Source organism: Rothia sp. HMSC069C03 (genome assembly GCF_001811075.1).
Lineage (GTDB): Bacteria > Actinomycetota > Actinomycetes > Actinomycetales > Micrococcaceae > Rothia > Rothia mucilaginosa.
The window spans coordinates 17,775-75,283 of sequence record NZ_KZ627138.1 but is presented as its reverse complement, the minus strand read 5'-3'; the positions used below and the strand labels follow the sequence as shown (position 1 = coordinate 75,283).

At 59.2% G+C, this 57,509-nt stretch carries 48 protein-coding genes and 1 pseudogene (1 of these 49 only partly in view); 20 read left to right on the top strand and 29 right to left on the bottom strand.

The annotated features are described in order from the left end of the window. From HMPREF2779_RS06095 to HMPREF2779_RS06080, 3 genes are all read left to right on the top strand, one after another. Positions 1-83 carry the end of a transcriptional initiation protein Tat gene (locus HMPREF2779_RS06095; RefSeq protein ID WP_105361084.1) on the top strand. It extends 769 nt beyond the left edge of the window, so only the last 83 of its 852 coding nucleotides appear in the window; its start codon lies beyond the left edge, outside the window; its stop codon occupies positions 81-83. A 397-nt stretch (positions 84-480) separates the two neighbouring features. Beyond that, positions 481-1,173: an SDR family oxidoreductase gene (locus HMPREF2779_RS06090; RefSeq protein ID WP_044151027.1), complete on the top strand. Its 693-nt coding sequence runs from the start codon at positions 481-483 to the stop codon at positions 1,171-1,173. A 450-nt stretch (positions 1,174-1,623) separates the two neighbouring features. Further along, entirely contained in the window at positions 1,624-2,232 is a 609-nt protein-coding gene (locus HMPREF2779_RS06080) for a DUF1269 domain-containing protein (RefSeq protein ID WP_044150839.1), read from the top strand. Between the two features lie 133 nt (positions 2,233-2,365). Here the strand turns inward: HMPREF2779_RS06080 and HMPREF2779_RS06075 are convergent. Continuing rightward, positions 2,366-2,503: pseudogene (locus tag HMPREF2779_RS06075) on the bottom strand (C4-dicarboxylate ABC transporter substrate-binding protein); the annotation flags it as partial. A 155-nt stretch (positions 2,504-2,658) separates the two neighbouring features. Continuing rightward, positions 2,659-4,242, bottom strand: coding sequence for a DHA2 family efflux MFS transporter permease subunit (locus tag HMPREF2779_RS06070; protein ID WP_105361083.1), 1,584 nt, complete (start codon positions 4,240-4,242; stop codon positions 2,659-2,661). Positions 4,243-4,510: 268 nt separating this feature from the next. Here HMPREF2779_RS06070 and HMPREF2779_RS06065 point away from each other — a divergent pair, with 268 nt between their 5' ends. Continuing rightward, positions 4,511-4,828 carry an acylphosphatase gene (locus HMPREF2779_RS06065; protein WP_049334014.1) on the top strand — a complete coding sequence of 106 codons (318 nt, stop codon included), beginning with the start codon at positions 4,511-4,513 and terminating at the stop codon, positions 4,826-4,828. Between the two features lie 36 nt (positions 4,829-4,864). On the opposite strand, the gene HMPREF2779_RS06060 is transcribed toward HMPREF2779_RS06065, so the two are convergent. After that, entirely contained in the window at positions 4,865-5,497 is a 633-nt protein-coding gene (locus HMPREF2779_RS06060) for a GNAT family N-acetyltransferase (RefSeq protein ID WP_105361082.1), read from the bottom strand. 223 nt (positions 5,498-5,720) lie between these two features. Here HMPREF2779_RS06060 and HMPREF2779_RS06055 point away from each other — a divergent pair, with 223 nt between their 5' ends. The 4 genes from HMPREF2779_RS06055 (at position 5,721) to HMPREF2779_RS06040 (ending at position 8,477) form a co-directional block, all read left to right on the top strand. Continuing rightward, positions 5,721-6,302 carry a peroxiredoxin gene (locus tag HMPREF2779_RS06055; protein ID WP_105361081.1) on the top strand — a complete coding sequence of 194 codons (582 nt, stop codon included), beginning with the start codon at positions 5,721-5,723 and terminating at the stop codon, positions 6,300-6,302. A gap of 3 nt (positions 6,303-6,305) precedes the next feature. Beyond that, entirely contained in the window at positions 6,306-6,836 is a 531-nt protein-coding gene (locus HMPREF2779_RS06050) for an alkylhydroperoxidase, AhpD family (RefSeq protein ID WP_070685194.1), read from the top strand. A 146-nt stretch (positions 6,837-6,982) separates the two neighbouring features. Next, complete coding sequence (locus HMPREF2779_RS06045; protein ID WP_105361133.1) at positions 6,983-7,423, top strand: GNAT family N-acetyltransferase; 441 nt, start codon at positions 6,983-6,985, stop codon at positions 7,421-7,423. Between the two features lie 262 nt (positions 7,424-7,685). Beyond that, positions 7,686-8,477 (top strand): trimeric intracellular cation channel family protein, encoded by a 792-nt coding sequence (locus HMPREF2779_RS06040; protein WP_105361080.1) that lies wholly within the window; start codon positions 7,686-7,688, stop codon positions 8,475-8,477. A 100-nt stretch (positions 8,478-8,577) separates the two neighbouring features. On the opposite strand, the gene HMPREF2779_RS06035 is transcribed toward HMPREF2779_RS06040, so the two are convergent. From HMPREF2779_RS06035 to HMPREF2779_RS05995, 9 genes are all read right to left on the bottom strand, one after another. Then, positions 8,578-9,327: an amino acid ABC transporter ATP-binding protein gene (locus HMPREF2779_RS06035; RefSeq protein WP_105361079.1), complete on the bottom strand. Its 750-nt coding sequence runs from the start codon at positions 9,325-9,327 to the stop codon at positions 8,578-8,580. Beyond that, positions 9,320-9,994, bottom strand: coding sequence for an amino acid ABC transporter permease (locus HMPREF2779_RS06030; RefSeq protein WP_012904266.1), 675 nt, complete (start codon positions 9,992-9,994; stop codon positions 9,320-9,322). Before HMPREF2779_RS06030 ends, HMPREF2779_RS06035 begins: the two co-directional genes overlap by 8 nt. 22 nt (positions 9,995-10,016) lie before the next feature. Further along, complete coding sequence (locus tag HMPREF2779_RS06025) at positions 10,017-10,832, bottom strand: transporter substrate-binding domain-containing protein (protein WP_105361078.1); 816 nt, start codon at positions 10,830-10,832, stop codon at positions 10,017-10,019. 270 nt (positions 10,833-11,102) lie between these two features. Then, on the bottom strand, positions 11,103-11,948 hold the full coding sequence (locus HMPREF2779_RS06020; protein WP_070685186.1) for a transporter substrate-binding domain-containing protein: 846 nt from the start codon (positions 11,946-11,948) through the stop codon (positions 11,103-11,105). 98 nt (positions 11,949-12,046) lie between these two features. Then, the gene (locus tag HMPREF2779_RS06015) at positions 12,047-13,207 is read right to left on the bottom strand and encodes a trans-sulfuration enzyme family protein (protein WP_070685185.1); all 1,161 of its coding nucleotides are present in this window, start codon (positions 13,205-13,207) and stop codon (positions 12,047-12,049) included. 310 nt (positions 13,208-13,517) lie between these two features. Continuing rightward, on the bottom strand, positions 13,518-14,669 hold the full coding sequence (locus HMPREF2779_RS06010; protein ID WP_105361077.1) for a trans-sulfuration enzyme family protein: 1,152 nt from the start codon (positions 14,667-14,669) through the stop codon (positions 13,518-13,520). Between the two features lie 438 nt (positions 14,670-15,107). After that, positions 15,108-16,148, bottom strand: coding sequence for an Abi family protein (locus HMPREF2779_RS06005; RefSeq protein WP_070818987.1), 1,041 nt, complete (start codon positions 16,146-16,148; stop codon positions 15,108-15,110). A gap of 298 nt (positions 16,149-16,446) precedes the next feature. Beyond that, a complete protein-coding gene (locus HMPREF2779_RS06000) occupies positions 16,447-16,953 on the bottom strand; it encodes a CoA-binding protein (RefSeq protein ID WP_005507272.1) in 507 nt (168 codons plus the stop codon). Next, a complete protein-coding gene (locus HMPREF2779_RS05995; RefSeq protein ID WP_105361076.1) occupies positions 16,953-18,413 on the bottom strand; it encodes an O-acetylhomoserine aminocarboxypropyltransferase/cysteine synthase family protein in 1,461 nt (486 codons plus the stop codon). The genes HMPREF2779_RS06000 and HMPREF2779_RS05995 overlap by 1 nt, the downstream gene beginning before the upstream one ends. A 418-nt stretch (positions 18,414-18,831) precedes the next feature. On the opposite strand from HMPREF2779_RS05995, the gene HMPREF2779_RS05990 reads away from it, so the two are divergent. Next, positions 18,832-20,433 (top strand): ATP-binding protein, encoded by a 1,602-nt coding sequence (locus tag HMPREF2779_RS05990; protein ID WP_105361075.1) that lies wholly within the window; start codon positions 18,832-18,834, stop codon positions 20,431-20,433. A gap of 93 nt (positions 20,434-20,526) precedes the next feature. Here HMPREF2779_RS05990 and HMPREF2779_RS05985 read toward each other — a convergent pair whose 3' ends face one another. Further along, positions 20,527-21,447 (bottom strand): YwqG family protein, encoded by a 921-nt coding sequence (locus HMPREF2779_RS05985; protein WP_105361074.1) that lies wholly within the window; start codon positions 21,445-21,447, stop codon positions 20,527-20,529. A 281-nt stretch (positions 21,448-21,728) separates the two neighbouring features. Beyond that, on the bottom strand, positions 21,729-22,748 hold the full coding sequence (locus HMPREF2779_RS05980; protein WP_233992297.1) for an ABC transporter substrate-binding protein: 1,020 nt from the start codon (positions 22,746-22,748) through the stop codon (positions 21,729-21,731). A 123-nt stretch (positions 22,749-22,871) separates the two neighbouring features. On the opposite strand from HMPREF2779_RS05980, the gene HMPREF2779_RS05975 reads away from it, so the two are divergent. The 3 genes from HMPREF2779_RS05975 to HMPREF2779_RS05965 all read left to right on the top strand — a co-directional run bounded on the left by HMPREF2779_RS05975 (position 22,872) and on the right by HMPREF2779_RS05965 (position 26,149). After that, a complete protein-coding gene (locus tag HMPREF2779_RS05975) occupies positions 22,872-24,134 on the top strand; it encodes a FecCD family ABC transporter permease (protein ID WP_105361072.1) in 1,263 nt (420 codons plus the stop codon). A gap of 25 nt (positions 24,135-24,159) precedes the next feature. Continuing rightward, positions 24,160-25,212 carry a FecCD family ABC transporter permease gene (locus HMPREF2779_RS05970; protein ID WP_105361071.1) on the top strand — a complete coding sequence of 351 codons (1,053 nt, stop codon included), beginning with the start codon at positions 24,160-24,162 and terminating at the stop codon, positions 25,210-25,212. Between the two features lie 253 nt (positions 25,213-25,465). Then, on the top strand, positions 25,466-26,149 hold the full coding sequence (locus HMPREF2779_RS05965) for an integrase (RefSeq protein ID WP_105361070.1): 684 nt from the start codon (positions 25,466-25,468) through the stop codon (positions 26,147-26,149). A 36-nt stretch (positions 26,150-26,185) separates the two neighbouring features. Here the strand turns inward: HMPREF2779_RS05965 and HMPREF2779_RS05960 are convergent, their stop codons facing one another. The 10 genes from HMPREF2779_RS05960 to HMPREF2779_RS05925 form a co-directional block, all read right to left on the bottom strand. Next, on the bottom strand, positions 26,186-27,223 hold the full coding sequence (locus HMPREF2779_RS05960) for a magnesium and cobalt transport protein CorA (RefSeq protein ID WP_105361069.1): 1,038 nt from the start codon (positions 27,221-27,223) through the stop codon (positions 26,186-26,188). A 172-nt stretch (positions 27,224-27,395) separates the two neighbouring features. Next, positions 27,396-28,688 carry an adenylosuccinate synthase gene (locus HMPREF2779_RS05955; RefSeq protein ID WP_105361068.1) on the bottom strand — a complete coding sequence of 431 codons (1,293 nt, stop codon included), beginning with the start codon at positions 28,686-28,688 and terminating at the stop codon, positions 27,396-27,398. A 235-nt stretch (positions 28,689-28,923) separates the two neighbouring features. Then, complete coding sequence (locus HMPREF2779_RS05950) at positions 28,924-29,394, bottom strand: DUF4870 domain-containing protein (protein ID WP_070685167.1); 471 nt, start codon at positions 29,392-29,394, stop codon at positions 28,924-28,926. A 277-nt stretch (positions 29,395-29,671) separates the two neighbouring features. Next, on the bottom strand, positions 29,672-30,136 hold the full coding sequence (locus HMPREF2779_RS09215) for a hypothetical protein (protein WP_233992296.1): 465 nt from the start codon (positions 30,134-30,136) through the stop codon (positions 29,672-29,674). A 32-nt stretch (positions 30,137-30,168) separates the two neighbouring features. Further along, positions 30,169-30,744, bottom strand: coding sequence for a hypothetical protein (locus HMPREF2779_RS09210; RefSeq protein ID WP_233992295.1), 576 nt, complete (start codon positions 30,742-30,744; stop codon positions 30,169-30,171). Positions 30,745-30,930: 186 nt separating this feature from the next. Further along, positions 30,931-31,053, bottom strand: coding sequence for a hypothetical protein (locus tag HMPREF2779_RS09290; protein ID WP_255402015.1), 123 nt, complete (start codon positions 31,051-31,053; stop codon positions 30,931-30,933). Positions 31,054-31,573: 520 nt separating this feature from the next. Further along, on the bottom strand, positions 31,574-31,840 hold the full coding sequence (locus tag HMPREF2779_RS09205; RefSeq protein ID WP_233992294.1) for a hypothetical protein: 267 nt from the start codon (positions 31,838-31,840) through the stop codon (positions 31,574-31,576). A 148-nt stretch (positions 31,841-31,988) separates the two neighbouring features. Continuing rightward, positions 31,989-32,366: a hypothetical protein gene (locus HMPREF2779_RS09200; RefSeq protein ID WP_233992293.1), complete on the bottom strand. Its 378-nt coding sequence runs from the start codon at positions 32,364-32,366 to the stop codon at positions 31,989-31,991. Positions 32,367-32,645: 279 nt separating this feature from the next. Continuing rightward, positions 32,646-33,368: a type VI secretion protein gene (locus HMPREF2779_RS05930; protein WP_233992292.1), complete on the bottom strand. Its 723-nt coding sequence runs from the start codon at positions 33,366-33,368 to the stop codon at positions 32,646-32,648. Positions 33,369-33,714: 346 nt separating this feature from the next. After that, on the bottom strand, positions 33,715-34,179 hold the full coding sequence (locus HMPREF2779_RS05925) for a hypothetical protein (RefSeq protein WP_158676584.1): 465 nt from the start codon (positions 34,177-34,179) through the stop codon (positions 33,715-33,717). A 364-nt stretch (positions 34,180-34,543) separates the two neighbouring features. Between HMPREF2779_RS05925 and HMPREF2779_RS05920 the strand changes: the two genes are divergently transcribed. From HMPREF2779_RS05920 to HMPREF2779_RS05900, 5 genes are all read left to right on the top strand, one after another. After that, positions 34,544-38,491 carry a S8 family serine peptidase gene (locus HMPREF2779_RS05920; protein ID WP_233992291.1) on the top strand — a complete coding sequence of 1,316 codons (3,948 nt, stop codon included), beginning with the start codon at positions 34,544-34,546 and terminating at the stop codon, positions 38,489-38,491. Between the two features lie 245 nt (positions 38,492-38,736). Then, the gene (locus HMPREF2779_RS05915; RefSeq protein ID WP_105361064.1) at positions 38,737-42,723 is read left to right on the top strand and encodes a S8 family serine peptidase; all 3,987 of its coding nucleotides are present in this window, start codon (positions 38,737-38,739) and stop codon (positions 42,721-42,723) included. 419 nt (positions 42,724-43,142) lie between these two features. Beyond that, the gene (locus HMPREF2779_RS05910; protein WP_105361063.1) at positions 43,143-47,183 is read left to right on the top strand and encodes a S8 family serine peptidase; all 4,041 of its coding nucleotides are present in this window, start codon (positions 43,143-43,145) and stop codon (positions 47,181-47,183) included. Between the two features lie 129 nt (positions 47,184-47,312). Then, entirely contained in the window at positions 47,313-47,576 is a 264-nt protein-coding gene (locus HMPREF2779_RS05905; RefSeq protein ID WP_070685154.1) for a type II toxin-antitoxin system Phd/YefM family antitoxin, read from the top strand. After that, on the top strand, positions 47,576-47,971 hold the full coding sequence (locus tag HMPREF2779_RS05900) for a type II toxin-antitoxin system death-on-curing family toxin (RefSeq protein ID WP_083311145.1): 396 nt from the start codon (positions 47,576-47,578) through the stop codon (positions 47,969-47,971). Before HMPREF2779_RS05905 ends, HMPREF2779_RS05900 begins: the two co-directional genes overlap by 1 nt. Positions 47,972-48,090: 119 nt before the next feature. Here the strand turns inward: HMPREF2779_RS05900 and HMPREF2779_RS05895 are convergent, their stop codons facing one another. Further along, the gene (locus tag HMPREF2779_RS05895) at positions 48,091-48,393 is read right to left on the bottom strand and encodes a recombinase (RefSeq protein WP_105361132.1); all 303 of its coding nucleotides are present in this window, start codon (positions 48,391-48,393) and stop codon (positions 48,091-48,093) included. Between the two features lie 288 nt (positions 48,394-48,681). Between HMPREF2779_RS05895 and nadE the strand changes: the two genes are divergently transcribed. After that, on the top strand, positions 48,682-49,515 hold the full coding sequence (gene nadE, locus HMPREF2779_RS05890) for an ammonia-dependent NAD(+) synthetase (RefSeq protein ID WP_105361062.1): 834 nt from the start codon (positions 48,682-48,684) through the stop codon (positions 49,513-49,515). Positions 49,516-49,633: 118 nt separating this feature from the next. On the opposite strand, the gene HMPREF2779_RS05885 is transcribed toward nadE, so the two are convergent. Together HMPREF2779_RS05885 and HMPREF2779_RS05880 are read right to left on the bottom strand one after the other, a co-directional pair. After that, positions 49,634-51,160, bottom strand: coding sequence for an MATE family efflux transporter (locus HMPREF2779_RS05885; protein WP_105361061.1), 1,527 nt, complete (start codon positions 51,158-51,160; stop codon positions 49,634-49,636). A 210-nt stretch (positions 51,161-51,370) separates the two neighbouring features. Then, positions 51,371-53,011: a Na+/H+ antiporter gene (locus HMPREF2779_RS05880; RefSeq protein WP_105361060.1), complete on the bottom strand. Its 1,641-nt coding sequence runs from the start codon at positions 53,009-53,011 to the stop codon at positions 51,371-51,373. Positions 53,012-53,446: 435 nt separating this feature from the next. On the opposite strand from HMPREF2779_RS05880, the gene pdxS reads away from it, so the two are divergent. Continuing rightward, on the top strand, positions 53,447-54,352 hold the full coding sequence (gene pdxS / locus HMPREF2779_RS05875; protein ID WP_070685144.1) for a pyridoxal 5'-phosphate synthase lyase subunit PdxS: 906 nt from the start codon (positions 53,447-53,449) through the stop codon (positions 54,350-54,352). Positions 54,353-54,468: 116 nt separating this feature from the next. After that, complete coding sequence (gene pdxT, locus HMPREF2779_RS05870) at positions 54,469-55,107, top strand: pyridoxal 5'-phosphate synthase glutaminase subunit PdxT (RefSeq protein ID WP_105361059.1); 639 nt, start codon at positions 54,469-54,471, stop codon at positions 55,105-55,107. 110 nt (positions 55,108-55,217) lie between these two features. Here pdxT and HMPREF2779_RS05865 read toward each other — a convergent pair whose 3' ends face one another. Further along, the gene (locus HMPREF2779_RS05865; RefSeq protein WP_105361058.1) at positions 55,218-55,883 is read right to left on the bottom strand and encodes a hypothetical protein; all 666 of its coding nucleotides are present in this window, start codon (positions 55,881-55,883) and stop codon (positions 55,218-55,220) included. Between the two features lie 1,102 nt (positions 55,884-56,985). After that, positions 56,986-57,333 carry a hypothetical protein gene (locus HMPREF2779_RS05855; protein ID WP_105361056.1) on the bottom strand — a complete coding sequence of 116 codons (348 nt, stop codon included), beginning with the start codon at positions 57,331-57,333 and terminating at the stop codon, positions 56,986-56,988. Positions 57,334-57,509: the final 176 nt, after the last annotated feature.

Here is a 57,509-nt window from a genome sequence, read left to right as displayed (position 1 = left end):
TCGCAATGCAGCTGACCGAGGGCGGCGAGTACACCTTCCAGGATCTGGCTGGTTTGCGCGCTTCGGCAACCATCAGCCGCTAAAGTACCGAACATCAGCGAGGGGCCCGGCATCCGTTATGGATGCTGGGCCCCTCGCTGTGTTTATGGCTTAGCCTACTGGGCACCGCCGGTAGCTGCTAGAGGCTAGTCCTTCGCGGGAACCAGACCCTCAGCTGGTAGCAATAGTTCATGACGCTCAGGTAGTTCGGCTTGTCGTTCACGTCATCGGTGCCGCCGGGCAATAAAAACCTAGCACTTCATCATAACGCCGTCTTGAGCCCCGCACGAGAATTCTCATCATGCGGTGCTGTTTGAGCGCATCAGCACAGGGAATGCGGGTATCTGTCGTTCTCGGGAAGCATAAGAAAAACCATAGACGTTGCGGCACAGCAAGCCTATTCTGGATATACAAGTATTTTTCAACATACAGGAGGATACGATGGCTAACGTTACGATCATTGGCGGGCACGGCAAGGTTGCTCTTCTGGCCGAGCCGCTGCTGGTGGAGCGCGGGCATGCGGTCAATGCGCTTATTCGCAGGCCGGAGCAGTCAGAGGATATTGTCACGCGCGGGGCGAACCCTGTGGTCGCTGACATTACCGCGTTGAGCACCGAGGAGATGGCGAAGCTCTTCAAGGATTTACATACAGAAGTGCTGGTGTGGTCCGCGGGTGCGGGCGGTGTAGGTGGCCCCGAACGCACCTATGCGATTGACCGTGACGCTGCGATCCGGTCGATGGATGCGGCGCGGCTGGCCGGTATTAAACGGTACGTGATGGTATCGTACCTGGGCGCGGGTTCCGGGCACGGCATCGACCCTGATGACAGTTTTTACGCCTACGCCGAGTCGAAGACGATCGCCGATGAGCACCTGCGCGGCTCGGGGCTGGATTACACGATTCTGGGGCCGGGGACGCTCACCCTTGAGGAGGCAGGCGGCATTACTCTGGGGATTGAGCCCGCCCACACGCCCGGCGCCGAATCTAATACTCCGCGGGCCACCGTTGCCCAGGTGCTGGCGGCGGTTCTTGAGGACCCGTCCACGGTTGGGAAGGCGCTCCCGTTTATTGGCGGGCCCACCCCGATAGCTCAGGCTCTCGCATCGGCGCCTAACAGCAATAAGCTGCGCTAGGGTTTGCCGGATGCACCCGCCCCGGCTGAGTGCGGACGCGTCCCGAGCCTCTTCACGGGTTTGGGGCGTGTTTTTCTCTCACGCAAGGTTGGTGCCGCATCGCTCAGTATCCTAAAGTACCATGTATTTTTAGAGCAACTGCAAGAGGTTCCCGTGGGATTCTTCGATCTCTTCGCCGACAAAACCCCGGACGAGCCCGCCGAGGCGTAGCTTACCAGGACATTTCTGGTCTGACTGCTTCGGCGACCATTACCCGCTAAGGGGCATGAGCCGCTAAGACAGCGAATTTAAAACACCAGGGGCCCGGCATCCATACTGGATGCCGGGCCCCTCTGCTTTAGGACTCAGCCTACCGGCTGCCGCCGAGGTAAATTGTCGCAAAAAGTAGTTCCCAAAAAAAGAGAACTGTATTACAATGTATATATAGTCTTTAGGAACGAGGTACCAACTATGGAAAACCTAGTAATTTCAGTCTTTAACACCGAAAGCGAAGCTTATCAGTCCTTTGCAGATTTGAAGGCTTTCCGCCAAACTCAGACGACCAAGGTTGCTCAAATCGCCCTGGTCAAAAATGAAAACGGTCATATCGTTGAAAAAGAACGCTATGATTTTGAAGATTCAACGACGGATGCAACCCTAAAAGGTGGCTTGCTCGGTGCAGTTATCGGGCTTTTGGGTGGTCCTATCGGCGTCTTGTTTGGTTATGGTATTGGTAGCCTCAATGGTTTGGTTGCTGGTGCTACCGTTGATACGGCAGAAGCTGGCCTGATTGACGTTGTTTCTCAAAAATTGACTAACGGTGAAACAGCCGTTGTTGCCTTGGTGCAAGAAGACAACGAAGCAGTCATCGATGCTTACTTCACCAAGTACGACACCCAAATCGTGCGTTGGGATGTAGCAACCGTCGTAGCCGAAATCGAAGCAGCTCTGCAAGTCCAAGAAGACCTCTACAACCAGGCGCGTGCACAGATGAAGGCTGAACGTAAAGCCGAACGCAAGGCTAAGCTTGAAGAATTCAAGGCGAATGTCAAAGCAAAGTTTGACAAATTGAAAGCGTAAGCACCCAAGCATCTCATAAAAAATAGATTTTAGAAAGAGGAAGTGAGGATTTTGGCTCAAGATCTTGAACAAATCAAGGAAGACAATGGCAAAAATACCAAACTCAAGGTGGGGATTTTAGCCATCTCTCTTTCTCCAGGTGGATGTTGATGCCGGTGGTGCCGTTCGGGTTGCGGAGGGGAAGCTGGGCGAAGGATTCGGTGATGCGGTCGAGCTCTTCCTCGCTGGCGAGCAGGCCGGGCATGTAATCCATCTCCACGAAGATGTCCTTCTACAGCGGGTTATTGCGCTCTCACGAGGTTTCAACACCTCAGGGCAACAATAACCCGCTTCATCATACACAGAGTGCATATAGATTTTCTCCGGTATAGCACCATATCTCAGGTTATGCACCGCTTATGCCGTAAAAGCGCTCTGATAAGCCTTCTATTTAGTGTTTTCTGACTCAGGCTCTGCCTCAGCGTTCTGTGCGGCGGCTTTTGCCTCGGAGGTCTTCTTGGAGGCGTAGAACAGGCACACGACCGCGCCCACCGCCGCGGCAACCAGGGGCAGCATCATGGAATCAGCCATTGCCGCCGCGTAGGGTTCACGCAGGACCTGCGGAAGCACGCCTCCAGCAGCGCTGCCGTGAGAGCTACCGCCCGCTGCGGCAGCCGGACCCAACGCGGACAGGTGCGAGGTAATCGCAGAAGCCATAATCGTCGTAATCGCAGCCGAACCCAGCACCGACGCCATCTGGCGGGTCTCGTTGTACACGCCCGAACCGGCACCGGCACGCTGCGGCGGCAGGTTACGGGTCGCAGACACCGACAGCGGACCCCAAATGCAGGAGTTCGCCGCACCCAGAATAATCATCGGACCAACCATCAGCCACAGGTTGCCTTCCGCAACCATCGTCGGGCGGAGCAGAGCAAAACCAACAACCATCAGCGTAAAGCCAATCACGGCAATCCACTTCGGGTCGTTACGGTTCAGACGCGCACCCACCACCGGCGCCAACGCGCCCGAGAACAACGCCATCGGGGCGGTCATCAGCGCAGCCTGGGTCGGGTCCAGGCCCTCCACCTGCTGCAGGTACAGGGTCAGCGGGAATGCCATGCTGATAGCGACCACACCCATTGCCGCGATGGCCACATTCGACACCGAGAAGTTACGGTCACTGAACAGGCTCAGCGGAACCAGCGGCTCACGCGGGTTAATAGCCTGCCAACCAATGAACAGACCCAGCACCAGAATGCCGGCAATAATCAGACCCCACACGCTCACCGCAATACCGGTGCCCAGGAACGAATCGGTCATGGTGCCCCAGTCGTAGGTGGCACCTTCCTGAATACCGAAAACTAGCAGGAACAGACCGACCGCCGAAAGCACCACGCCCAACCAGTCGAAGCTGTGCTTCTTCTGCTCAAACACCGGCACGTTACGCCACGCCAAGAACAGACCGACCAAACCCACCGGAATGTTCACGAAGAAAATCCAGCTCCAATTCAGGGCATCCACGAGCACGCCGCCCAGAATCGGGCCAACCAGCGAGGCGACACCCGCCGTCGCACCCCAAATACTCATCGCAACACCGCGCGCATTCGGCGGGAACATCAGCGTAATCAGAGACATGGTCTGCGGGGTCATCAGCGACGCACCCAGGCCCTGCACCACGCGGGCAGTAATCAGCGATTCAACGTTCGGTGCCAGACCACACCACAAGGAAGCAAGCGTAAAAATAGCCATACCGATCATGTACAGGTTCTTCTGACCGAAGCGGTCACCCATACGGCCGGTAATGAGCAGCGGCACCGCATACGCCAGCAGGTAGGCGCTCGTCACCCACATGCCCGCCGACAGCGACGCATCCAAATCCTGCAGCATGTGCGGCAGGGCGATGGTGACAATATTGCCATCCACCAGGATCATGAAGAAGCCAACAACCAGGGACCAGAGAGCAGGCCAGGGCTTGTAGGGTGTCTTCGCCGGGTTACCGACGAGAGGCGCTTTCTTGGGGCGTGAACTCAATGATCCTCCAGCGGATGAGCGTTGCGGGTACAGTCTGTGTGTTCAGCGTTGCCGCTGATAAATATCACCCCATCTTACTCCCCTTGTGGGCGCGGCTCCGGTTGCTCTACCCTAATCAGCGCTTAGCAGCCGCTGACCGGCGAGCGCGCGGCACCTCGCCGGGCGCGGGCCGAACCCTCTAGACTGAAGCTATAGAAGCTATCAGAGCGCCACCACCGGCGCTCACCCCCATCAAACCACCCTCAACGAGACGACCACGGGAGGACCCATGGGTTTCTTTGATTTCTTCACCGACCGCACCCCGGCAGAACCCGCCGAAATCCGCCTCGTCGCTTTCGTCAGCGGCAAAGTGCAGGGCGTGGGCTTCCGCTGGTGGTGCGCCGGAACCGCCAAGCCCATGGGGCTGACCGGCTACGCCGAAAACCTCGACGACGGGCGCGTGAAAGTCGTTGCGGAAGGTACCGCCGTCTCCTGCGCTCGCCTGGTAGATATTCTGCGCGGCGGCGACACCGCGGGCCGCGTGGATGAGGTGCTCGTCGAGTGGGAGGAGCCGTCCGGCTCGTTCCGCGGCTTCGGCATCAGGTAGCGCGGACTAAAGTAGCGCGGTTTAGCTAGCCCAGAGCTAGTCAGACCAGAGCGCCGCGAACTGGGCGCGGGTCATATCGGCGCGGCGCACCCGATGCTGCACCGGGTGGCCGTTCTCGTCGGGGCGGCCGGAGCTCGGGTCAATATCGTCGTAGATGCCGGTGAAACCCGCTTTAACCGCCACTCGTTCGGAGGGCTCGTTACCCGCCAGGGCGGTCCAGCGCACACTCTCAAGCCCCAAGCCAAGCGGGTCGAAAGCGTAGCCGAGGACGGCACGCAGCGCCTCGGTCATGTAGCCCTTGCCGCGCACTTTCGGGGCGGCATAATAGCCCAGTTCGGCGCGGGTTCCGGGGCTTTCGGGGGTGCCCTCGGGCAGGCGCAGTTCAATGGTCCCGGCAAACACGCCGGAGGCGTCAATCGCCCAACGCTGAATCTGCCCGGCGGCAATCTGTCGGATGGTGGTGAGCAGGTAGTCCTCGGCGTCAGCGCGCGTGTAGTTCAAGGGAATGCGGGTGTAGCGGAGGGTTTCTTCGTCGCGGCAGGATTCCACGATGTCGGGGATATCCGCCTCGCACAGGTGGCGGAGGGTGAGGCGCTCGGTAATGAGTTCGGGCTGGTTGGGCTCTACGTGTTCGCTGTGCTCAGAAAAGTCGCTGTGTTCGGGGGTCATGGTTCGAGCTTAAACCCTCGGGTTTGTGCGTCGGAAAAGCTTTTGTGAACATCCCAGAATATTCAGTGACGCAAATCACGACTTAATACTCGCATTTTCACCCGTCATCACTTGATTATTATGAATTATTCATAATAAAATAGTTATCGAGCCCGCCCACTGGGCAGTAAAAATAAGCGCCGCGCAACGAATCCGCGCGGCACAAAGCAGAAAGAAGAACACTATGGCAGTTCTGACCATCGGCGACCAGTTCCCCGCATACGAGCTCACCGGCGTTGTCCCCGGTAAGCTGGCTGACATCGAAGCAACCAAGCCCGAAGACTACTTCACCACCGTCTCCTCCGAGGGTCTGGACGAAGACACCTGGCGCGTCGTCTTCTTCTGGCCGAAGGACTTCACCTTCGTTTGCCCCACCGAGATTGCAGCATTCGGCAAGCTCGCTGACGAGTTCGAGGCACGCGACACCCAGGTGATCGGTGTTTCCGTTGACAACGAGTACACCCACTACGCATGGCGCCGCTCCCACGAAGAGCTCGTGGACCTGCCCATCGTCATGGCATCCGACCTCAAGCGTGAGCTGGTTAGCGCACTGGGCATCCTGAACAAGGATGGCGTTGCAGACCGCGCAACCTTCATCATCGATCCCCACAACACCATCCAGTCGGTCTCCATTACCGCTGACTCCGTCGGCCGTAACACCGACGAGGTACTCCGCCAGCTGGACGCACTGCAGTCCGACGAGCTGTGCGCATGCAACTGGAAGAAGGGTGCAGAGACCATCGACGCATTCAAGGAGATGAAGTAATCCATGAGCATCGATAACCTGCGTTCGGCTCTGCCTTCCTACGCGAAGGACATGAACCTCAACCTGTCCTCCCTACCCCGCATCACCTCCCTGTCCGAGCAGCAGCTCTGGGGCGCAATCCTCGCAACCGCAGCAGCAACCAAGATTGACTCTGTCGTTGTTGAGATTGCTGCAGAGGCTAAGGAGCACCTGAGCGACACCGCTTACGAGGCTGCTCTGGGTGCTGCATCCATCATGGGCATGAACAACATCTTCTACCGCACCCGTGGCTTCCTGAACGGTGCATACGATGACCAGCGCGCAAACCTGCGTATGCAGATCATCGGCAAGAACGGTGGCATTGAGAAGCTGGACTTCGAGATGTTCGCTCTGGCAGTGTCCGCAGTCAACGGCTGCTCCCACTGCGTTGAGGCTCACGAGCACACCCTGCGTGAAGAGGGCGCAACCAAGGAGCAGGTCAACGACCTGATCCGTATTGCTGCAACCCTCGGTGGCGTGGCACAGGGCATTCAGCTGGCTGAAGCACTGGGCTAAACCCACTAAGCGTTAGAGCTTACACAGAAGCGGCGCGTCCACCCCTTTACGGGTCAGATGCGCCGCTTCCTCTATGCCCTCAAGCCCAGCAACGTGTTGGGCAGAAGTTTCTAAACTCCCCCGATTTGGCGCTATACAATGCCTGTATGCAGTACTGTATTTTGGACTCCACTAGCCCCTATCCCAGCGTGAAAGAACTCACAGAGCTTTACGATTCTGTCGGCTGGAGTGCCTATACCAAAATACCCGAACGTCTCATCCCGATGGTGGAAGGATCGCGGTATCTTTACACCGCACGAGAGGCAATCACCGACGGAACGGGACGGCTCGTCGGGCTAGTCCGCGCCGTCGGGGACGGACACTCTATCGCCTACATTCAGGACCTCCTAGTGCATCCGCACGCCCAACGACAGGGCATTGGTTCTGCGCTTCTAAAGCGTGTCATTGAGGACTTTGACCGAGAAGACATTCGACAGCGACTCATTACTACCGACGTCGGTACTGAACACGCCGTTGCGCTCTACAAACGCTACGGCTACGCCCCCGTAGAGGCGGCAGGATGCATCACCCTTGCATGCTATCGATAAGGCAATTCTCATACGGCTCGACTCGTTCAAGCTGGCTAAGGCACTGGGCTAAACCACTAAGCCGTAGAGCTTGAAACAAGCGTCTCTCAACTAGGAGCAGAGGCGGCGGCGGGTCTACAATAAATCGGTGCCATTTCAGGTACGCGCACAGGCAGACAGAGCCGGATGCGGTGATAACGTCGTCACCCGACCCCCCCCCGTTGCGCGCGCCTCCCCCTACCGGCACCCGTAGCACACGCATCACGTACGCAGGAGAACGCCCATGCACGAGCTCTTTGACCCAGATCAGGTATTCCGCATCGTCGACATTGCCGCCGTTGTCGCTAACGGTCTGCTCGGCGGTGCCGTGGCGCGCGCCTTCCGATTCGATATCGTGGGCTTCCTGCTACTCGCGGTCGCCTGCGGTATGGGCGGCGGCATGATTCGTGACGTGCTACTAAACTCGGGCCTGCCCGTGGCGCTCACCGACGGCGGCTACTGGGTGGGTGCTATCGGCTCCTCGATTCTGGCGTACAGCATCGATTTGAGTGCCCGGTGGGCGACCCGAACCATGCTCATCATTGACTTCATCGGTATGGGCGCGTGGGCGGCAACCGGCACCATCAAGTCCCTGAACCTGGGTCTGCACTGGCTGCCCGCTATCGCACTGGGTGTGACCACCGCGGTCGGTGGCGGCGTTATCCGTGACATCATGGTCAACCGTATTCCGGCAATCTTTGGTGGTAACTCCCTGTACGCGACGGTCGCGTTTGTGGGTGCCGCTGAGACCGCCCTCGTGACCGGCCTATTCCACCGCCCGAACCTGGCGATGGGTCTGTCCATTCTGCTGTGTTTGGTGCTGGGTGTGCTCTCCCATATGAAGAATTGGCAGCTGCCGACCACCCCGGCGGAGCTGCGTGTGCCTCGCCCCCGCCTCTTCACTCTTGGCAAGCAGGAGGATCGCACCGTCGCTAATGAGGGCTGGTCGCCCGGTGAGCCGCTCACTGAGCAGCTTGAGGTTATTAACGCTGAGCAGCTGGAGGAGTACCGCCGCTCTAAGGGGCTTTCAGAGTAAGAGCCAATATATGCTAAATATAGAATATGGGCTGGTTTCCGCTAGTCAGATGCTTATCTGACGGGCAGAAACCAGCCCATATTTACTATGTACAGTACGGCTAAATCGTGTACTCGGTGCTGTCGTACACGGTCAGGAACTTGCGGATACGCTCATCGTCCGAGGCGAAGAAGCCATTCGGCTCGCCGTTATAGCGCAGGGTACCGTTCTCCAGGAACACGATACGGTCCGCAACCTTCTTCGCGAACGCCATATTGTGCGTCACGATGACCAGGGAGCGCCCCTCCTTCGCCAGCTGCATGAGCACGCGAATAACCTCCGCCTCCAGCTCGGGATCCAGCGCACTCGTCGGCTCATCAAAGAGCAGGTAGGAGGGTTCCAGCGCCAGGGCGCGGGCAATCGCCACGCGCTGCTGCTGACCGCCCGAGAGCGACTCCGGGTAGGAGCCGGTCTTATCGGCTAGACCCACCTTGGCGAGCAGCTCGCGGGCGCGCTCCTCAGCCTGCTTGGCGTCCAGGGTGCCGTTGAGGGTCGGGGCGAGCGCCACGTTCTTCAGCGCCGTGTAGTTCGGGAACAGGTTGAACTGCTGGAACACCATCGCCGAGCGGGAGCGAATATCACGCACCTGCGCGTCGGTGAGCTTCTGACTGTAATCCACCTGCGCGTCATCAATGGTGAGCGTGCCGGACTGCGGGGTTTCCAGCAGGTTCAGGCAGCGCAGCAGGGTCGACTTGCCGCTACCGGAGGGGCCCAGAATCACCGTGGTCTCACCGTCGGGGATGTCCAGGCTGATGTTCTTGAGCACCTGCGTCTCGCCGAAGCTCTTCGACAGGGAATCAACGCTAAGCATTGTTGCTCCTCACGTAACGGTTGCTGTACTTCTCCAGCGCCGACTGCGCGGCGGTCAGCAGAGTGAAAATCACCAGGTAAATAATGGCGACTTCGGAGTACATTGCCAGCGGCTCGAAGGTACGCGACGCGATCTGCTTACCGGTCTGGAACAGGTCAACCATCGAAATAACCGACACCAGCGAAGTGCCCTTAATCAGGTCAATAAAGTTGTTGCCCAGGTTCGGCAGAGCAATACGCACCGCCTGCGGAATAACCACGTGGCGTAGGGTCTGCATACGGGTGAAGTTCAGGGTTGCCGCCGCCTCAAACTGGCCGCGCGGAATAGCCGCCACCGCCGAGCGGAAGGTTTCCGCCACGTACGCGCCGGTGTGCAGGCTCATCGTGATGATTGCGGCACTCCACACGTCCAGGGCGATACCGACCTTCGGCAGGCCGTAAAAGACGATGAACAGCTGAACCAGCAGCGGGGTGCCACGGAAAACCCAAATGTACACCCACGCCAACCAGTTCACCGGTGCAAAACGGCTCGTGCGCGCACCAGCAGACACAATGCCCACCAGCAGCGCCACCGCAAAAGAAATCAGCGACAGTGGAATAGTCACTGCCAGGGTCGAGCCCAGCAGCTGAGGCAGGGACTCAGCCCAAAGATTCAGGTAGCGTTCCATGAACGGAACTCAGCTCCTTTAATTAGTTCTTCGGGGAGAGGTCTTCGCCCACGTACTTCTCGTAAATCGCCTTGATGTCACCGTTTTGCAGGTGCTTCTTCAGCGACTCGTCGATAGCGTTACGCAGGGCGTCCTGGCCCTTAGGCAGCAGGATGGAGGAGTTGCTGCCGGTGCCCAGGTCACCGGAGAGCAGGCGCAGGTTAGCGTCCGGGTGCTCCTTGAAGTACTCAGCGAAGGACACGGAGTCGTTCGCGGTCATCTCTGCACGGCCCGAGAGGACCTGCTCGATAGCCTCATCGAAACCGGAAACAACCACGATCGAGGCGCTCTTCGCCTCCACCATCTTGCGGAAGTTCGAGGTCTCAGACTGCGCCGAGGAGTGACCGGAAATCTCGCTCACGTTCTGCAGGGAAGAATCCTTCTTCACGGCAACCTTCGGCTCCGAGTAGAGGTAGGGTACGGAGAAGTCGTACTTCTGCTTACGCTCATCGGTTGCAGAAACGTTGTTGATGACGATGTCGTAGCGGTCAGCATCCACGCCGGCGATCAGCGAATCCCAGGGGGTTTCGGTGAACTCTGCGGTCACGCCCAGGTCCTTAGCGACCAGGTCGATGATTTCCTTCTCGAAACCGACCAGGGTTCCGTTCGAGTCGTGGAAGGAGAAGGGGCGGTAGGTGCCCTCCAGGCCCACACGGATCTTGCCAGCAGACTTAATAGCCTCCAGCTTGTTGGTGCTGGATGCGGTGCTGCTGGACGAACCGCACGCTGCGAGTAGCGCAGCCAGGCCGGTGAATGCGGAGCCTGCGAGGACGGTGCGGCGGTTAATCATTGCGGACATAGTGTTCTTCTTTCGTGTGGTGGTTGATGCTCTTGTAGTTGCGGGTTGTCACCCTGCGGTAACCCGGGGGCATCGTGCGGTGTGCCCCTCTCTGCGGGTGCAACGCTGGCTATCCTACAGCTATTCCCGGCGGGAAAGAATTCAACGTAACATTCCGTCATATTCTCTCATCGGTTCAGGATAAGCCGCAGAGACATTAACCACGACACAATTTCAGAAGTCCTGGCGGGTGAACCCTTTCCGGGCCCCTTCCGAGCCTTTCACGAAAGCTTAGGAGGCGGGGCTCAAGTCCTCGCTCACATGCTTCTCGAAAATTGCTTTGAAATCGCCGTTGCCCAGGTGCTTCTTGATGGAGGCGTCAATCGCATCCTTCAGCGCGGTCTGGTTCTTGGGCAACAGAACGGCGACGTTGGTGCCGGGGCCGACCTCACCATCCAGCAGGCGCAGGTTGGCGTCCGGGTGCTCCTTGAAGTACTCGGCGAAGGACACGGAGTCGTTGGCGGTCAGCTCGGCGCGGCCGGTGAGCACCTGCTCGATAGCCTCGTCAAAGCCGGTGACTTCGATGATGGTGGCGCCGCGTTCCTCCACGAGCTTGCGGTAGTTGCTGGTGGCGCTCTGGGCGGCGCTATGGCCGGAGATTTCGGAGGCGTTCTTCAGGCTCGAGTCCTTCTTCACGCCCACGCGGGCACGGGAGTGCGCGTAGGGCACGGAGAAATCGTACTTCTTCTTACGTTCCTCGGTGGGTGCCACGTTATTGAGCACGATGTCGTAGCGGCCCGCGTCCACGCCGGCGATAAGCGAGTCCCAGGGGGTTTCGATGTACTCGGCGGTCACGCCCAGGTCCTTGGCGAGGGTCTCGGCGATGTCGTACTCGAAGCCGGCGAGCTTACCGGAGGCGTCGTGGTAGGTGTAGGGGCGGTAGGTACCCTCCACGCCGATGCGGATTTTGCCCGCGGACTTGATGGACTCCAGCAGGTTGGAGGAGCTCTGTGCGGAGCCTGCGCTGGAGCCATTACCGCCGGAGCAGGCGGCGAGCAGGCCGGCGGTTCCGGCGAGGGCCGCGCCCAGTAGCAGGGAGCGTCGGTTCAGCACGGCGGAGGTGTTGAGAACGGTCATTCTTGGTTCCTTAATCTACGTTGATGTGTGGTGTAAAAGTTGAAATCTGCGGTATGGACCGGTGACGTTCGCCAGCGGTATGAACCGGCGGCACGAACCTAGCCGGAGAAGGCGGCCTTCAAGCCAATCTCCAGGGCCGCGATGAGGTCCTGAATATCCTCAATGCCGATTGCCAGGCGCACGAGGCGGTCATCCACGCCGAACTCGTCGCGGTGCTCCTGGGCGTAGGCGCCGTGCGTAGTGTGCGCGGGCAGGCTCACGAGCGATTCGATGCCACCCAGACTCACGGCGTTCACGAAGATGGGCAGAGAGCGGGCGAAGGCCTGCGCGTCGCCGCCGTCCTTGAGCAGCAGCGAAAAGACGGAGCCGATGCCGCGGGCCTGACGGGACTGCACCTCCGTCTGTTCCTCGGAGGAGCTACCGGCGTAGAAAATCTTCTCGACCTCGGGGCGCTCGGAGAGGAACTCGATGAGCTCGCGGGCGTTCTGCTGCTGGCGTTCCAGGCGCAGGGCCAGGGTCTTCACGTCCTGTAGCAGGCGGTAGGAGTCAATCGGGGGCAGCAGCGCGCCGCTGACGAGCTGACCGCGGTGCAGCAGAATGGCCAGGTCGGGGTCGTTCGTGGCTGCGACACCGGCGAGCAGGTCGGCGTGGCCGGCCAGGAACTTGGTGGCAGATTGCACGGTGATGTCAGCGCCGAGTTCCAGGGGACGCTGCAGGTAGGGCGTCATGAAGGTATTGTCCACGATCAGCAGGGCGCCGTGGCGGTGCACCAGCTCCGCAACCGCGGCAATGTCGGTGACCTGCAAGGTAGGGTTCGTGGGGGTCTCAAGGAAGACGACCTTCACGTCCGGGGTGAAGTCCTCATCGCTCAGGGTCGTGAAGTCGCTGATGAAGCGGGTCTTCACAGCGCGTTTAGTCAGCTCGGTGGTCGCGAAGCGGTAGGTGCCGCCGTAGGTCGGCATGCCCAGTAGCAGGGTGTCGCCCGCCTCCAGAACGCCGAGGGCCGCCGCGGTTGCCGCCATGCCGGAGGGGTACGCGTAGGCGTGCTCGGCCCCCTCAAGCGTGGCGAGGGTCGCCTGCAGGTTATCGCGGGTGGGGTTCGCGCCGCGCTGGTACATGTAGGTGGTGTCCTCACCTGCGGTACCGAAGGCGCTAGCCAGGTAGACCGGCGGCACGGACGCATCGTAGCGGGCATCGTGCACGGCGTGGATGGTGCAGGTCGTGAACCCGGTCGGTTCGAGCTGGTTCTGCTGGCTCATGGTGGTTCTCTTTCGTCCGGCTACCCCGAACGCGGGTGTAGCTGTGTGTGTCGTCGTGTATCTGAGATTTACCCTACCCGCATTTTTTATGCCGTTCTAGCTAAACTTCACGGGGGTTAATATGTTCACGCAACGTCACATAAAAATGCGGTGAGGGTACACAAAATACCCGCATTAAAAACATTCTTTTACATTGAAAGAAATACATTAATCCGGGTATTTTGAGTAATTATTATGGGTGACATTACACCGCGTATTTAGGGCACCTCGAATCACGCGATACGGTCGTGCGGCGCCTCATGTTCAGGGACTATGCCTGATGCGCCAGGGCTGCGGTCAGGCCGCGCTCCAAATCCTCGATAATGTCCTCAATCTCCTCGATGCCGATGGCCAGGCGGATGAGGTTGTCGCTCACGCCATATTCGTCGCGGTGCGCCTGCGTGTAGGCGGCCTGCACCATGAGCGCGGGACGAACCACCAGCGACTCGATACCGCCCAGGCTCGCCGCATGGCTGAAAATCTTCAGGGCTTCGAGGAACGCGGGCAGGTCTGCGCCGTCCACCAGCTCCATGGAGATGAGCGCGCCCAGGCCGTTCGCCTGGCGGGCGTGCACCTGCGCCTCATACTCGCTGTGCGAACCCGCGTAGAGCACGCGCTTCACGGCGGGGTGCGCCTCCAGGTAGTTGATGACCTCGATGGTGTTTTTCTGCTGCTGGGTCAGGCGTAGCTTGAGGGTCTTGACCTCCTGCAGCAGGCGGTAGGAGTCGGTGGGCGAAAGCATTGCGCCGGTAATCATCTGCAGGTGCCAGAGGCGCTCAGCGAGCGCGTCATCATTGGTTGCGGCGACGCCTCCGAGTAGGTCGGCGTGGCCGCCCAGGTACTTGGTGGCGGACTGCACGCTGATGTCTGCACCCAGGTCGAGGGGCTTCTGCAGCAGCGGGGTCATGAAGGTGTTGTCGACGACCACGATTGCGCCGTTGCGGTGCGCGATTTCGGCGATGGCGGCGATGTCACTCACGCGCAGTAGCGGGTTGGAGGGGCTCTCCAGGAACACCATGGTCACGTTGTCGGTGAAGTCCTCGTCGGTGAGGGCCGTGAAGTCGCCGATGAAGCGGGTCTTGACGCCGCGGGCGGGCAGCTCGATGGTCGCGAAGCGGTAGGTGCCGCCGTAGGAGGGCATGCCCAGCAGCAGGGTCTCGCCTTCCTTGAGGATGCCGAGGGCGGCAGCGGTGGCGCCCATTCCGGAGGGGTAGGCGAAGGCGTGCTTGGCGCCTTCGAGGGTTGCGAGCGTGGTTTCGAGGGCCGCGCGGGTGGGGTTGCCGCCGCGCTGGTAGTCGTAAGGGCCTTCGGTGCCGTCACAGGGCTGGGCGTAGGTGGTGGTCGTGTAGATCGGAGGCAGGATGGAGCCGTACGGGTTGTCGCGGTCCGTAGTGTGAATTGCCTTCGTGGTGAATCCGGTCATGCTGTCCTCGGCTAAGGGTTATGCATAAAATGCGGGGATAAATATATTGTTAGCTTATGGCTCTTTTTGGGAGCTGACTAGTTTTTTCTTTTCTGTGACCGAGTAACTTTTTATGACTGAAAAACGGCGTTATATTTCGACATTTTAGACATATATTTCGTCATATTTCGCGCGTGAAAAGACCCGGCGGTCGGTACGCGTGTGTGCTGAGTACCGGCCGCCGGGCTCCACACTAGGATACCGGCTCAGCACCCCAGAATATAAGGGTAGGTTTACCTTAAAGCTGAACTGCCCTCCACTAGGGGCGATGCTGCGCCCTCAATCTCGCCCCAACACGCCGGATGCCCTGCCGGGTATTACACCGAGCATAGAAGGAGGGGCGCACCCGGGACTCACCCCGGGTACGCCCCCTCCCTCAGTCCCGTGAGAACGCCAGCGTCATAATGCGAGGCCAGCGGCAGGAATGGCCATCACGTTAAAAATCTTCCGTGATCCCACCCCGATACTGTAACTTTCATCCTGCTCCACTAAAGCTTTTATCGCTTTCCACGCTTCCCGCTGACGACGGGTGTTTCCCTGCAAAAGAGCAACGTTAGCGAAGCTGACCAACATACCTTTCGGGTCCGCCTCGCGGAGGTCCTTAGCAAAAATTTTGGGCTTTGCAGAGGTATCAGTCGTCGGCATCATCCAGAGGCGAGAACCATGAGCTACACGGTTTCTCAGAGTGGTCAGAGACTTTAGACGGCCCTCAAAGTGCTTATGGTTCACTCCCATACGCTCTGCTGTCTTTTTGTAGAGCAGCAGCTTTTCAGCGTCTCCGGACTCGGGGATAGTTCCTGAAGCATAACTTTGGACCACGGCATGGGAGAGAAGCCCTAATGAAAACGAATCGACAACAGACCACAGGGGAAGCTCTTTTTGCATCATCTCTCGAAGCTCCTCAACGTCTTCCCAGTCATCCAAGTTTTCAGAGGGGTTTTTAGAGGAACTTTTTCCGCAGGATTTCCACCACTCCTCAATACGCTCGCGAACATACGGTTCACGGTATCGCAGGATATGCCGCATCATATCTTTGATGAGCGCATCTACTGGTCTGTCCTGATTCATGCAGATATATGCATTCGGGTTGAGGTACTCATGGGGGCTACGATAAGTGCAGAATACGTCCACCCATGCAGCTCGAATCGCTTGTTCGCTCTGCCTCATGTACCCGTACAGGAGGGAAGAGACCTTCACATCCATGCGCACAAGATTTAAAACATCCGAGATGCCTGAGTTTTCGGGTAGAAGCCCCTCGCTCTTGTATTTGTTGTAATTACGAAAGTATCCCAGAAGGTAGTGGAAATTAGAGCATGCAAGCATGTCTCGGTCATCATCGCTCAGGGTCGTTCCCTGAGGAAAATACCTCTTAGCAACAAGGTATTCCTTCTGGTCCTCTATTGAAGGCAGAAATACGCACGATTCCTTGGGCAAAACCACTGCTCTCCTTACTCGGTTCGCCGTAGAACCGAACATAAAAAAGGACCCCCTCGAGATGCGCTTGAATCAGAGGCGGAGGGGGGACTGTTACTACAACAATAACATTGGAGCTACACGCTCTCAAGGAATCTGGGCGTTTTCCCTGGTCATCTTATGGTTGCTTATATCACTGCGTCAGCATCAAAGAAGGAGGGGCGTACCCGGGAATCACCCCGGGTACGCCCCTTCCATTCAAACGCTAACGAGCGCCTGATTTTTTGTAATTACAAGCCGCAGCGGCTTACACAGCACAGGCTGCTTACTTCGACAGCACCTGACGCTTCGAAGAAATCACGCCCGTGTTGAAACCAGCCAGGTGCAGGCCACCGTGGAAACGCGCATGCTCAATCTTCACGCACTTATCCATCACCACGTTCAGGCCAGCAGCCTCACCAATCGCGGCAGCCTCCTCACTCCAGGAGCCCAGCTGCATCCACACGGTCTTCGCGCCCAGATCCACAGCCTCCTGAACCACGCCCGGCAGGTCCTCGTTACGGCGGAAAATCTCCACCAGATCCGGGACCTCCGGCAGGTCCTGCAGCGCCGGGTACACCGGCTGACCCAGCACAAGCTTGCCCTTCGCCGCCAGAATCGGGTTCACAAAATACAGCTTGTACGGCGACGCCGACTGCAGATACGTTGCCACAAAGTACGAGGCACGCGAAATCTTATCGCTCATACCCACAATCGCGATCGTGCGGGTATTACGCAGAATGTTCAGACGCTCAGGGGCGGAAGGACCCACCCAGGTACGCTTCTCAGTCATTACTTCTCCTCCTGAGTGGTAGTAGGCAGGGAGCAGGATGCGCCAGCAGCAGCCTCAGCGGCGGCAGCGTCCTCGGCGGCCTTAGCGGCGGCGACCGCCTCCTCAGCCTCCACAACCTTGTCTGCGCTGGACTCGCCCACACGCTCACCGGTGTGGTTCAGGCCGGTCGCGTAGGTCAGCGCCTGATCCAGGTCCCAAATGATATCTTCAACGTCTTCCAGACCCACGGAAATGCGGATCAGGTCCTCACCGACACCGCCAGCAGCCAGCTGCTCAGCGGTCAACTGCTGGTGCGTGGTCGAACCCGGGTGCAGCACGAGGGTGCGTGCGTCACCAATGTTCGCCAGGTGGCTTGCCAGCTGCAGGGCGCCGATGAACTCGCCACCGACCAGGCGGCCGGAAGCCTTCTCGGTCGCCTTCACGCCGAAGGAGAACACGGAACCGACACCCAGCGGCAGCAGCTTCTTCGCACGCTCGTGGTGCGGGTGGTCTTCCAGACCGGCGTAGTTCACGTAGGCGATACGCTGATCCTCAACCAGCCAGGCGACAACCTGCTTAGCGTTCGCCAGGTGCGCGTCCATGCGCTGCGGCAGGGTCTCAACACCCTGCAGCAGGTTGAACGCGGACTGCGGGCTCAGCGACGGACCGAAGTCACGCAGCTGCTCAGAACGCAGCTTAGTCAGGAAACCGAACTCACCGAAGTTACCCCACCAGGACACGCCGTTGTAGGAGGGAACCGGCTCGGTCATGGACGGGAAGTTGCCGTTACCCCAGTTGAAACGACCGGACTCGACGACGATACCGCCGAGGGTGGTGCCGTGACCGCCCAGGAACTTGGTGACCGAGTGAATGACGATGTCCGCGCCGTGCTCGATGGGGCGGATCAGGTAGGGGGTGGACAGGGTTGCGTCCACGACCAGGGGGATGCCCGCCTCGTGTGCGACCTCTGCGAGGCCTTCCAGGTCGGCAACCTCACCGGAAGGGTTCGCCACGATCTCGGTGTAGATCGCCTTGGTGTTCTCGGTCAGTGCCGCCTTGTAGTCGGCGGGGTCGGTGCCGGGCACGAAGGTGGTCTCAATGCCGAAGCGGCGCAGGGACACGTCCAGCTGGGTGACGGTGCCGCCGTACAGCTGGGAAGATGCCACAATGTGGTCGCCCTGCTGGCACAGAGCCGCGAAGGTAATGAACTCGGCAGCCATGCCGGAGGCGGTCGCTACCGCACCGATGCCGCCTTCGAGGGAGGCGATGCGCTCCTCCAGCGCGGCGACGGTCGGGTTGGACAGGCGCGAGTAGATATTGCCGTACTTCTGCAGGGAGAAGAGGTTCGCGGCGTCGTCAGCGTCTTTGAAGACGAAGGAGGAAGTCTGGTAGATAGGGACCGCGCGGGCACCGTGTTCAGCGTCGGGGGTGCCGCCCGCGTGTAGTGCGCGGGTGCGGAAGCCGAAAGTGTGTTCAGCCATTGGTTTGCTCCTGGTGTATCTGCCCGCCTGTGTGCGGGGAGTCGATAGTGGCTCGACTTTATACTGTGCCACCGGCGGCGGGGTGCACCAAGTGCGGGTACCTATATGTCGTTTATTGCGGATTATGACGGGCTATTTTTGGCGAGCGGGGACTGCCGTACGGGTCTTAGCGGGGCATCATATCAGCCGTCATAACAGAAGTTGTTATGACGGCTGATATGATGCGCGGTCAATGAGACCGACAGGAATGCCCAGTTTTAGCCTGCAATTTCGGGGTTTTTAAGATTCTAAGAATGATGAAGACAGCGAATCATATCAACATCATCGCAGGATCATAACAACATCATCGCAGAAATTGTTATGATACTGTTATGACGTTGCTATGACGTTCACCAAGAAGTAGCCATCGGGAGCATGCATGGAAACAAACACCGCCGAACTCATCGAAAACCTACGCCGTAGCCAGGCTGAAAACGGGCGAGTAGAAGTCAAAGCTGCAGCTGGCGGGTTCCCCAAATCCGTTCTTGAAACCGTTAGTGCCTTCGCCAACGGCGACGGTGGCACCATTCTTCTTGGCCTCACCGACCCGGCAGAAGGTCTACAGCCAGTTGAAGGTTTCAACGCACAGGCAGTCCACGACGCATCCGTTGAGGCAATCCGTTCCAAGATCACGCCTCGACCCCCGGTAGATATTCAAATTGAGGCGGCAGACGAGCAGCACCGTATCGTGCGCATCGATGTGCTCCCCGGCGACCCGACGCAGAAGCCCTACTACATCGAAGCACACGGTATGTATAACGGCTCCTACCAGCGCGTCGGCGAGGCCGATATTCGCCTCACCAAATACGAGATTGACCGCCTCCTAGAGAACCGCAGTCAGCCCCGCTACGACGAGGAGCTGGTCAGCGAGGCAAGCTTCAAGGACCTCTCCCCCACCCTTGTGAGTGCCTATGTCGCTCGCCTCCGCGAGGAGCAGCCTCGCGTTTTTGCGGCGCTTTCTGACCGTGAGGTTCTTCTGCAGGCACGCATTCTACGCATCGATTCTGAGGGCCGAGAAGTGCCCACTCTTGGGGCGCTTCTCGCCATGGGATCCTACCCGCAGGCGTTCTTCCCGCAGCTGATGATGAGCGTTGTTGTTCTTCCCGGTGAAGAGCTTGGTGAGATCACTGAGGACGGTCGACGTTTTCTGGACAATCACAGCTGTACCGGGCCTATCCCCTCCATGTTGGATGAAGCTATGGGCGTTTTGGTTCGCAATATGCGCAAAACGTCCACGATGGAGGGCCTCAACAGTAGCGGTATCGGGCGGGTTGAGCGCTACGAGTATCCGCTGGAGGCTATCCGCGAGCTCTTGGTCAACGCCCTCATGCACCGCGACTACTCGCCGGGTGCGCGCGGCTCACAGGTACAGGTTGAGCTCTACACCAACCGCCTGGTGGTGCGTAGCCCGGGTGGTATCTACGGTGCTGTGACTATCCGAGATTTCGGTCAGCCCGGTGTTTCTTCAACCCGCAACAGCTACTTGGCAAGCATTCTGACTGATCTGCCCGACCCGGGTACGGGGCGTTTGATTGCAGAGAATAGGGCTTCCGGTATTCCCACGGTTATGCGCGCGCTGAAGGAGGCGGGTCTGCCCGCTCCCCAGTTCGCTGACCGTCTACTCTATGTGCAGGTCACTCTGATACAGCCCCCGCAGGATGTATCTTCTACAGAACAGAAGACCGAGCCTGAGGATAAGACTCAGCACGCAACCCATCCCACGGGCAAACATTCAGCCGACACCGTCGAACCGGCAGGCGCCGATGCGTCGCTTGACGGCCTTAACGAACGCCAGGCTGGTATTGTGCGCGGCCTGCGTGCACAGGGCGAGGCTGTTTCCACGGCGTATATCCAAGAGCATTGGGGTCGGGGCGCTTCACGTACCTCCATTACGAATGATCTGCGCCGTCTTGTGGAGGCGAAGCTGATTGTTCCTACAGCTCCGCCGCGTAGTAAGAACCGTAAGTATCGCGCTGCTTAGACGTGCCCGATAAAAGGTAGACAAAAAGGGGAGGGAAATAGAGCGGTTATTCTCTATTTCCCTCCCCCTTCAACTATTCAGCCAAAACCACGTTTAGCCGCAAGCCCACTCAAAGACGACCTGCGAGAAGTCGCGGGCGGCAAGCGCCTCCGGGGTAATCAGCCAGTTCGCCGCACCGGCATCACCCCACATGATCTCAATCTCCTCGTCTTCGTTCTCCTCGTTCTCCGATTCGGAGACGATAGTCAGCAGGTTCACCGTGTGGCCGCGCAGCTCCTTGAACTCGTCACGCGGGTCATTCTGCACGAAGAACGGGTATCCGCCCACGTGGGAGTACTCTTCCTCCGATTCGAAAGGCTCCGTCAGCTCGTAGAGAGCTTCGCGGCGAGGCTGGTTCTTATACGGGTTCTCGTGCGCTTCGGGCAGCAACTCATCCGGGTAGGTTTCATCCCACTTCGCGCCAAAAACATCGTAGTAGTCGTAGCCGGAGGCGGTCACACCCTGCTCACGCACCTCAAAGGTCATGCCGTACTCAATTTCGAGCGGGCCGCTCTCACAGTCGAAACCGCCGATGGGCCAACCGCCTTCGTCCCAGTCAACGTTGGGGAACGGGGCATCCGGGTTCGGTTCATCCAGCGTCTCGTAGTAGACGACGCGGTGATTCTTCTGCGAGAGCGGGTTCTCGTAGTCGTAACCACACAAACATTCTTCGTCGTTCGGGTTAATCCAGAATTGCAGCATACCGGTCGCCGGGTAGATGTCGTTTTCGGGCAGCTCAGCACAGTTAATCTGCGCAATCATGCCCAGCGGCTCACCCTTCTCATTGGTCGGCGGCAACTCGCCTGCGGGCAGGTACGGTCGGCCACCAAACTTGGATGCGGTCTGCGGCAAGGGTTCGGCGGGAACGAAGGGCTTCAGGGCGATAGCCTTCTTACGGGCGCCCTCCTGGTTGAGCAGGTCAATAACGTGCTTCGCCTGCTTTTCGATGTCCTCGAACGGCTTGTTCTTCGGCATTGCGTGCTCGTTTCGTCGGTGAATTAATCGGTGTGTAAGGTTTCAGTGTGTCAGGCGCGGGCAACGGTACCGCTGCGCCTTCTACCCCCATTAGACCCTATTTCGGGCGGGCGCGCACCAATTCCGGTCACGAGTGCATCCGGCTGGCAAGAAGCAGGTGCGAAAGCAGGTGCCAAGCGTGCAGAAAGCCCCGCCTCCTCACCCTCATGCGCGGGCATGAGAGGTAAGAATGCGGGGCTTCCCGGCGAATCTCTACGAATCTCTACGAGAGGCTAGAACCTTTAGAGCGCCTTCTCGATGGTCTCCAGAACACCAAGCGCGGCAGCCGGGCCAGCGTTCAGGAAGAACATGTCAGAATCCACGCTGTGCGCGTGCTTCTCGGTAACAGCCTTGAGGGTGCTCCACAGTGCCTCACCGGTCAGCTTGGACTCGTCGCCACCCTGCACACCGTAGAACAGGTAGTCGCCGTCAGCCTGGTCAAGCTGCTCGGAGCTCAGGTCGATGGAGGTCTTCTCAACCTGCGCAGCTGCGGGACGTGCCAGGGATGCATCCGCGCAGATGGAGCCCACGAATGAGGACTTCGCGAAGATGCGGGTGCGGTCAGCGGAAGCGTACAGGAAGGAGAAGGTCTTCTCGCTGCCAGCCTTCTGACCGACCGACTTCGCCTTGGTGTTGTACTCCTCCATGAGCTTCTCAGCCTTCTCGGTGGTGCCCAGCGCGGCGGCAATCAGCAGGAAGTCCTGCTTCCAGTTGACGCCGGTACCCTCGGTGACCACGGTCGGCGCGATCTTGGCGAGAGACTCGTACAGCTCGTCCTTCTTGTTGGTGTTGTTAATGAGGATAAGGTCGGGCTTGAGGTTTGCGATGGCCTCAACGTCCGGGTCGGTGCGCTTGCCGACCTTGGCAATCTTGTCGAGCTCTGCGGACTTATCGGAGAACTTGGTCTTCAGGTAGGTGGGGACCAGGTCGGCATCACCGGCGGTTGCCGCGCCGACGGGCACGATGCCCAGGGAGAGCACGCCGTCGAGCTGACCGGTAGAGAGAATCACGACCTTGGAGGGTGCGGATTTGATGGTGGTTTCACCGCGGAAGTGCTTGACGGTGCGGGGGAATTCGCCGTCAACGGTGGTGGTGCCCATGCCGGAGGGCAGGGTGGAGGGTGCCACCTTCTTACCGGTCGCAGAAGCAGACGCGGAGGAAGAGCCGGAAGTGTTGGAGGAGCCGCATGCCGCCAGGGCGAGGGCACCGAAGGAACCGAGTGCGAGTGCGCCGAAGGAGCGGCGGGTGATCTTATTCATCATATTTGCCATTTTATTAGGATAACCTCATATATGCATATGCAATACTTAATACTCATCTATTGATACGTTAAGCATCCTCCGTCCGCACGGGAGCGCACCGCTCCCCCACCACCTCCAAGGCATATGACCCCACAGACCACCACCTCTTCCGGACCCGCCGTCAGCGCTGCTTCCCTGGCGAAAATTCGTGCCCTCTCCGCTTCTTCGGACGCCGTATCTGGCGCCTCCTCGGGCGGTCAGGGCGGCAAGTCTATCTCGCGTCTGGCGGTTGCGCTCATTATTGGCGGCGTTCTGCTGGTGCTGCTTTGCGCCCTGTCGTTTGCGGTGGGTTCGCGCATGTTCGCCCTGGACCACTCCATTGACGGTTTCCTCCACCCGGAGGCGAACACTACCGAGTCGAAGCTGATTTGGGCGAAGCGTGCCCCGCGTACCGCCGCGGCGTTGCTGGTGGGTGCCGCGTTGGCGGTGTCGGGTGTGCTCATGCAGGCGTTGAGCCGTAACCCGCTGGCTGAGCCGGGTCTGCTGGGTGTGAACTCGGGTGCTGCCGCCTCCGTGGTGGTGGGTGTGGGCGTTTTTGGGGTGTCCTCCCCGTTCGTTCAGCTGTGGCTGGCTCTACTGGGTTCGGGTCTAGCGGCGGCGCTGGTGTTCGTCATGGGCCTGGTGGATTCTAAACCGAACCTGGATTCGACGGCGCGTCTGGTGCTGACGGGTGTGGCGGTGAACGCTTGCCTGGGCACGATTACCGGCATTATCACGATGTTTAATTCGAGGGCTTTTGATTCGCACCGTTTCTGGGTGGTGGGTTCGCTGGAGAACCGCACCTTTGAGCAGGTGCTGTCTGCGCTGCCCTTTGTTGCGTTCGGTTTGGTGCTGTCGTTCATGCTGATCGGTCCTCTGCGTGCCCTGGCACTCGGTGAGGATGCGGCAGCTGGCTTGGGTGTGCCGGTGACAATGGTCCGTGGCGCGACGATTATTGCGATTATGGCGCTGTGTGGTGCGGCGACTGCGATTGCGGGCCCGATTGGTTTTGTGGGTCTGGTCGTGCCGCATGTGGTGCGTCTGCTGGTGGGTTCCGATATTGCGCGTGTGCTGCCGCTGTCGCTGGTGTACGGCCCGGTGTTGGTACTTGCCTCCGATATTTTGGGTCGCGTTCTGGTGATGCCGAGTGAGCTTGAAGTGGGTATTGTGACCGCCTTTATTGGTGCCCCGGTGCTGATGGTTCTGGTGCTGCGGTTGAGTACGGGTGCGCGCGGTGCGAAGAAGGGCCGCATGGGTGAGAAGGCGCAGGCGCACGATGAGTCGGGTCCGGCTCACGTGTCGGAGCACGGTCCGCATCGTGCTCACCCCCCTGTTGCGCGTGGTTCGTCTGGCGTATCTGGTTTGTAGGCCCTGGTTTCTGAGAGGTTTTATTGTGAGCGTTGTGTCTCGTTCTGTAGCCGGGTCTGCTGTTGCCGGGTCTGTGCGTATCCCTGGGCGTTACCGCACCCCTATTCCGCGTACCCTGCTGGTGGTGGCGGTGCTTGTGGTGGCGGCGGTCGCCTCCCTGGTGTTTGGTAGTTATCAGATGAGCCCTGATCAGGTGTTTCGCCTGATTTTTCAGGGTGAGGGCACGGAGATTGAGCGTCAGCTGGTGTTGAATCAGCGTCTGCCGCGTATGCTTGCCGCCGTGGTGGTGGGTGCGGCTTTGGGCTTGTCGGGCGCTATTTTTCAATCGGTTTCCCGTAATGCTCTGGGTTCGCCGGATATTATCGGCTTCACGGTGGGTTCGGCAACCGGTGCACTGTCTGTGGTGCTGATTGGGTCGTTGAGTTCTACCGGCGTGGGTATGGGTATGGGCGCTATTATTGGCGGTTTTGCGACGGCGGCTGTGGTGATGCTTCTGGCGGGTGCGCGCGGTGGTGCGACGATGGGTCAGAAGATGGTGCTGATCGGTATTGCGGTGAGTGCGATACTCAGTTCCGTGAACGATTATCTGATTACGCGCGGTGATTTGGAGAAGGCGGAGGCGGCGAAGACCTGGCAACACGGTTCACTAAATGCCCTGTCGTGGAACCAGATGTCGGTGCAGGCGGTGCTGCTGCTGGTGGCGATTCCGCTGGTGCTGATGCTGACGCATCGCCTGCGCGTCTTGGAGCTCGGCTACGATTTAGCGGCGGGTTTGGGTTTGCCTGTGAAGAGGACCGTGAACCTGCTGGTGGCGGCTGCCGTGCTCCTGGTGGCTGTGGCGATTTCTGTTGCGGGCCCGATTGGTTTTTTGGCGCTGGTTGCCCCGCAGATTGCGCGCCGCCTGTGGAACACTCCGGGTATGGCGATGTGGCATTCGGCGTTGCTGGGTTCGGTGATTTTGGTACTGGCTGATTTTGTGTCGGCTCGTGCGTTGGCGCCGTTCCAGATTCCGGTGGGCCTAGTGACGGGCGCGTTGGGTGGCGTGTACATGCTGTGGTTGCTGTACCGTCAGCGCTAGTTGTGCCGTCTTATTCCGTATGAGTGACCGGGTGTTTCCGACTGTGGGGCACCCGGTTTTCTCTGTTTCACGGGGTTTCACGGGTGTTTTCAGAATTTTCCCAGTTTTACCCCGGGGTAGATTAAAAACTGCTTATCGTGTCAGGGGTCGCTCATAGAGTGTAGGTATTGGAAGGGACAGTCCTTCCGACCGGGCACGCCGTCTCCTGCGGTGTTGCCGCTAGGTTGATTCAGCATCTACGGAAGGAACGGTCATGGACAACACCACTCACGAGAGCCAGTACGCAAACGCAGAGATTTCCTGCACCGCCGATGAGCAGCTGTGCCGTGATGCAGAGTTCAACCTGCTGATGCAGGAGGGCACCATCGTCCGTATGGAGCGTTTCAACGTGGAGGAGATCCGCGGCGTTCTGGAGCAGCTGGTGGCTGACGGTTCGTGCTTCCGCACCGCGCCGGCGTCTTCGACCATGGGCCGCGTGATGCGTCACCTGACTCAGGGTGCTTCCGGTTACGAGGCGAACCTGGCTGAGCTGCGTGCAGCGGCGCAGAACGCTCTGCTGTTCGTGTTCCCCCTGGAGAAGGATCTGGAGATGTGCCTGCGCTTTGAGCGTGTGCAGGGTACCGGCCTGGCGTTGACTCGCCTGGGTGTGAGCCCGGTCAATGGTGACCTGTGGGCTCAGCACTGGGCGATGCGCGCGCTGGAGTGCACCGGCGGCGTGTTTGCGGTGGAGTCCGCTCCGGGTGCCTGCAATTTTGAGCTGCGCCGCAAGGTGTTCTACGCGATGCTGTCGCTGGTTGAGCTGTCGACTTTGGGTTTGTCGGCTGAGCCGGAGGACTTCTACATGTTTGCTGATTCGGAGGCTGTGTGTAAGAAGTTCAAGCGTGAGCGTCGTGATTGCCGCCGCGCGATGCGTGCCCAGTACGACCGTGCCGCATAAGGTATTCGTGTATGCCTTATGCGGCATACGCGCATATCAGAGCCATTTGTTCTTCTTGAAGAACCAGTAGAGAAGCAGGCAGGAACCCACCATGAGTAGCAGTGCGGCGGGGTAGCCGAACTCCCATTTGAGTTCAGGCATGACCTCAAAGTTCATGCCGTACACGGAGCCAACGATGGTGGGCACCATGAGCAGCGCCGCGTAGGCGGAGATTCTCTTGGTGTCGTCGTTCTGCTGCTGACCAAGCAGGGTGTCGTGCACACGCAGGGCGTTTTCGAGGGAGCTACGAAGGTCTTCGAGGCGTTCTTTTGTTTGGGTTACGTGGTCGAGCACGTTGCGGAATTGCCGGGCGAGCTCGACCGCTTCTTCGTTCTTTTCTTCGTCGGATACGCCCGGGTAGGGTGAGGGGTCGAGCGCGCCGGTGCGCATCCCTTCGATGATGCGGCCGATCATGGATTCGAGGGGTCGGCAGGCACGCTGGAAGTCGATAACCTGGTTGAGCAGTTCGTAGATGCGCTGTGCGAGGGAGTTGGCCTCGCGCCGCTCGCTGTGGGAAAAGAGAATGTCTTCGATTTCGTCACTGTCGTTTTCAAGGCCATCGAGCACGGGTGCGTACCCGTCGACGGTGCTGTCGAGGATGCGGTGCAGCAGTCGGGCGGGGGATGCATCGGGGGTGGCGTAGAGCAGGTTGAACTGGTCGTTGATGCGCTGGTTGCTGCGTTGTTCGTCGCGAACGAGTGCGAGGGTGTAGCGGGGGCCGGTGAAGAGGTGCAGTTCGCTGAGGCGCACTTCTTCTTCTTTGTCGAGGTAGATGGCGGGGCGGATGACGGTGAAGAGGGAGTCGCCGTATCGTTCTAGTTTGGCGCGCTGGTGGCCTCGTCCGGCGTCTTCGATGGCGAGTTCGTGCAGGTTGAAGGTTTCTTGCAGGGCGTGTAGTTCGTGGATGTTGGCGTTGGCGTATCCGAGGGCTACGGCGGTGTTGGGCTGCTGGTAGGCGTTGAGGGTTTCTTCTTCGGGTGTGCCTACGCGGATGCGGTCTCCGCTGGGGTAGATGGCTCCGGTAATGTAGGTCATCGTTGTACTCCTCTGAACGCTTTGGCGCCACGTGTGCGAGGCGCTCTTTCCAGCATACGGCACACGCCCCGCCTGGTCATGTGCACCGCGCGTGCACCCGGCATAGGAAAAGCCCCCGGAAGGCACCTGTAAGGTAGCCTCCGGGGGGCTTTCACGTATTGAATTATTGCGCTTAGTCTTCGTTGATGAGGTCGCGGACCACAATGGTCTGGTCGCGGTCCGGGCCCACACCAATCGCGGAGATACGGCAGCCAGAAATCTCTTCCAGCTTCAGCACGTACTTGCGGGCGTTCTCGGGCAGCTCATCCAGGCTCTTCGCATCCGAAATGTTCTCGGTCCAGCCGTCGTAGTACTCGAAAATCGGCTTAGCGTGGTGGAACTCGGTCTGAGTCATCGGCATCTCGTCGTGGCGCACACCGTCAACGTCGTAAGCCACGCAGACCGGGATCTTATCCATGCCGGTCAGAACGTCCAGCTTGGTGATGAACAGGTCGGTGAAACCGTTGATGCGCACAGCCTGACGCGCCAGCACGGCGTCGTACCAGCCGCAACGACGCGGGCGGCCAGTGTTCACGCCAAACTCGCCGCCGGTGGTGCGCAGGAACTCGCCCATCTCATCGAACAGCTCGGTCGGGAAGGGGCCAGCACCCACGCGGGTGGTGTACGCCTTCTGAATACCGATTACGCGGGAGATGCGGGTCGGGCCCACACCCGAACCGACGCACGCACCGCCAGAGGTCGGGTTGGAGGAGGTCACGAACGGGTAGGTGCCGTGGTCAACGTCCAGGAAGGTTGCCTGGCCGCCTTCCATCAGCAGGGTCTTACCCTCGTCCAGTGCCTTATTCAGCAGCTGGGTGGTGTCTACAATCATCGGCTTCAGACGCTCAGCGTAGGACATGAAGTACTCGACGATCTCGTCAACCTCAACGTGGCGGCGGTTGTAGACCTTCACCAGCAGTTCGTTCTTCTGGCGCAGTGCGCCTTCAACCTTCTGACGCAGGATCGACTCGTCCAGGATGTCCTGAACACGGATGCCGAGGCGGCCAACCTTATCCATGTAGGCGGGGCCAATACCGCGGCCGGTGGTGCCGATAGCGCGCTTGCCGAGGAAACGCTCGGTCACCTTGTCCATGGTCTGGTGGTAGGGGGCGACCAGGTGTGCGTTAGCGGAAATCTTCAGGCGGGAGGTGTCAGCGCCGCGGGCCTCAAGGCCGTCAATCTCAGCGAAAAGAGCCTCGGGGTTAACAACCACGCCGTTACCAATCACGGGGACGGCGTTATCGCTCAGAATACCCGCGGGCAGCAGCTTTAGCTCAAACTTCTGGCCGTTCACCACCACGGTGTGACCGGCGTTGTTACCGCCGTTGGGCTTGACCACGTAGTCTACGCGGGGGCCGAGCAGGTCGGTTGCCTTACCCTTACCCTCATCGCCCCACTGGGCGCCCACAATCACGACAGCTGACATTTTGTGCTCCTTGAAAGCCTTGAAGATACGCACCGGATTTCACGGCGCGGCGGCGACCTACCGCCTCATGATCCGGGTAGGCACACCTCTTCTAATGATACCGTGCCCGCCCCTTTAAGTCCCGTGTGACGGGGCGGTAGGCGTGCCGGATACGGTGCCGGTGAGCCTCACCGGGCACGGCAACGCCCCCATCCGATATTCGGACGGGGGCGCTACCGGTATGAGCTTATGAAGACTACTTGATGATCTCGATGAAGGTCATCGGGTAGGTGTACTGCTCACCGCGGTTTGCGGCCATAGCAGCCAGGCTGTGGAAGATAACCATCAGGATAGCCACAACCAGCGGGACAACCCACAGGATGATGCCCAGGATGCCGAGGGACACCACCATCAGCAGCCAGGAAGCCATGCTGACGAGCCACAGGGAGAAGTTGAAGTTGAACGCGCGGCGTGCCGATTCCTTAGTGAAACCGTAACCGGGCTTGTCCTTGTAGATGAACCACATGACCAGCGGCGCGAGAATACTTGCGGTTGCGAAGGACAGCAGAGACAGAATCGCAGAAGCCAGGTGCGCGAGCATCGCCATGTTCTGGTCGTCCTTGGAGGAGACTACGTAACCGTTGGGCTGCTGACCCGGCGCCTGCGAGTAGGCGGGTGCCTGCTGGGAGTACTGGTTGTACTGTTCAGGGTTCGGGTTCTGGGACATCGTTCTTTTCCTTAATCTATCGATGAGTGGATACAGCTAATCGTTGAGGCGCGGCGGCAGGCTAACTCGCCGTTCTTGGAGGGTGCCCGCCTTGCTCTGCTTAGTCTCAACGCTCGTGATGGTTTCACCCTATCAAGGCAAGGTAAATGGAATATTAACCCTCGCCGGACAACAGACGAAGAAACCCGAATATGACACAAAAAGACGCCCCTGCCCCTCCACGTGGTGTTACGTGCGTAGAGGGGCAGGTTGTTATACGGTATGGGTTGGCTTGGGGTTAGTCCTGTTTCTCTTCATCGGCGAGCGCAGGATGCGCGGCGGGCTTCTGTAGTGCGGAGGCCTCGCGCGGTACTACAGCCTCGTGTAGCTTTGCGCGTTCCTGCTTTTTCAAAAACTCGTACACCGAGAAAGAGTCCTCTTCTTCCTTCGTGAAGCCGTTGACGCCCGTGTAGCCTTCCGGCAGGCGGTTGTACACGAGGTAGTACCAGAACTCGGTGGGCGGGGCCTGTCCCTCCTCGATGAGGTCATTTATCTGATTCCGGCGTTTGAAGAGGCGAACAATGCCCATGATCCACAGAATCGGAACCACAAAGATTGACCCCACACCGATGACTATGAAAATGAACGCGACCATCAACCCGTATTCGGGGTCTACGATGCTGGCAAGAGGCGCCAACACGAAGGGATTCAGCATCAGCAGTACACCAAGCGAAATGTTCGTGAGGGCGAGCTCCTTCTTCAAGTCTTCAACGCTGTACTGTGTCGGTGGCCTATTCACTGGAACATAGCCCACCGGTTGCAGCATTGCCGCCCGCGATATGGGGTTCTCCTCAACCTTGACGGGTTCAGGTGGGCGGCGCACGCCTGCATGGGTGCGGACTCATCCTGGGAGCGGTCGAGCAGGCGCATTTCGATGAGTTTCGAGTCGGGGGTGCCGAAGAGCGGGTCGGGGATGACCGGCAGAATAGCTCCCGGGCTCAAGCCGAGGGATTCTAGCCGAACATATTCACCGTAGGCGTGCATCGTTTGAGTCTGCATTGCCTGCGCCCGCTCACGGGCAGAGAGTACAGGCTGGCCAGCGGACTGGGTGGGCTGGGTAGAGGCGAGCGCTACCGGGTGGTTTTCTACTTCGTTTTCGTGAGTATCTTCTGAGGTGTCTTCCGGTTCGTTGCTACCGTCGGAGTCTTCGCTGTCGGAGACTTTGTGCAGCTCAGCGCCTTCTTGTTCTGAGGCCTGCTGGTCCATGAGTAGCGCCATGTATTCCGGGATGGACTGGTCGGTGTCCCAGAGGGGCTGGTACGTCTCTTCCTTCTTTGCAGTTTCCTTCTTTTCAGTGGGTCGGTTTGCCATGGTCGTCTCCTTTGCTTACCAGACATACTCCTAGTGGCACCACCGTACCAGCGTGCGCTGGGCAGCCCCTTGAAACCTGCCTGATAAAAGCTGAGAAAAAGCCCCCGACAAGCTCCAACACGCACGTGTTAACACTGCCGGGGGTTCAACGTTACCAGGGGTCTACTGGGGGGCATTTGCGGGAAGCTACTCCGCTGGCACTGACAATCCCTCGGGCTCCCCCGCTTCGTCCGGGTGGGCACCCTCCTGCAGGGCGCGGTCGTACACCGGGTGGTACCAGAACGCACCGTACGTCGTTGCCTTCGCCACCGCCTCCCGCCGCTTCTGTGGAGCTTCACCAGCGAATAAATCATCAAGCCAAGCCAGATAAAGGGCACCGTGAAAAACGAATACAGCCAGACAAAGAAATAGGCGCCAAGAACCTCCCCGGCAACCCGCTCATTCACCATGTACACCAGGGGTAGCAGAAGGAACGGGTTAATCACCTGCAACACTACGCACAAAACCAGCCACCACGCGTACCCGAGACGAGCCTTAGCCCAATCCACGGTGGCCTCCGGTGTACTTGCAGGGATGTAGCCAACAACCTGAGCTTCGCCGGTGTCTTCCCTCGGTGCAGCAAGAGCCACAGCGGTGCCGGGCTGATTCTGCCAGCGCACAGAAGCCACCTGCGTGGGTCCGGCATCCTTCGACACCGCACTCAGTAGTTGCATGGGCTGCAGGCTCGGGCCGGGAATACCGTAGACAGGTTCCGTCGCCACCGGCAGGGCGGCATCAACTGTGAAGGAATCCATACGCCACTGCGGGCTCTGCGCCTGCGCTCCGCCGGTCATGATGCGCCGCCCATATTCGAGTTCGGCGGCTGAGGAGTCAGAGCCGCCGCGGAAGACATCGAAGACGCCGCACCCAGAATCCACTGCATCTCCTCAGCATCCCTAGGCAGGCGGTCATACACCAGGTAGAACCAGAACGACCCGAGAGGCATAGCCTCCCACTTCAGCGCCCGGTACTTTAGGCTCACTCGGACCAGCGTATAAGTCAGCGCACCAACCCACAAGAACAGGGGAAGACCCAAAGTCACTGTGGTAATCATCATGAAGATGTAGAAGACATACCCACCAGCGCCAGAAACCCCGGTACTAGAAGCCAAGGATATATAGGTCAGGGGGTTGAACACCACACCAATGAAGAAGAGGGCGATGAGCTCAGGCCATACTTTCCTCCGCAGGTCTAATCCGCTTACCCTACCCGCAACCGGTGCCGCAGGGATGTACCCGATAGGTCGAGGTGCACCCTCTACTTTTCTCGCCCAACCAGGAGGGGAACGCGGACGGCGCCTGCTGGTTTGCAGATGCAGCAGCATCCGTGCCCATGGGGGATATGCGGCGCATCGTGGGGCCCGGGCGGCCATACAGCCGCCGGTTCAGCACCGGATGACCCGTCGCCGAGGGGAAAAAGTTCGCCGCCTGCGCAGACGGCGCAGGAGCAGAAACCTGCAGAGTAGACGCATCAGGATTGGGCGCTGCAGGGTTGGGCACCGCAGAATCAGGTGCTGCAGGAACCACGGGGTCAACAGGCACGGATGCAGAACGAGCCTTCTGTATTTCCAGGACCTCCTTCACTGGCCCGGGAATCTCCCCGGTCGGCGCGGCAACCGGCGTTCCGTGAAGTAGCAAAGCCGAGTAATCGGGGACGGGCTGCTCTATATCCCACAGGGGTTGATACTCGCTATCGCTCTTCTCGGTTGGGTTCTGAGGGTTTTTCGGTGCTTCGCTATGCTCCGCCACGGTGACCTCCTCCAATGCGTGTCTGCTGTTATGTGTCTGTTGTGTTGTCTACACTGTGTGTTCAGTGCGCGGGGTCTATCCCCCGGCTGTTCTTTGAGTCAGCGGCTAGTCTGCTTAAGCCTCGTCCGCTTCGATAAGCCGCACAATGCTCAAAATCCACGCCACAAACCAGATGATGCCGGGAATCCCCATAAGCCCTGCGCTCACCTGATTCACCGCAGTAAAGAGAGCTGCGACGAGTTCTCCCCACCCGAACAGAGCGGTGACGGAGAGAATCGCCGCCGCAATATAGGGGTTCAGTATAGAAACTCCCAAGAACAGAAACCATCCTCCCGGCTTCTGGAACGAAGTGGGCAGGGGGCCAGAGTCCATCACCGGTTGGTCGATAACCTCTTGCTGAGGCGAAGCGTTGCCCTCCTGGTTTGCTTCAGAAGGCGAAGTGCACTCGTACACCAACCGGAACTTGAATCTCTCCTCGGTCTCACGCTTCCCGGTAGATTTCGCCATCACAGCAAAGAAGTTGATAACAGCCCACGAGGAGAAGACGAGCAGCACCAGCGGAAGAATACCGAAGCTCAGCATCAAAAATCCTAGGGATGCACCAAAAAGAGACACCAAGGTTTCTTCGCCCAGAATAGGACCTGCCAGTATATAGACGAATGGATTTGCCACGATAGCCAACGCCAGGCATACCACCGCCTCTACTCCAACTCTCCCTGAACTCGGCTTACGGTAAGGAACCGATACGGGGCTGTATCCAACCAGCTCGCCGCCGTGCTCCTCCGGCAATTCTCCTTGGGGGAGAGTCCCCTGAACATCATCCGCGTGGATGCGCATCAGCTACGGGTTGGGGTGACCGTAATGCACCTGCGGCGCCACCTTCAAAACACGCTGATGAGGGGAAACGGGTTGGTCGTCGATGGGCTGGTTGTTATCGGTGGTCATGATGCCTCCTGAACACTCAACACGGCATGTGTTTTTGGACCAATAATTTTCTGATTGGGTTCTTCATCCAGCTCGTACCGGTACATGGAGCCCTTGTCGACAGGGCGGTTATACACGAGGAAAAACCAGAAATCCTCATAGGTCGTGCCCTCACGCAACGCAGCACTAATCTTTCGTACTGCTTTACTCACCACAGAGATCAGCAAACCCGCCCAAAGAATAGGGATAAGCCAGAGAACTATAACGCCCCCAGAAAATACCAGGAAGAGAACGATTGTTTCGAGGAATTCAGTGTCTGTAGCACGGGAATTAAAGAGCAAAGAAGCGAGCGTAAACGGTTCAGCAGAATCACCAGGAGAACCATGACCAAGGACTCCAGACAAGGCCAAATCGCCCTGGTGTACCGCACGTTTTTCAGCTGTTCACTCAGCGGAACATAGCCCACCGGGTGTTCCGGGCCAGCCAAGATTTTCTCGACGATTTTCCGTTGCGGGCCTATCCCGTCGGGGAGGTACTGCTGAATGGCGACCGCGCTCATCTGCCCCTGATGACCGGAGGGGTCGTTGAGCAGTTTCATGGGAATTAGGAGGGGGTCCGGTCGACCGTACTGCGGGACCGGTTCGACCTCCAGCGCGCCGCCGGCTGCCAGCAGGTGGGAGCTGTGCATGACAGACTCTTTCGGGGAAATGCGTCGTTTGACCATGGTTCGGTCTTCCCTATCCCATCATTTTTGATAGATGTTCAATAGATGGTTTTACACTAACAACCGAACTTGAAAAGAACCTAAACCCAAGTGCAAATGAAAAGCGTGAAAAAGAAAAGGGTCGAACATGTCCACAATTTGATGCATTTAGGAGTAATAAACGCTTCACAAGCCATTTTGAGGTGTATCCTAGTTCACATCTAGTGTGTTCAAGTTCAGCTGGAACCCACCAGAACAACACCACAAGCCTCCCAGAAACACCCCGGGAGCCAAGCATAGGAGCACCGTGACACACACCCCCTCCCCAAACCCCCGCGGCCGGTCGCACCGACGCCGAATCGGCAGCGGGCTACTCACCCTCAGCATGGCGCTGAGCCCCCTCGCAGCCCTGGGCACCACCGCCCACGCCGCGGAAGACCCCGACGCCGTCAAGCAAGTACTCAGCGAAAGCATGAAGAACGCCAGCGGCACCGTCACCGCCTTCGTCCGCTTCAAGGGTAAGGGAGCCTTTGAACAGACCCAGCCCGCAGGCGTACGCGCCGGCGTGCAGGCACCCGTCAACACCAGCTCACAGGTGCAGGCAATCGCCTCCCAGGTGCAGAGCCAGGCACAGCAGGTCAGCAGCCAGTCCGGCGCGCAGGTCCTCTACACCACCCACAACGCAGTACGCGGCGTGGCAGTGCGCGGTGATGCAGAGTCCATCAAGGCACTCGCCAACCGCTCCGACGTAGAGAAGATCTCGCCCATCCTGCCCAAGTACCGCCAGAATGCGGGCGCCGCCATTGACGCAGGCTCCCTCGCCACATGGACCGGCACCACCAACCCCGCCGGCGCGGGCGGATACACCGGCAAGGGCGTAAAGATCGCCGTCATCGACTCCGGCATCGACTACACCCACACCGACTTCGGCGGCAGCGGCAAGCTCGAAGACTACGAGAAGGCATCCAAGCTCACCGAGCTGCCCTCCGCAGACTCCGGACTCATCAACCGCACCAAGGTTGCTGGCGGCTACGACCTCGTCGGTGACGCCTACGACGGCACCAACACCGCAACCCCCGACGGCAACCCGCTCGACTGCACCACCGGCGGCCACGGCACCCACGTGGCGGGCACCGCGGCAGGCTACGGCGTGAACTCCGACGGCAGCACCTTCACCGGCGACTACAGCAAGCTCACCGCAGAGCAGCTCAAGACCATGAAGATCGGCCCCGGCGTCGCCCCCGACGCTGAAATCTACGCCTTCCGCGTCTTCGGTTGCAGCGGCAGCACCAACGTCGTTATTGAGGCGCTCGACCGTGCCCTCGACCCTAACGGTGACGGCGACTTCTCCGACCGCGTGAACGTGGTCAACATGTCCCTCGGCGGCGAGTTCTCCCCGCAGGACGACCCCGAAGCCTACGCCGTTGACGCGCTCACCCGCGCCGGCGTGCTCTCCGTAATCTCTGCGGGTAACGCCAACGACTACAGCCTGCGCGGCGACACCTATTCCAACTCCGGTCACCCCGCCACCGCAGCCAGCGCAATCACCGTAGCTAACGCCTACGGCTCCACCCGCGCCGTCGATGCGGCAGAGCTGACCGACCCCGCCACCGGCACCACCCGCAAGGTACGCGGCGACTACAGCGTCTCCTACCCCTGGGCACAGGCGGGCACCAAGGAATTCACCGGCGAACTCACCGCAATCTCCGAGAACAACCGCTACGCCTGCAACGCCCTCAGCGCCACCGAAGCGGCAGCTGTAAAGGGCAAGTGGGTGCTCATCGACTGGGCTAAAGATGACGGCGAACTCGCCTGCGGCTCGAAGGTGCGCTTCGACAACCTGGAGGCAGCAGGCGCCAAGGGCGTGCTGCTTGCAGGCAATGACGAAGAACCCGGCCTGGGTATTGCTGGTAACGATACCCTGCCCGGTTTCCGCCTGGCAGCATCCGCCGCTAAGGACCTGCGTGCACAGATCACCGCAGCAGAAGCGGCAGGTAAGCCCCTGACCGTGCGCCTCGGCAACGAGCTGAAGTCCTCCCTGCGCGTGGACACCGATAAGCTGGATCAGCTGAACCCCATGAGTGCCCGCGGCTTCCACGGCAGCTACGGCTACACCAAGCCCGACATTGCGGCACCCGGCTCGTACATCACCTCCGCGGCGGTAGCGACCGGTAACAACTCCGTGACCTTCAGCGGCACCTCCATGGCGGCACCCTACGTGACCGGCTCCGCCGCCCTGGTCATGCAGAGCCACCCGACCTACACCCCCGCACAGGTCAAGTCCGCTCTCATGAACACCGCAACCCACGATGTGCGCACCGAATCCGGTGACCCATACGCGGTGGACCGTGTGGGCGCCGGACGAGTCGACACCCTCGCTGCCGTGCAGTCGAAGTCCCTCGTCTACAACGCTGACAAGAGCGGTACCGTGTCCCTGAGCTTCGGTGTACTCGAGTACGCACCGGATGCTGGCGTTCAGACCCTCACCCGCGAGGTGACGGTCGAGAACACCGACTCCGTGGCACACACCTACGCCCTGTCCTACGCTGAAAGCACTAATATTCCCGGCGTGGAATACTCCTTCCCCTCCGCGGTCACCCTCGCACCCGGTGAAACTAAGAAGTTCGAAGTCACCGTACGCATCGACCCGTCCAAGCTGGAGAAGACCCGCGACGCAGCAATGGACACCACCCAGAACGCAACTGACTACTACACCGGCAACGAGACCGTTCCCGCGCAGTACCGTCAGTACATTGCCAGCGCATCCGGCCGACTCGTCCTCACCGAAGACGGCACCAAGGCACTGCGCCTGCCCGTTCACGTGGCACCCAAGCCCGTGAGCACCATGCACGCTGCCGAAGACACCGTCACTTTCACTCAGAAGCCCTCCAGCGACGAGGCACAGAAGGCAGACACCGGCTGGACCAAGTCCCAGATCTCGCTGCACGGCACCGAGGTCAACCAGGGCGGCTACCGCTCCCTGCTCGGCGCATTCGAGTACGGTGCGAGCGTGGACCGTGTGGCTCCCACCTCCCTGTCGCTGAACAGCAACGTTAAGGCGAACCTGCAGTACGTCGGTGCTTCCTCGGATGCGCCCGCGCTGAAGGCAGCCGGCGGCAACGCTGATGACGGCACCCTGCGCTTCGGTATCTCCACCTGGGCGAACTGGGATGTTGTCTCCTACGAGAACACCTTCACCGTAGAAATCGATACTGACGGCAACAACCGCACCGACTACAAGCTGGTCACCGACCGCGCTAAGGGCCTGGACTACCCGCTGGTTCGCCTCTACGGCTACAAGAACGGCAACCTCGTCGAACTCGGCTACTACCCGCTCAACGGCGCCTGGGGTGATGTGGACACCAACATGATGGACACCAACACCCTCATCATGAGTGCACCCCTCAAGGATCTGGGCCTGACCAGTGCAAACAACCCGGACATCCAGTACCGAGTCAGCGCAACCACCCAGTACGAGTGGGGTAACGTCAGCGAAACCGGCTGGATCAAGTACCGCCCCTTCAGCCCCAAGCTGTGGTTCAGCGGCGACTCCTCCGCCGTGGCTGGCCTCCACCCGGATGCCCCCACCACCACCCTGACGGCGCACCGCTCCGCTGACGCAATCCCCGCGCTCGGCGAATCCGGTACCCCCGCCAAGGCGCTGCTGCTGCACCTGCACAACGGCACCGGCGATCTCTCCGGCACCAACGGCGCTAAGGGCAACCGCGCCGAGGTGCTGAGCATCAAGGAGCAGCAGACTGAGTACATCACTCCGTCCCGCTTCACCGATGTGAAGAACACCGACCAGTTCTACACCGAGATCTCTTGGTTGGCTCAGCGCGGCATCACCACCGGCTACCCGGACGGCACCTACCGCCCGCTGGAGTCCGTGGAACGTGGCGCAATGGCGGCGTTCTTCTACCGCATGCAGGGTTCCCCGCAGTTCACTGCCCCCTCCACTCCGAGCTTCAAGGATGTTCCCACCACGCACCCCTACTACAAGGAGATTGAGTGGATGAAGGCTCAGGGCATCACCACCGGCTACTCGGACGGCACGTTCCGCCCCTCCGCACCGGTGAACCGTGACGCCATGGCTGCGTTCTTCTACCGTGCAGCGGGTTCCCCGCACGTGGATCTGCCCGCAACCAGCCACTTCAGCGATGTTTCCACCGATAACCAGTTCTACCGTGAAATCACGTGGCTGGCTTCGAAGGGCATCAGCACCGGCTGGCCGGACGGCACCTACCGCCCGGTGACCCCCATTGCCCGCGACGCAATGGCGGCATTCATCTACCGCTACACCGAGAAGGTTGCTAACCAGGCCGGCCGCTAGACGGTAGCTAACCGGTAGCAAACGGTTCGGGTCCTCTCCCACCTCCTGCATGGGGTGGGAGGGGTACCTGGAACCGGCAGGGTCCGGGGCCTGAAATCCGCGGAACCTCTCAAGTTTTGGTGGCGGTTTCACCGGCGGATACACTCACTCGTCGTCTGCCGGTGGGGCCGCCTCCGCACATCACCGATACACAACCACAGAGCACACAGCATTACCGAGAAATAGAAAATCCGAAGGAGGATTCCATGACAACGCCTCATGCGCCACGCCGCAGAATGAAGGCTGTCGGTGCGACCGGTTTGAGTGCAGCTCTTGCCCTTACTCTCGGCGTTCCCGCCACTTTCTCTGCAGCTCACGCTCAGAGCCCCCAGCAGGTCGAAGGAAACACTGCGAGCGCATCCGGTAACGCTGCCTCGCGTATCAGCCCTGGCCTGCAGAAGGCTGAAGGCCAAATCACCGTGTATGTGCAGTTCAAGGGCAAGGGCGCGTATGAGCAGACCCAGTCCGCGGCTGTTCTGACACGTAAGGAGGCGCCGGCAAACCGTCAGGCGCAGGTGCAGGCTATTGCAGCCCAGGTGCAGTCGCAGGCTCAGTCTGTGGCGGCTGCTTCTGGCGCGAAGCTGATGTACACCACACATAATGCGATGCGTGGTGCGGCAATTACTGGTGATGCTGCGCAGATTCGTGCGTTGGCGGAGCGCCCGGATGTGGAGCGTATTTCGCCGATTATCGCGAAGGAGCGTATGAACTCCGGTAGCGAGATCGATACGAAGACTCTTGCCACGTGGACTCGTGAGAATACGGGGTACACGGGTAAGGGCGTGAAGATTGCGGTTGTTGACTCCGGTGTTGACTATACGCACGCTGATTTTGGTGGCCCCGGTACGGTGGATTCGTACCTGAAGGCTAAGGCGATGACGGAGCTTCCGTCCGCTGATTCGGGCCTGATTGATCGTAATAAGTTCATTGGCGGCATTGACTTGGTCGGTGATGACTACAATGCGTCGGTGGCTGAGAAGTCGACTCCGCAGCCGGATAATAACCCGCTGGATTGCCGCCCGGATGGTTTCGGTTCTGGCGGTCACGGTACCCACGTGGCGGGTACTGCCGCCGGTTATGGTGTGACGGCGAAGGGTACGACTTACCGTGGCGATTACAAGAACCTGACGGAGGAACAGCTGAAGGGCATGTCTATTGGCCCCGGTACTGCTCCCGATGCTCAGATTTTGGCGATTCGTGTGTTCGGCTGCTACGGCAATTCGAGTGTTGTGATGAAGGCGCTTGATACCGTGATGGACCCGAATGGTGACGGTGATTTCTCTGACCGCGCCGACATTGTGAACCTGTCTCTCGGTGGCGAGTTCGCCCCGGCTGACGACCCTGAGTCGTACATGATTAATACGATGGCGCGCCAGGGTGTGTTCACTGTGGCTGCTGCCGGTAACGCCAATAACTACAACGGTGTGGGTGACACCTACTCCGATTCGGGTAGCCCGGCGAATGCTGCTGCGGCGCTGTCGGTGGCGAACGCCTACGGCTCCACTCAGCCGATTGACCGTGCCCGCGTGACCACGAAGAGTGGTTTGGAGTGGTTGCAGGGTGATTACTCTGTGAACTTCGATTATTCGAAGGCGTCCGCTGATCAGCTGCGCGGCGAGGTTGTTGCCGCACCGAAGCGTAACCGTTACGCTTGCGAGGCTTTCACCGCTGAAGAGGCGAAGGCTTTGAAGGGTAAGTGGGTTTACTTCGAGTGGGATCAGGACGATTTGACGTTCCCGTGCGGTTCGAAGGTGCGTTTCGATAACGTTCAGGCTGCCGGCGGTGTTGGTGTGGTGATGGCCGGTAAGGCTGAGCGCTACACCATCGGCATTGGTGGTAATGCGACCATTCCGGGTCTGCGTCTGACTGCTTCTTCGACGAAGGACCTGGAGAAGGCCCTGGCTGCCGGTCCGGTGACCGTCGAGATGAACCTGGACTACAAGGCTTCGGGCCGCGGTCCTCACTCGCACGCTTTTGATCTGAATTCCTCGAGCGCTCGCGGTCAGCACGGTTCTGATGGCTTCATTAAGCCTGACCTTGCGGCACCGGGTACTGAGATTGTGTCTGCCGCTGTGGGCACGGGCAATAAGGGTGTTTCCTTCACCGGCACCTCCATGGCGACCCCGCATGTTGCCGGTGTTGCCGCTCTGGTGATGCAGGCGCATCAGGATTACAACCCGCAGATGATTAAGGCTGCGCTGATGAACGGCGCGTCCACCCCGATCAAGAATGAGCAGGGTACGCAGTACGCGGTGGATCGTGTGGGTACGGGCATGGTGAATGCTCGCGCCGCCGTGGACGCGAAGGTTATTGCGTACGATGCGAAGACCCCCGAGCGTGTTTCGACCGCGTTCGGTGTACTGGAGTACACCCCCGATTCGGGTATTCAGACTGTTCAGCGTGAAATCGTGCTGGACAACACCGATTCGCAGGCTCACACCTACACTCTGAACTACGAGGCAAGCACGACCATCCCGGGTGTGGAGTACTCCTACCCGCAGCAGGTGAGCGTGGGTGCCGGTGAGCGTAAGAACGTGACCGTGACCGTGCGTATTGACCCGTCCAAGCTGGAGAAGACCATGGACCCGGCGATGAGCGCCGACCAGGTCGCTCAGGACTGGACGACCGGTAAGACTCTGGCTGCCGGTAAGCGCCAGTACATTGCGAGCGCTTCTGGTCGCCTGATTTTCTCTGAGAATGGTCGCGAGGCAATCCGCCAGTCGATTCACGTGGCACCGAAGCCCGTCTCGAAGATGCGTGTTGATGCCTCCCGTATTGATTACAAGGGCGTCTCCGATAAGGAGTCCACGGTGACTCTGCGCGGTACGACCCTGAACCAGGGCGGTTACCGTTCGCTGCTGGGTGCGTTTGAGCTGGGTACGGTCAGTGACCGTATTCCGTCCGGTCAGCTGAAGCTGCCGTCGAACCAGGCTGTTGACCTGCAGTATGTGGGTGCCGCCTCGGACGCTCCGGCGTTGAAGGCTGCCGGCAAGAACCCGAACGATGGTTCTCTGTTCTTCGGTATTTCGACCTGGGGCACCTGGGACAGCATGCACTGGGGCCGTCAGGTACAGGTGCAGATTGATACGAACAACGACTCCACCGCAGATTACGTTCTGGAGGTGACCCGTGAGAAGGGTCTGGACTACCCGCTGGTGAAGGTCTGGTCCATCTCCGGTAACGCATCCACCGTGGTGGCTCGCTACCCGCTGAACAGCGCCTGGGGCGACACCGACACCAACATCATGGACACCAACACCATGATTCTGGGTGTACCGCTGAAGGACCTGGGCCTGACCGCTGAGAAGGCTCAGAGCATCAACTACACGGTGCAGACCGACACCTGGTACAACGATGGCAACCCCTACGTGGACACCACCTCGGCTATCGAGTACTCCCCCTTCAACCCCGGTGTTTGGTTCACCGGTGAGGAGTCGGGCGTGCCCGGCCTGTTCGTGGACCGTGACGGCGGTCAGCTGACCGTTCACCGCAAGAACAACAACAAGGAGCGTCAGGCTCTGTTCCTGCACATGCATAACGCGACCGGTGACCTGAGCGGCCGTAAGACCGCTAACGGTGTTGCCGCTGGCGACCGTGCGCAGGTCGTGAAGGTGGCTCGTACCATCCACGATGCACGTTTCACCGACGTTCCGGCGGATAACCAGTTCTACCGTGAAATCACGTGGATTGCTGCCCGTCAGATTGACCGCGGTTACCAGGACGGCACCTTCCGCCCGCTGAACAATATGGACCGCGCAACCATGGCTGCGTACTTCTACCGTATGAGCGGCTCGCCGCAGTACACCGCACCGTCCACCCCGAGCTTCTCGGATGTTCCGCTCAACCACCCCTACTACAAGGAGATTGAGTGGATGAAGGCTCAGGGCATCACGACCGGCTGGCCCGATGGCACCTACCGCCCGGAGGGTTCGGTGAACCGTGACGCGATGGCTGCGTTCTTCTACCGTTACGCAGGTTCGCCCGAGTACACTGCCCCCGCGCAGGCTCGTTTCACGGACGTTCCGACCGACAAGCAGTTCTACCGCGAGATCTCGTGGCTGGCTGAGCAGGGCGTAACCACCGGCTGGCCCGATGGTTCGTTCCGCCCCGTGGAGCCGGTGCACCGCGACGCTATGGCGGCGTTCGTGTACCGCTACAGCACGGGTGTGCTGAAGGAAAGCCCTGAAATTTAGGGGCACAGCATCTAAAAACCCTGAAATCTAGGGTTTGTAAGGTTCTACCGCTGTAGGTGTGCTACCTCAGCAGGTTCTACCAAGGGAGCCGTACCGTTGCAGTTTATCTGCGGCGGTGCGGCTCCCTTTTTCTGTGGTCGGGTGCTTTCTATTTACGCGTAATGTTCCGTTATACGATTCTGACTAGGTTATATAAAGAATCGTTGAGACAATAAGTGAAGGTTTCTTCACCATCGGCATGAACCTTGACGTTCACGCCGCATGGGCACACTGGAGGCGCACTGGAAACACAGTGCAGACGCACCGTAGCACTCTCGGTGCAGAACCCTTGCCGTACAGCTCTCCGAGTAGAACTCTCCGCGCAGAACCTCGGTGCAGAAACCGCTAAGAAACGCACCATCACTAAAAAGGAGCATTCAGTGGCAACCTTCCCTGAAGCTACCCCCGCGCGAGCCGCCCGGCGCACACAGCCGGGTCGCCTCAAGCAGCTGGCACGCAGCTGCGGCGCACTCACCCTGGGGCTTACCCTCGGGTTGACCGCCCTGCCGTTCGGTACCGCCGCCTACGCGGCACCGGGCGTAGTGCGCGGCGCAGACCGGGACGCACCCCACCAGAACACCGGCACCGGCGAGAACAACAACGAAGTTCTCTCCCCCAGCCTGGACGGCGCCACCGGCGAACGCGCCGTGTTCGTCCGATTCAAGGGTCAGGGCGCGTACGCCCAGACCCAGCCGGACGCGGTCCGCTCCCGCGCGCAGGCACCCGTCAACGCGCAAGCACAGGTGCAGGCAATTCGCGCCAGCGTGCAGCAGCAGGGCGCCTCCGCGGCGAAGGAATCCGGCGCGCAGGTCCTGTACACCACCCACAACACGATGCGCGGCGTGGCGCTCTACGGTAACGTCGAGCAGATTCGTGCGCTCGCGAACCGCGACGATGTGGAACGCATCAGCATCATTGAGGACATGGCACCGCAGAACAGCGGCACCCTCATTGATACGGACACGCTCTCCGTGTGGGCGAAGAGCCCGGCGAACCCCGCCTCCACCGGCTACACCGGCAAGGGCGTGAAGATTGTCGTGCTCGATACCGGTATCGACTACACGCACGCCGATTTGGGCGGCCCCGGCACCAAGGAAGCCTTCGAGAAGGCGAAGGCATCCGACACGATTCCCGAGGGCACCTACGATCCGAAGAAGTTCCTCGGCGGCTACGACCTGGTCGGCGACGACTATAACTCCGGCAAGAAGGAAACCTCCACGCCCCACCCTGATAACAACCCGCTCGACTGCGGCGGCCACGGCAGCCACGTTGCCGGCACCGCGGCAGGTTACGGTGTGAACGCGGACGGCAGCACCTTCCACGGCGACTACTCCAAGCTCACCGAAGAGCAGCTCAAGGACATGAAGATCGGCCCCGGCTCCGCACCGGACGCCCAGCTGATTGGCCTGCGCATCTTCGGTTGTAAGGGCACCACCGCGTTCGTCCCCAAGGGCCTGGACCGTGTGCTCGACCCCAACGACGACGGCGACTTCTCCGACCGCGCCGACATCGCGAACCTGTCGCTCGGCAACGAGTTCGGCGTGTTTGATGAGACCGTGAACTACGCGGTCGGCTCCCTCTACCGCGAGGGCATCCTCTCCGTGGTTGCGGCGGGTAACGCCAACAACTACAACGCCGTGGGCGACACCTACTCCAACTCGGGCGGCCCCGGCACCAGCGCCTACGGCCTGACCGTGGCGAACTCCATCGGCTCGACCCAGCTGGTGGACCGCGTGAAGATTCTCGCCCCCGCGAACGAGGCGGACACCTACGGTGACTACTCGGTGAGCTTCGACTATTCGAAGGCAACCAAAGAGCAGCTGCGCGGTACCGTGGTGCGTGCCGTCTCCCGCAACCGCTACGCCTGCGAGGCATTCACCGAAGAGGAAGCCGCAGCGCTGAAGGGCAAGTGGGCTCTCATCGACTGGGCGGACGCTGACGGCACCGCACCCTGCGGCTCGAAGGTACGCTTCGACAACCTGCAGGCGGCTGGCGCGACCGGCGTGGTGCTCACCTCGAACACTGAGGTCGGTGACACCGCTATCGGCGGCAACTCCTCCATTCCGGGCGTGCGCCTGTCAAAGAGCCAGGTGGAGCGCCTTTCCGCGCAGATTGATTCCGGTGAGCTGACCCTGCAGCTCGGCGAGAACCTGCGCGACTCAATCCGCGTGCCCAACGGCAAGCTGGATCAGGCGAACACCTCCACCGCGCGCGGCATGCACGGTTCGCACGGCATCACCAAGCCGGACGTTGCGGCACCGGGCACGAACATTTCCTCCATCGAGGTTGGTAGCGGTACCGGTTCGAGCGTGAAGACCGGTACGTCCATGTCCACGCCGTTTGTTGCCGGTGTTGCGGCGCTGATCATGCAGGCGCACCCGGAGTACGGTCCGCGCATGCTTAAGACCGTCATCATGAACACCGCCGACCACCACATGCAGGACGCCTGGGGCAACCCCTACGCGGTGGACCGTGTGGGTACCGGCCGCATCAACACGCGTGCGGCGGTGGCTGACCGCGTCATGCTGTTCAACGCGGCACGCCCCGAACAGGTTTCGGACACTTTCGGCGTGCTCGAGTACACCCCGAACGCCGGTGTGCAGACCCTGCAGCACCGCGTGAGCGTCGAGAACACCGACTCGGTGGCGCACACCTACACCCTGAACTATGAGGGAAGCACGAGCATCCCGGGTGTGGAGTTCTCCTACCCGCAGTCCGTGTCTGTGGGTGCCGGTCAGAAGGCAACGTTCACCGTGACGGTGCGCATTGACCCGTCGAAGCTGGAGAAGACCCGCGACCCGTCCATGTACCCGAACCAGGATTCGGTGAACTACTCGACCGGTACGGTCACCATTTCGGGTGCCCGCCAGTACATTGCGAGCGCTTCGGGCCGCCTGATCCTGACCGACGCTGATTCGTCGGCTGCGGTGAAGACCCTGCGCATGCCGCTGCATGTGGCCCCGAAACCGGTCTCCGCAATGCGCGTAGCCGGTGCAGATATTCACTTTGACACGAACGGCGTGGGTGCCCTGGAGCAGACCCTGACCCTGCAGGGTACCGCGGTGGATCAGGGCGGTTACCGCTCCCTGCTGGGTGCCTTTGAGCTGGGCGCTTCGAGCCCGCGCATCCCGACCGCGAAGCTGGGTGTGGGTTCGGATTCCCGCATGGACCTGCAGTATGTGGGTGCCGCCTCGGACGTGGCGGCGTTGAAGGCTGCCGGTGCGGACACCTCCGAGGCGCGCCTGTCCTTCGGTATTTCCACCTGGGGTAACTGGCAGGAGGTGACCCCGCGCGGCACCTACTACGTGTTCATTGATACCGACAAGGACGGCACGAGCGACTACCGCCTGCAGACGGTGCGTGAGAAGGGCCTGGACTACCCGCTGGTGAAGGTTTCTAAGCGCAGCAACGGCAAGTGGCAGGCCATTGAGAACGCCCTGTACCCGCTGAACGGCACCTGGGGTGATACGGACACCAACATCATGGATTCGAACACCCTGGTGATGACCGTTCCGCTGAGCGTTCTGGGTCTGGACCCCGAGGCTGAGTCGACCGAGATTTCGTACTCGGTGACCACTTCGAGCGCGTTCTCCGCTACGACTGTGGTTGATACGACTGATTCGGTGGTGTTCAACTATGCGGCACCGAAGCTGTGGTTCAGTGGCGATTCGGCGGGCGTGCCGAACCTGTTCGTGGATGCGCCGGAGACTCAGCTGGTGGCGCACCGTAACGGCGACGCGAAGAACGTTTCTGCGCTGTTCCTGCACATGCACAATGCGACCGGCGACCTGTCTGGTACGAACGGTTCTGCGGGTGAGCGTGCGCAGGTTCTGCGTGTCTCGTCGAACTCTGAGGCTACCGCCGCGAGCGCGCACTTTACGGATGTTCCGGCGGATTACCCGTTCGTGAATGACATTAACTGGCTGGCTCAGCGTCGTATTACGACCGGCTACCCTGACGGCACGTTCCGCCCGAACGGTTCGGTGGAGCGCGGCGCGATGGCGGCGTTCTTCTACCGTATGGCGGGTTCGCCGCAGTTCACTGCGCCGAGCACCCCGAGCTTTAAGGATGTGCCGCGTGATCACCCGTTCTTCAAGGAGATTGAGTGGATGCATGCCCGCGGTATTACGACCGGCTGGTCGGATGGTACGTTCCGTCCGAATGCTGCGGTGAATCGTGATGCTATGGCGGCGTTCTTCTACCGTTTTGCAGGTTCGCCGGCATATTCGGCTCCTGTAGCGTCACCGTTTAGTGACGTGTCGACCGGTAGCCAGTTCTATCGTGAGATTTCGTGGTTGGCTGAGCAGCGTATTACGACGGGTTGGGCTGATGGTTCGTTCCGTCCGGTTCAGCCGATTGAGCGTGGCGCGATGGCGGCGTTCTTGCACCGCTATAACGTGCGCGTGCTGAATAACCGCTAATCGGATGCGGATGTGAGGGCCGTGTCGGGGTGGAGTTTTCTGCCCCGGCACGGCCTTTTCTGTGGGCTGACTTCATCAGTAGATATAGTGCTAAAATTTGTACAAGAAATAGTACAAAGGAAAGATACTATGCTCACCGTTGGATTTTCTGAACTACGTGCCAACCTCACTTCCGTGACTAATCAGGTCATTCAGGAAGGTGAAGAAATCACTGTATTTAAGCGCAATCAGCCTGCTTTCAAGATTGTTCCTCTGGGAGTAGATTCCACTTCTGATAACAAAGAAGCCGTAGCGGAGACTTCTTCTGAAACTATCGATCAGGAGAAGATTTTAGGGGCAGCGACTAGCTTCATTGACCGTTACGAAAGCGTCTTTGAACGTCTGAGCCAGTGATGTCCTCTGCACATATCTCCGTTGATACTGCTTTAGCTATCCACCAGTTGCTTATCAACCGCTTTGGAGGGTCTGCAGGCGTTCGAGACCTTGATATTCTCGAAGGAATTCTTCAGAGCCCTTACCAAACTTTTGGTGGAGAAGAGCTATATCCGCACATTGTAGATAAGGCTGTTCATCTCTGTGTAGAGGTTATTCGTCAACATCCTTTTGTTGACGGCAATAAACGTGTAGCGGTTGCGCTCCTTGGTGCCCTTCTAGAGTGTCACGGTCTCTATTTAGTAGATGAATCTACTCATCTCTATAACAAAGTCATCGGATTAGTCACTCATGTCTGCAGTATTGAAGAGTTTACTCAATACGTTCATTCGCATCTCACTTCCAGTCTCGAGTGAGCGCATTGCCGCTTCCAGGAGCATGAAAAAACTACCTTTTTAAAAGAAATACCCCCGGTGGATGCCGTACGCATCTGCCGGGGGTATTTGCTTGCCTCGCCCTGCCTAAGGCGGGCTAGTTAGCGCTGGCGGGCTTCTTTACGGTTGAGCTTCTCAATGGCGGCTTCCACCTTTAACTTGCGGTGACTCAGCTTCCAGAGGCTGAAAGACTGCGTCAAGGTACTCTTGCCGATCTCCACGAGGGAAGGCAGCCCCTGCCGGATGAGTGTCTCATTGATTTCTTCCTGGGTGGCGCCCTGCTCCTTCATCTGCTCGATGATGATGCCCTCCTCCGCTATTTTCCCGGAGGTGAGCGGGTGGTTTTCGAGGCTGGTTTCGATGTCTACGAGCTCGTCGTAGAGTTCAGTTTTTGTTTTTGCCATGGTGCTGTCTTCACCGTCCTTGGTTGACGTGTTCTGTGGCGTAGCGGGTGTGGGAGCGTTTTCCCTCATCACCGGCTATTTTGAACGGTATTTGAACCGTATGTTCATGCTAACAGCCGCACGGGTTGTCGCACAGGGTTTTTACCGGTGAGTATGCTGTGTATTTTCAGGGCTGAAACGATACTGAACCCGCCGCGTACGCCGCGCTGAACGCACCGTGTGGAACACTACCTCGCCTCCCTCGGCGGTTCACCGCGCTGGCTATAAGGTGGAGCGTACACTTAAGTCATGCGTGAATTACAGGCACAAATCATCCGTGAAATGGGCGTCAAGCCCAACATGACCGAAGAGCAGGCACGCGAAGAAGTGGAGCGCCGCATCCAGTTCATCTGCGACTACCTGGAAGCCACCGGAAGCCGCGGCCTGGTACTGGGCATCAGCGGCGGTATCGACTCCACCCTGGCGGGTCGCCTCTGCCAGCTGGCGGTGGACCGCCTCAATGAGCGCGGCCGCACCACCGAGTTCGTGGCGGTGCGCCTGCCCTACCGTGTGCAGCACGACGAAGAGGACGCGCAGGAGGCGCTGCGTTTCATCCAGCCCACCCGCTCCCTGACCTTCAACATTGCGGAGGCTGTCGACGGTTTCGACAGCGCCTACGTTGCCGCGACCGGCGAGCAGATCAGCGACTTCAACAAGGGTAATGTGAAGGCGCGCGCTCGCATGATCGCCCAGTACGCGATTGCTGGCGGCCCCGGCTACCTGGTGGTCGGTACCGACCACGCGGCGGAGTCCATTACGGGTTTCTTCACGAAGTTCGGTGACGGCGGCGCGGATCTGCTGCCGCTGGCTGGTCTGAATAAGCGCCAGAACCAGCTGCTGCTGCGGGTACTGGGTGCGTCTGAGCGTCTGTGGGCTAAGCCGCCGACGGCTGACCTGCTGGACGGCGTACCCGGCCGCACCGATGAGGATGAGCTGGGTCTGACCTACCCGCAGATTGATGACTACCTGGAGGGTAAGGAAATCGACGAGGCGGCAGCTGCGAAGCTGGAGCAGATTTACCTGCGTAGCCGCCATAAGCGCACTACTCCGGTGACGATTTTTGATTCCTGGTGGAAGAACTAGCGCGGAAGAATCTAGCGTCTTCCGGTTGAGCGCCTCAATCAGCGTAAGAACCATCGTAAAAGCCCCAGGCTCCCAAGCGGGAGTCCGGGGCTTTTACTATGTTTTTGCAGGCTGAGGATTATGCCTTCTGCTCGGGCTGTGCGCCAGAAACCTGGGCAGCCTGAACGTCCGAATCCTCAGAACCTTCAGTCTCAACCTCAGCTTCAGCGGGCGGTACCTTCGCGCCACCCGTGGCGAGGAACAGCACCAGGCCCAGCGCGCAGGCGAGCACCTGGGTGAAGGGGAACGCCCAGGTCAGACCCTTAAATCCGAACCACATGTTGCCGAAGTACACGGCGGGGAAGAACAGCAACGCAATACCGATGGTCATCAGCATTGCCGGGCCGCCCTTACCAGCCGCCTGGAACCAAGACACAAACACGATGCTGACCGCGTTGAACACGGCGGCGAGCATGAGTGCGATCATGACCTCTTCGCCGGTGTCGATGAGGCTTGCATCGCCAACCACGGCGAGCAGTTCACGGCGGAAAATCAGCACCGGAATGGTGATGATCGCGGAGGTCGCCACGGACAGGATCGTTGCGGTGCGCAGCGCCTCCTTCACGCGGGCGCCGTTGCGGGCACCGTACGCGTAGGCGTACAGCGGGATACCGCCCATGCACAGGCCCATGCACAGCATTTCGGGCACCATGTTCAGGCGCATTGCCAGGCCGAACGCCGCGACGGTGTCGTCACCGTAGGAGGCGGCGAGGTTGTTCAGCAGCAGGGCGGCGAAGATCAGGTTGAGGCTCTGAATGAGCTCGGCGGCACCGACCGCGACCACGGGCTTGATGATGGCGGGGTCGAGGGAGAAGTCGCGGATGTTCGCGGAGAAGTTCTCGCTCTGACGCATCAGGAACAGCAGGTAGTACAGCATGGATGCGCCGTTCGCCAGCAGCATCGCCCAACCGGCACCGGCGACGCCCATGCCCATGATGGCGATGAACAGCACGTCGAAGATGCAGGTGACGACGGTGCCGACGATGATGCCGTACATGGACTGCTTGGCGTAGCCTTCGGATCGGACGAGCTGTTCGAGGGTGAACATGCCGATAGCGAGGGGCGCGCCGAGGAACATGAGGTGCACGTAGATGCGGGTGGGTTCGTAGGAGCCGCCGGATGCACCCATGATGCTGGTGATCGGGTCGGCGAGGATGAAGCCGATAGCCGCCGCGACGATACCGGCACCGAGCGCCGAGTAGAGGGCGAAGGAGGTGACGCGGTGAATTTCGTGGGCGGGCTGGCCTTCACCGAGCTTTCGGGAGGCGAGGGTTGAGGAGCCCAGGCCGAACAGGCCTGCAATCGCCATGATGACGCCGAAGACGGGCACGCCGTAGCTGGTGGCGGCGAGGTCTTCGGTGCCGCCGTAGTGGCCGACGAAGTAGGAGTTCACCACGTTGTAGATGCTGGTGATGGCGAGGCCGAGTGCCATGGGCACGCCGAGGGAGAGGAGCGCCTTGAGGATGGGGGCGTCTTTGAGCAGGTAGATGTTCTGCGGGTCTTCGCTTGCACTGTGCGCGCCGTGCGGGCGGTGTCCTGCGGCGGGTGCGTTGTTCTTGGGTGCGCTATTTTTGGGTGCGTTGTTTTCAGTCTGCTGAGGTGTCATAGATTCTTGTGGTTCTGGTCTGTGTTGTGTCCGGTGCGCGGTGAATGACGCGGTAAGAGACGTGGTCCGCGCGAAAAAACGGGCTAGTGTATTGTATCGTCTCCACGTAGTGGTGGGTCTAGAGGTTTAGACATAAAAAGCAACGAGGCGCCCCTCCCCGTTTAGGGGTGGGGCGCCTCGCCTCATACGTATCGCATGTAGGAGTGTGAGCTATTCGAGCTCAACCGGACCAAGCACGCGAACCTCCTCAATATCCAGGATTTCCTGAATCGCGTGGAGCACATTCGTGTCGATTATGCGCTCATTACGCAGGCGCTTGAGCACGCTGCGTTGCTTCTCCAAATGCCGCAGGCGCAGCTCTTTCTCAAGGTCGCCCGCTTCAATAATGCGGCGGGCTTCTTCCGGCGCATTCGCACCGTCTTTACGAACGGCGTGCAGGTTGCGGTGTATATTCGCGTTGTACATCTGTTCGTCGGCAATGCGGTCGATAATCCACTGTGGTGCACCAATTTCCTGGCCAATCTCAGCCACAGAGTCGAAGGACTCGGCAATGATCGTGCGCACTGCTTCATTAATCTCATCTTCTTCGGTGGTATCAACCGGAATTTTCGCCCACCTAATAACGAGCGGCAGGAGCATCCCCTGAACCACCATCGACAGCAGAACCACGCCCGCAACAACAAAGATAATAAAGTCACGCGCGGGAACATCAGTCGGCACGGAGAGAGCCACCGCGAGGGAAACACCGCCGCGCAGTCCCGCAAAGGTACTCACTACACGGCCACGGAAAGTTGTGCGCAGCTGCTTCTGCTTTTCTGAACGGTCAAGGGCACGAATAATACCGATCGAGACGTGCAGGAAAATAAAACGCGCCGCAATGGAAACAAGCCATGCCACCACAATCACGGCGAACGTCAAAGCCCACGCATAGTTGTATTCACGAAGAACATCATCCACAGGCGCTGTGGCGCTGGGCAGCTGAACACCCACGAGCACGAAGAGCGCACCGTTCATGACATAGGAGACAAACGACCAGATGGGCAGACCGTAGAAACGGTTTTGGGGTTTGATGGTATCCGGTCCGCGATAGGTCAGGTAGAAAGCGGCGACCACCACAGCCACCACTCCGGAACCTTTCATGCCCTCAAAAGGCTCGATCTCTTCAGCCAGGAAGAAAGCAATAAACGGCACGGTAAACATGAACACGCTGAAGTTCATGGGGTTGCCGATGTGCGCACGCAGCTTATCTACACCCCATCCGACGGCCAGGCCAACGAGAGTTCCAATCAGGAACGAGAAGAAGAACATTCCGGATGCGGTCCCCAGGGTAAGTTCATGACCACCCGCAAGCTGCAGGGCGAGTGCGAAAAGAACTAAGGTGGTGCCGTCGTTAATGAGTGCTTCCGCTTTAAGGGTGGTGATGGAAGATTTGGGGAGTTTGCCGTTGAGCGTTGCCACGGCCACAGCATCGGTGGGGGCGAGCGCCACACCGATAATCAGCGCCACAGGCCACAGGTAGACGCCCATAAATGTGTGAAGCACCCAGGCGATAACGAACGCCGTGAAAATTACGAGCACCGTGCCCGAGAGCAGAATGCCGCGCAGACGAGCGCGTGCCTCACGCCAGGAGGTGTTGCGGGCTTCCCAGAAGAGCATGATGGGCAGGAAGATTTCGAGGATGACGTGCGGCGGCAGGCCGATACTCTGAACTTCGTGCAGTTCGTGGGCGGGCATAATGCCGATAGCCAGGCCAATGAATATCAGCACAATGGCGGGGGTTATCCGTATTTTATGGGCGAGGATATTACCCAGAAGAATTGCCAGCGATAGGGCAATGATGACTTCAAGCAATTTGGTGTGTTCCTTTTGGATGTGGCGGCTGGTTCATGGTGTGCGTCTGATAGACAGCTGATGTCCGCGAGTGTGCGGGTGCCAGGGTGCCCAAAATGTTTTGCTCGTTCCCTGGGCCGTGAGGCTTCCGCGTGGGGACGAGTGCGGGCGTAGCTTCTGTATTTTACCGTTGTTCAGTGCGGGTGGGTGGATGTTTACCCTGAGCAAAACCTTGCCTTATGGCCGCTCGGGATGTGAGTTTATGGGAGGCGACCTGCGTGCATCCGGCGGGTCTGCTCAGCCGGGCCTGCTCAGCCCATGAACCGCCCTACTCTAACCGCTTTTCATGACGTTTTGTGTCGTTCTGACGTGAACTTGGGGTCGTACTGTGTCAGAGAACAGAAAATCCGCCCCTGTGAGTGCGCGCGAACACTCAGAACGTGAGAAGATAAGGTCATGACTGATAACAACACCGTAACCGGCAGCCCGCTTGTTAAGCGCGGCCTGGCCGACATGCTCAAGGGCGGCGTCATCATGGACGTCGTCACCCCCGAACAGGCTAAGATCGCTGAAGATGCTGGCGCTGTTGCCGTCATGGCTCTCGAGCGCGTTCCCGCGGATATTCGTGCGCAGGGCGGCGTGGCTCGTATGTCTGACCCGGACATGATTGAGGGCATCATTGATGCTGTTTCGATTCCGGTCATGGCGAAGGCACGCATCGGCCACTTCGTTGAGGCTCAGATTCTGGAGACCCTGAAGGTCGACTACATTGACGAGTCTGAGGTTCTTTCTCCCGCTGACTACGTGAACCACATTGATAAGCACCAGTTCAAGGTGCCTTTCGTGTGCGGTGCTACCAACCTGGGTGAGGCTCTGCGCCGTATCACCGAGGGTGCCGCTATGATCCGTTCGAAGGGCGAGGCTGGCACCGGTGACGTCTCTGAGGCGACTAAGCACATCCGCACCATTAAGCGTCAGATTGCTGAGCTGCAGGGCCTGTACAACACCATGCCCGATGAGCTGTACGTGAAGGCTAAGGAACTGGCTGCACCGTACGAGCTGGTTCGTGAGGTTGCTCAGACCGGCAAGCTGCCCGTGGTCATGTTCACCGCTGGTGGTGTGGCTACCCCCGCTGACGCTGCGATGATGATGCAGCTGGGTGCTGACGGCGTGTTCGTTGGTTCCGGTATTTTCAAGTCGGGCGACCCGGTTGCTCGTGCGAAGGCTATTGTGAAGGCTACTGCTTTCTACGATGACCCGGAGAAGGTTGCTGAGGCTTCTCGCGGCCTGGGTGAGGCTATGGTCGGCATTAACGTTGCTGACATTCCGGCACCGCACCGCCTGGCGGAGCGCGGCTGGTAATTCGTGCGCGCACCCCGCATTCGGGGTGAGTGTTTGATGAGGGGGTGGGGTTCGCTGAGGCGGGTCCCACCCCTCCTTGTGTTTGTTGTGTTTGTTGTTTTGTGAAGGGAGCGGTGATGGTTGAGAAGGTTCAGCCTACCGGTGTTTTGCCGGGTGAGGGTTTGACGGTTGGTGTTTTGGCGTTGCAGGGCGGCGTGAGTGAGCATACGGAGATGCTGGAGTCCCTGGGCGCGCAGGTGCGTTGGGTGCGTACCGGTGAGCAGCTTGAGGGTCTGGATGCGCTGGTTTTGCCGGGTGGTGAGTCGTCGACGATTGACCGTCTGACCCGTATTTTTGGTGTGCGTGAGCCGCTGATTGAGGCGATTTCTTCGGGCCTGCCGACTCTGGGTACGTGCGCTGGCCTGATTATGCTGTCGAAGCGTATTGATGATCCGGCGCCGGGTCAGCAGTCGCTGGGTGTTTTGGACGTTTCGGTGGGTCGTAACGCGTTTGGTTCGCAGGTTGATTCTGCGGAGGTGCGCCTGCCGTGGCTGACCCCTGCCGGTGATGAGGTGGTTATTGATACGGCGTTTATTCGTGCGCCGATTGTGACTGGCACTGGTGAGGGTGTGCAGGTGACGGCTCGTCATGAGGGGAAGATTGTGGGTGTGCGTTCGGGCAACCTGATTGGTATTTCTTTCCACCCGGAGGTTACGGGCGATACGACGGTGCATGAGGAGCTGCTGGCTCTGGCACGCGAGGTGAAGGGCAAGTAGCCCCTCCCCCAAAAAATAAGCCCGGTGATAACCCGTTCAAGAGTTGTGGCAGTGACCGTTGTTCGGTCACCGCCACAACTCTTTTTGCGCGGGCTTATGCGTGAGTGGACTTATGGGCGGGAGCTGCTGGGGGTTTGAGGCTGGGCCTTCCACTGCTGGTAGGCGCTCGTGGCGAAGAATCGTGCACGGTTCGCGTCGCTGAGCGTCTTGATGTCTGCGGGGGCTGCCTCGTACCACTTTTCGTAGAGACGAATAATCGTCTCGGGGTAGCCGGCTTCTTCCAGGTCTGCGCGGTGGGGGATGAATTCGTTGCGGTTCTTGATGTCTCGGTACTCGCTACCGGCGAAGGGGTCGGTGAGTCCGACGCTGGGGCGGGCGTTGTAGACATCGATATTTTGAACGTATTCGGGGAGGGCGCTCCGCCCTGCTTTGAGTGCGGCGTGGCACTTGCTGTCGATTTCGCTGGGCTCAATGATGTGGGCGCCGTCTGCGAGGATGTTCCGGTACTGGATGTACGCGGGGTATTGTTCATCGGTGCGCGGGACGGGCTTGGCAGCTTCTGCTGATGCGACAGCTTGGGCGGAGTATGAGGAGCAGCTGACGGTTGGCGTGGTGCTTGCCGTTGCTGAGGTGCTCGCCGTGGAGGGTGAGGAAGTGCTGCTTGCCGCGGTGTTTGCACTACCGCAGGCGGCAAGGAACAGGGGCAGGGTTAAGAGAGCGGCGCCGTATCGCAGTGCGCTATAGCGGGGGTTGGGGGTCCTGGATTTCAGGGCCATAATGTCACCTCATTGTGGGCTGGAGCATACTGAGTTGCCCCTCAATATACAGGCAGTTTTGATACATGGTCAAGAGAAAATTATGTTTATTTTTTAAAATCCAACATCTCGGAAGAAAATCGATAAACAAGTTTTTTCAGCGCCTTGACTTGCACAAACATGCAAGCCACCGGGCTCTTGAGGCAAATATGTCACTAAAACACCAGCACTAGATATTACTATTTGCCTGATAATCAGCGGAAGCCAACATGCCCGGAGGAGCACGGTTAGGGTGCCGATGGTGCAACCTCGAACTCCGTAAAAGCCTGCGCCTCAACGGTCCATCGCTACTGCAGGAGGAAATAGATAAGTCCCCTAACGTAGTCCCAGAGCAGCACCAAGAGGACGCACTGCGCAACAAATGCGGCTACAGCTGCGAGGGTTGGTATCCAGTAGCTACGCTTAGAACATGCAATAAAAACTGCTACAAAAATAACGCATGAGACAATATCGGGACCCAAGAGAATGAATGCCTGTAGATCATATGGCCACAATATTCCATGCATATATTCTGTAGGAACTTTACATGAACTTAAGATATTGCCTTTTAAAATTTCATAAGTCCCATACATTTTAAAAACTAAATATAGCGACGCAATCCAAAAAATGCCTATGCGAAGCTTTACACCCAGCCATATACTAAAGATCTGCCACAAGCTAGCTAATACAACTCCCACCACGAAGAAGGGTATATAGTCGAAATATGCACTTTGCCACCTATCACATGGCGAGACAAATCCATTGAACTCTATATACAGGCTAGTTGGGAAAATATAGAAAAATTGCAATACAATGAGAAACAAGATATATAAAATTATTTTCTCATTTACAGCGAACATCTTATATGTAGAATTCATGATGCCATTTCCTTTCAAGAGCATAAAACGCTAGTAGCGCAATAAAACTAGATTCAACATATCCACTCTCAGTTACTCCCTCTAATAAACCGCTTCTTTACAGAGACGATTACCCCACGTCGCTCCGCCACGGAATGCCCATCATGAAACATGGCTACGGCAGTGACCGTTGTTCGGTCACCGCCACAACTGTTATACGGCTCAGGTTAGGGTAGGAGCGCCAACCCAAACTCAATAACAATCAGCGCGACAGCACACGCGAAGAGTACCCCACGCGACACATTGAACTTCTGCCAGAGATCATACAGCTGGCTGGGAATCAACCAAATAACGCACGCCCGAAAAGCAAGCGTCGTCAGGGGGCCACCCCACTGAATAATCATCAGGGCAAGAGCAAAACTCAGGCTGAGCATATCCAGGATGCGCCGGTGCTTTCGCACCTGCTCCCTCTCCTTCTGATAGCTGGGGTTGTTTAGCAACCTTGGTGGTGCTTTTTTCAGCTGACCCACAATGACCAAAACCGCCAGCGGAATCAGAGAAATATCGAAGAACATGGGAACCGCCTTTCATGTTGGGGTTCGCTCGCTACGCCGGTGACGAGCTGATGGCGCACCATCATTGGTGAAAACTTCTCAAAAACAAGTAGTGTGCAACACGTGCATAACGTATTGTGGGTTACTTTACAGTACACATAGAACCTATTCAAGAGGTAAACAGCTCCCCCCCCCCC

What these genes read in the sequence shown, in the direction of transcription:
- HMPREF2779_RS06090 (WP_044151027.1), top strand. Translation starts at nt 481, where the DNA reads ATGGCTAACGTTACGATCATTGGCGGGCACGGCAAGGTTGCTCTTCTG.
- HMPREF2779_RS06080 (WP_044150839.1), top strand. Translation starts at nt 1,624, where the DNA reads ATGGAAAACCTAGTAATTTCAGTCTTTAACACCGAAAGCGAAGCTTAT.
- HMPREF2779_RS06065 (WP_049334014.1), top strand. Translation starts at nt 4,511, where the DNA reads ATGGGTTTCTTTGATTTCTTCACCGACCGCACCCCGGCAGAACCCGCC.
- HMPREF2779_RS06060 (WP_105361082.1), bottom strand. Translation starts at nt 5,497, where the DNA reads ATGACCCCCGAACACAGCGACTTTTCTGAGCACAGCGAACACGTAGAG.
- HMPREF2779_RS06055 (WP_105361081.1), top strand. Translation starts at nt 5,721, where the DNA reads ATGGCAGTTCTGACCATCGGCGACCAGTTCCCCGCATACGAGCTCACC.
- HMPREF2779_RS06050 (WP_070685194.1), top strand. Translation starts at nt 6,306, where the DNA reads ATGAGCATCGATAACCTGCGTTCGGCTCTGCCTTCCTACGCGAAGGAC.
- HMPREF2779_RS06045 (WP_105361133.1), top strand. Translation starts at nt 6,983, where the DNA reads ATGCAGTACTGTATTTTGGACTCCACTAGCCCCTATCCCAGCGTGAAA.
- HMPREF2779_RS06040 (WP_105361080.1), top strand. Translation starts at nt 7,686, where the DNA reads ATGCACGAGCTCTTTGACCCAGATCAGGTATTCCGCATCGTCGACATT.
- HMPREF2779_RS06035 (WP_105361079.1), bottom strand. Translation starts at nt 9,327, where the DNA reads ATGCTTAGCGTTGATTCCCTGTCGAAGAGCTTCGGCGAGACGCAGGTG.
- HMPREF2779_RS06030 (WP_012904266.1), bottom strand. Translation starts at nt 9,994, where the DNA reads ATGGAACGCTACCTGAATCTTTGGGCTGAGTCCCTGCCTCAGCTGCTG.
- HMPREF2779_RS06025 (WP_105361078.1), bottom strand. Translation starts at nt 10,832, where the DNA reads ATGTCCGCAATGATTAACCGCCGCACCGTCCTCGCAGGCTCCGCATTC.
- HMPREF2779_RS06020 (WP_070685186.1), bottom strand. Translation starts at nt 11,948, where the DNA reads ATGACCGTTCTCAACACCTCCGCCGTGCTGAACCGACGCTCCCTGCTA.
- HMPREF2779_RS06015 (WP_070685185.1), bottom strand. Translation starts at nt 13,207, where the DNA reads ATGAGCCAGCAGAACCAGCTCGAACCGACCGGGTTCACGACCTGCACC.
- HMPREF2779_RS06010 (WP_105361077.1), bottom strand. Translation starts at nt 14,669, where the DNA reads ATGACCGGATTCACCACGAAGGCAATTCACACTACGGACCGCGACAAC.
- HMPREF2779_RS06000 (WP_005507272.1), bottom strand. Translation starts at nt 16,953, where the DNA reads ATGACTGAGAAGCGTACCTGGGTGGGTCCTTCCGCCCCTGAGCGTCTG.
- HMPREF2779_RS05995 (WP_105361076.1), bottom strand. Translation starts at nt 18,413, where the DNA reads ATGGCTGAACACACTTTCGGCTTCCGCACCCGCGCACTACACGCGGGC.
- HMPREF2779_RS05990 (WP_105361075.1), top strand. Translation starts at nt 18,832, where the DNA reads ATGGAAACAAACACCGCCGAACTCATCGAAAACCTACGCCGTAGCCAG.
- HMPREF2779_RS05985 (WP_105361074.1), bottom strand. Translation starts at nt 21,447, where the DNA reads ATGCCGAAGAACAAGCCGTTCGAGGACATCGAAAAGCAGGCGAAGCAC.
- HMPREF2779_RS05980 (WP_233992297.1), bottom strand. Translation starts at nt 22,748, where the DNA reads ATGATGAATAAGATCACCCGCCGCTCCTTCGGCGCACTCGCACTCGGT.
- HMPREF2779_RS05975 (WP_105361072.1), top strand. Translation starts at nt 22,872, where the DNA reads ATGACCCCACAGACCACCACCTCTTCCGGACCCGCCGTCAGCGCTGCT.
- HMPREF2779_RS05965 (WP_105361070.1), top strand. Translation starts at nt 25,466, where the DNA reads ATGGACAACACCACTCACGAGAGCCAGTACGCAAACGCAGAGATTTCC.
- HMPREF2779_RS05960 (WP_105361069.1), bottom strand. Translation starts at nt 27,223, where the DNA reads ATGACCTACATTACCGGAGCCATCTACCCCAGCGGAGACCGCATCCGC.
- HMPREF2779_RS05955 (WP_105361068.1), bottom strand. Translation starts at nt 28,688, where the DNA reads ATGTCAGCTGTCGTGATTGTGGGCGCCCAGTGGGGCGATGAGGGTAAG.
- HMPREF2779_RS05950 (WP_070685167.1), bottom strand. Translation starts at nt 29,394, where the DNA reads ATGTCCCAGAACCCGAACCCTGAACAGTACAACCAGTACTCCCAGCAG.
- HMPREF2779_RS09210 (WP_233992295.1), bottom strand. Translation starts at nt 30,744, where the DNA reads ATGGCAAACCGACCCACTGAAAAGAAGGAAACTGCAAAGAAGGAAGAG.
- HMPREF2779_RS09205 (WP_233992294.1), bottom strand. Translation starts at nt 31,840, where the DNA reads ATGATGATTACCACAGTGACTTTGGGTCTTCCCCTGTTCTTGTGGGTT.
- HMPREF2779_RS05930 (WP_233992292.1), bottom strand. Translation starts at nt 33,368, where the DNA reads ATGCGCATCCACGCGGATGATGTTCAGGGGACTCTCCCCCAAGGAGAA.
- HMPREF2779_RS05925 (WP_158676584.1), bottom strand. Translation starts at nt 34,179, where the DNA reads ATGGTCAAACGACGCATTTCCCCGAAAGAGTCTGTCATGCACAGCTCC.
- HMPREF2779_RS05920 (WP_233992291.1), top strand. Translation starts at nt 34,544, where the DNA reads ATGGCGCTGAGCCCCCTCGCAGCCCTGGGCACCACCGCCCACGCCGCG.
- HMPREF2779_RS05915 (WP_105361064.1), top strand. Translation starts at nt 38,737, where the DNA reads ATGACAACGCCTCATGCGCCACGCCGCAGAATGAAGGCTGTCGGTGCG.
- HMPREF2779_RS05905 (WP_070685154.1), top strand. Translation starts at nt 47,313, where the DNA reads ATGCTCACCGTTGGATTTTCTGAACTACGTGCCAACCTCACTTCCGTG.
- HMPREF2779_RS05900 (WP_083311145.1), top strand. Translation starts at nt 47,576, where the DNA reads ATGTCCTCTGCACATATCTCCGTTGATACTGCTTTAGCTATCCACCAG.
- HMPREF2779_RS05895 (WP_105361132.1), bottom strand. Translation starts at nt 48,393, where the DNA reads ATGGCAAAAACAAAAACTGAACTCTACGACGAGCTCGTAGACATCGAA.
- nadE (WP_105361062.1), top strand. Translation starts at nt 48,682, where the DNA reads ATGCGTGAATTACAGGCACAAATCATCCGTGAAATGGGCGTCAAGCCC.
- HMPREF2779_RS05885 (WP_105361061.1), bottom strand. Translation starts at nt 51,160, where the DNA reads ATGACACCTCAGCAGACTGAAAACAACGCACCCAAAAATAGCGCACCC.
- pdxS (WP_070685144.1), top strand. Translation starts at nt 53,447, where the DNA reads ATGACTGATAACAACACCGTAACCGGCAGCCCGCTTGTTAAGCGCGGC.
- pdxT (WP_105361059.1), top strand. Translation starts at nt 54,469, where the DNA reads ATGGTTGAGAAGGTTCAGCCTACCGGTGTTTTGCCGGGTGAGGGTTTG.
- HMPREF2779_RS05865 (WP_105361058.1), bottom strand. Translation starts at nt 55,883, where the DNA reads ATGGCCCTGAAATCCAGGACCCCCAACCCCCGCTATAGCGCACTGCGA.
- HMPREF2779_RS05855 (WP_105361056.1), bottom strand. Translation starts at nt 57,333, where the DNA reads ATGTTCTTCGATATTTCTCTGATTCCGCTGGCGGTTTTGGTCATTGTG.